The organism is Streptomyces sp. NPDC098781 (assembly GCF_044759995.1).
Lineage (GTDB): Bacteria > Actinomycetota > Actinomycetes > Streptomycetales > Streptomycetaceae > Streptomyces.
This window is the reverse complement of sequence record NZ_JBIWAK010000001.1, coordinates 541664-598448: the sequence shown is the minus strand read 5'-3', so window position 1 is coordinate 598448 and position 56785 is coordinate 541664. Positions and strand designations below refer to the sequence as shown.

49 protein-coding genes (2 of these 49 cut by a window edge) are annotated in these 56785 nt (G+C 71.6%); 20 read left to right on the top strand and 29 right to left on the bottom strand.

Annotated features, from left to right (window positions below; translation table 11 throughout):
- The 8 genes from ACIQWG_RS02655 to ACIQWG_RS02620 form a co-directional block, all read right to left on the bottom strand.
- Positions 1-1146, bottom strand: partial view of an oligopeptide/dipeptide ABC transporter ATP-binding protein gene (locus tag ACIQWG_RS02655; protein ID WP_404089434.1) — the 5' portion only. It extends 657 nt beyond the left edge of the window; 1146 of the gene's 1803 nt are visible here — the first part of the coding sequence; the start codon lies at positions 1144-1146; its stop codon lies beyond the left edge, outside the window.
- Positions 1139-3115, bottom strand: a complete 1977-nt coding sequence (locus ACIQWG_RS02650) for a dipeptide/oligopeptide/nickel ABC transporter permease/ATP-binding protein (RefSeq protein WP_404089432.1) — start codon at positions 3113-3115, stop codon at positions 1139-1141. The genes ACIQWG_RS02655 and ACIQWG_RS02650 overlap by 8 nt, the downstream gene beginning before the upstream one ends.
- Positions 3112-4110, bottom strand: coding sequence for an ABC transporter permease (locus tag ACIQWG_RS02645; RefSeq protein WP_404089431.1), 999 nt, complete (start codon positions 4108-4110; stop codon positions 3112-3114). Before ACIQWG_RS02645 ends, ACIQWG_RS02650 begins: the two co-directional genes overlap by 4 nt.
- Complete coding sequence (locus ACIQWG_RS02640) at positions 4107-5699, bottom strand: ABC transporter substrate-binding protein (RefSeq protein WP_404089430.1); 1593 nt, start codon at positions 5697-5699, stop codon at positions 4107-4109. Before ACIQWG_RS02640 ends, ACIQWG_RS02645 begins: the two co-directional genes overlap by 4 nt.
- A 61-nt stretch (positions 5700-5760) precedes the next feature.
- Positions 5761-6498: a class I SAM-dependent methyltransferase gene (locus tag ACIQWG_RS02635; protein ID WP_404089428.1), complete on the bottom strand. Its 738-nt coding sequence runs from the start codon at positions 6496-6498 to the stop codon at positions 5761-5763.
- The gene (locus ACIQWG_RS02630; RefSeq protein ID WP_404089427.1) at positions 6495-6674 is read right to left on the bottom strand and encodes a hypothetical protein; all 180 of its coding nucleotides are present in this window, start codon (positions 6672-6674) and stop codon (positions 6495-6497) included. The genes ACIQWG_RS02635 and ACIQWG_RS02630 overlap by 4 nt, the downstream gene beginning before the upstream one ends.
- Positions 6671-8485 (bottom strand): ABC transporter ATP-binding protein, encoded by a 1815-nt coding sequence (locus tag ACIQWG_RS02625; RefSeq protein ID WP_404089425.1) that lies wholly within the window; start codon positions 8483-8485, stop codon positions 6671-6673. The genes ACIQWG_RS02630 and ACIQWG_RS02625 overlap by 4 nt, the downstream gene beginning before the upstream one ends.
- On the bottom strand, positions 8482-10218 hold the full coding sequence (locus tag ACIQWG_RS02620) for an ABC transporter ATP-binding protein (RefSeq protein WP_404089423.1): 1737 nt from the start codon (positions 10216-10218) through the stop codon (positions 8482-8484). Before ACIQWG_RS02620 ends, ACIQWG_RS02625 begins: the two co-directional genes overlap by 4 nt.
- Positions 10219-10970: 752 nt before the next feature.
- Between ACIQWG_RS02620 and ACIQWG_RS02615 the strand changes: the two genes are divergently transcribed.
- Positions 10971-12371: an MFS transporter gene (locus ACIQWG_RS02615; RefSeq protein WP_404089421.1), complete on the top strand. Its 1401-nt coding sequence runs from the start codon at positions 10971-10973 to the stop codon at positions 12369-12371.
- A 64-nt stretch (positions 12372-12435) separates the two neighbouring features.
- On the opposite strand, the gene ACIQWG_RS02610 is transcribed toward ACIQWG_RS02615, so the two are convergent.
- The 4 genes from ACIQWG_RS02610 to lnt form a co-directional block, all read right to left on the bottom strand.
- On the bottom strand, positions 12436-14382 hold the full coding sequence (locus ACIQWG_RS02610) for a helix-turn-helix domain-containing protein (RefSeq protein ID WP_404089419.1): 1947 nt from the start codon (positions 14380-14382) through the stop codon (positions 12436-12438).
- 76 nt (positions 14383-14458) lie between these two features.
- Positions 14459-15268 (bottom strand): 3-hydroxybutyrate dehydrogenase, encoded by an 810-nt coding sequence (locus tag ACIQWG_RS02605; RefSeq protein ID WP_404089418.1) that lies wholly within the window; start codon positions 15266-15268, stop codon positions 14459-14461.
- A gap of 54 nt (positions 15269-15322) precedes the next feature.
- Complete coding sequence (locus ACIQWG_RS02600; RefSeq protein ID WP_404089416.1) at positions 15323-15802, bottom strand: NUDIX hydrolase; 480 nt, start codon at positions 15800-15802, stop codon at positions 15323-15325.
- Positions 15803-15870: 68 nt separating this feature from the next.
- A complete protein-coding gene (gene lnt / locus ACIQWG_RS02595) occupies positions 15871-17481 on the bottom strand; it encodes an apolipoprotein N-acyltransferase (RefSeq protein ID WP_404089414.1) in 1611 nt (536 codons plus the stop codon).
- Positions 17482-17850: 369 nt separating this feature from the next.
- Here lnt and ACIQWG_RS02590 point away from each other — a divergent pair, with 369 nt between their 5' ends.
- Entirely contained in the window at positions 17851-18918 is a 1068-nt protein-coding gene (locus ACIQWG_RS02590) for an O-antigen ligase family protein (protein WP_404089413.1), read from the top strand.
- A gap of 229 nt (positions 18919-19147) precedes the next feature.
- Here ACIQWG_RS02590 and ACIQWG_RS02585 read toward each other — a convergent pair whose 3' ends face one another.
- Entirely contained in the window at positions 19148-19690 is a 543-nt protein-coding gene (locus ACIQWG_RS02585; protein WP_404089411.1) for a hypothetical protein, read from the bottom strand.
- Between the two features lie 128 nt (positions 19691-19818).
- A complete protein-coding gene (locus ACIQWG_RS02580) occupies positions 19819-20604 on the bottom strand; it encodes a glutamate racemase (protein ID WP_404089409.1) in 786 nt (261 codons plus the stop codon).
- A 39-nt stretch (positions 20605-20643) separates the two neighbouring features.
- On the opposite strand from ACIQWG_RS02580, the gene ACIQWG_RS02575 reads away from it, so the two are divergent.
- The gene (locus ACIQWG_RS02575) at positions 20644-21954 is read left to right on the top strand and encodes a glycosyltransferase (protein WP_404089407.1); all 1311 of its coding nucleotides are present in this window, start codon (positions 20644-20646) and stop codon (positions 21952-21954) included.
- Here ACIQWG_RS02575 and ACIQWG_RS02570 read toward each other — a convergent pair whose 3' ends face one another.
- Entirely contained in the window at positions 21955-23235 is a 1281-nt protein-coding gene (locus ACIQWG_RS02570; RefSeq protein ID WP_404089405.1) for a TerD family protein, read from the bottom strand.
- Positions 23236-23534: 299 nt separating this feature from the next.
- Here ACIQWG_RS02570 and ACIQWG_RS02565 point away from each other — a divergent pair, with 299 nt between their 5' ends.
- From ACIQWG_RS02565 to ACIQWG_RS02550, 4 genes are all read left to right on the top strand, one after another.
- Positions 23535-23951: a DUF6643 family protein gene (locus tag ACIQWG_RS02565; RefSeq protein ID WP_404089403.1), complete on the top strand. Its 417-nt coding sequence runs from the start codon at positions 23535-23537 to the stop codon at positions 23949-23951.
- Positions 23952-23996: 45 nt separating this feature from the next.
- Positions 23997-24824, top strand: coding sequence for an MOSC domain-containing protein (locus tag ACIQWG_RS02560; protein WP_404089401.1), 828 nt, complete (start codon positions 23997-23999; stop codon positions 24822-24824).
- A gap of 191 nt (positions 24825-25015) precedes the next feature.
- Positions 25016-25621 (top strand): hypothetical protein, encoded by a 606-nt coding sequence (locus ACIQWG_RS02555; protein ID WP_404089399.1) that lies wholly within the window; start codon positions 25016-25018, stop codon positions 25619-25621.
- 109 nt (positions 25622-25730) lie between these two features.
- A complete protein-coding gene (locus ACIQWG_RS02550; RefSeq protein WP_404089398.1) occupies positions 25731-28172 on the top strand; it encodes a right-handed parallel beta-helix repeat-containing protein in 2442 nt (813 codons plus the stop codon).
- A gap of 45 nt (positions 28173-28217) precedes the next feature.
- On the opposite strand, the gene ACIQWG_RS02545 is transcribed toward ACIQWG_RS02550, so the two are convergent.
- Complete coding sequence (locus ACIQWG_RS02545; RefSeq protein WP_404089396.1) at positions 28218-30545, bottom strand: hypothetical protein; 2328 nt, start codon at positions 30543-30545, stop codon at positions 28218-28220.
- A 289-nt stretch (positions 30546-30834) separates the two neighbouring features.
- Between ACIQWG_RS02545 and ACIQWG_RS02540 the strand changes: the two genes are divergently transcribed.
- Together ACIQWG_RS02540 and ACIQWG_RS02535 are read left to right on the top strand one after the other, a co-directional pair.
- Positions 30835-31665, top strand: coding sequence for a DeoR/GlpR family DNA-binding transcription regulator (locus tag ACIQWG_RS02540; RefSeq protein WP_404089394.1), 831 nt, complete (start codon positions 30835-30837; stop codon positions 31663-31665).
- A gap of 58 nt (positions 31666-31723) precedes the next feature.
- The gene (locus ACIQWG_RS02535) at positions 31724-32203 is read left to right on the top strand and encodes an SRPBCC family protein (RefSeq protein WP_404089393.1); all 480 of its coding nucleotides are present in this window, start codon (positions 31724-31726) and stop codon (positions 32201-32203) included.
- Positions 32204-32213: 10 nt separating this feature from the next.
- Here the strand turns inward: ACIQWG_RS02535 and ACIQWG_RS02530 are convergent, their stop codons facing one another.
- Positions 32214-33338 (bottom strand): PLP-dependent cysteine synthase family protein, encoded by a 1125-nt coding sequence (locus tag ACIQWG_RS02530; protein WP_404089391.1) that lies wholly within the window; start codon positions 33336-33338, stop codon positions 32214-32216.
- Between the two features lie 338 nt (positions 33339-33676).
- Here ACIQWG_RS02530 and ACIQWG_RS02525 point away from each other — a divergent pair, with 338 nt between their 5' ends.
- Positions 33677-34000 (top strand): hypothetical protein, encoded by a 324-nt coding sequence (locus ACIQWG_RS02525; protein WP_404089389.1) that lies wholly within the window; start codon positions 33677-33679, stop codon positions 33998-34000.
- 184 nt (positions 34001-34184) lie between these two features.
- Positions 34185-34733, top strand: coding sequence for an ATP-binding protein (locus tag ACIQWG_RS02520; RefSeq protein WP_404089388.1), 549 nt, complete (start codon positions 34185-34187; stop codon positions 34731-34733).
- Positions 34734-34768: 35 nt separating this feature from the next.
- Here ACIQWG_RS02520 and ACIQWG_RS02515 read toward each other — a convergent pair whose 3' ends face one another.
- Genes ACIQWG_RS02515 through ACIQWG_RS02505 form a run of 3 tightly spaced genes read right to left on the bottom strand, consistent with a single transcriptional unit; the run spans position 34769 to position 38366 of the window.
- Complete coding sequence (locus ACIQWG_RS02515; RefSeq protein ID WP_404089386.1) at positions 34769-37330, bottom strand: ABC transporter permease; 2562 nt, start codon at positions 37328-37330, stop codon at positions 34769-34771.
- On the bottom strand, positions 37327-38085 hold the full coding sequence (locus ACIQWG_RS02510) for an ABC transporter ATP-binding protein (RefSeq protein WP_404089384.1): 759 nt from the start codon (positions 38083-38085) through the stop codon (positions 37327-37329). Before ACIQWG_RS02510 ends, ACIQWG_RS02515 begins: the two co-directional genes overlap by 4 nt.
- Positions 38082-38366: an SHOCT domain-containing protein gene (locus ACIQWG_RS02505; protein WP_404089382.1), complete on the bottom strand. Its 285-nt coding sequence runs from the start codon at positions 38364-38366 to the stop codon at positions 38082-38084. The genes ACIQWG_RS02510 and ACIQWG_RS02505 overlap by 4 nt, the downstream gene beginning before the upstream one ends.
- A gap of 185 nt (positions 38367-38551) precedes the next feature.
- Between ACIQWG_RS02505 and ACIQWG_RS02500 the strand changes: the two genes are divergently transcribed.
- From ACIQWG_RS02500 to ACIQWG_RS02490, 3 genes are all read left to right on the top strand, one after another.
- Positions 38552-39124: a TetR/AcrR family transcriptional regulator gene (locus tag ACIQWG_RS02500; RefSeq protein ID WP_404089380.1), complete on the top strand. Its 573-nt coding sequence runs from the start codon at positions 38552-38554 to the stop codon at positions 39122-39124.
- Between the two features lie 30 nt (positions 39125-39154).
- Positions 39155-39742 (top strand): DUF4865 family protein, encoded by a 588-nt coding sequence (locus ACIQWG_RS02495; RefSeq protein WP_404089378.1) that lies wholly within the window; start codon positions 39155-39157, stop codon positions 39740-39742.
- A gap of 164 nt (positions 39743-39906) precedes the next feature.
- Entirely contained in the window at positions 39907-42045 is a 2139-nt protein-coding gene (locus ACIQWG_RS02490) for a hypothetical protein (RefSeq protein WP_404089376.1), read from the top strand.
- Positions 42046-42212: 167 nt separating this feature from the next.
- Here the strand turns inward: ACIQWG_RS02490 and ACIQWG_RS02485 are convergent, their stop codons facing one another.
- Positions 42213-42662: an RpiB/LacA/LacB family sugar-phosphate isomerase gene (locus tag ACIQWG_RS02485; RefSeq protein ID WP_404089375.1), complete on the bottom strand. Its 450-nt coding sequence runs from the start codon at positions 42660-42662 to the stop codon at positions 42213-42215.
- Between the two features lie 87 nt (positions 42663-42749).
- Between ACIQWG_RS02485 and ACIQWG_RS02480 the strand changes: the two genes are divergently transcribed.
- Positions 42750-43154, top strand: a complete 405-nt coding sequence (locus ACIQWG_RS02480) for a nuclear transport factor 2 family protein (protein WP_404089373.1) — start codon at positions 42750-42752, stop codon at positions 43152-43154.
- On the opposite strand, the gene ACIQWG_RS02475 is transcribed toward ACIQWG_RS02480, so the two are convergent.
- Both ACIQWG_RS02475 and ACIQWG_RS02470 read right to left on the bottom strand, forming a co-directional pair.
- Entirely contained in the window at positions 43151-44389 is a 1239-nt protein-coding gene (locus ACIQWG_RS02475) for an ROK family protein (RefSeq protein ID WP_404089371.1), read from the bottom strand. The genes ACIQWG_RS02480 and ACIQWG_RS02475 overlap by 4 nt on opposite strands.
- A gap of 36 nt (positions 44390-44425) precedes the next feature.
- Entirely contained in the window at positions 44426-45220 is a 795-nt protein-coding gene (locus tag ACIQWG_RS02470) for an alpha-ketoglutarate-dependent dioxygenase AlkB family protein (protein WP_404089370.1), read from the bottom strand.
- A gap of 106 nt (positions 45221-45326) precedes the next feature.
- On the opposite strand from ACIQWG_RS02470, the gene ACIQWG_RS02465 reads away from it, so the two are divergent.
- Complete coding sequence (locus tag ACIQWG_RS02465; protein ID WP_404090768.1) at positions 45327-46460, top strand: methyltransferase; 1134 nt, start codon at positions 45327-45329, stop codon at positions 46458-46460.
- A 43-nt stretch (positions 46461-46503) separates the two neighbouring features.
- Here ACIQWG_RS02465 and ACIQWG_RS02460 read toward each other — a convergent pair whose 3' ends face one another.
- Positions 46504-47358, bottom strand: a complete 855-nt coding sequence (locus tag ACIQWG_RS02460; RefSeq protein WP_404089368.1) for a ketose-bisphosphate aldolase — start codon at positions 47356-47358, stop codon at positions 46504-46506.
- A gap of 32 nt (positions 47359-47390) precedes the next feature.
- Positions 47391-48272, bottom strand: coding sequence for an SIS domain-containing protein (locus ACIQWG_RS02455; protein WP_404089366.1), 882 nt, complete (start codon positions 48270-48272; stop codon positions 47391-47393).
- A 136-nt stretch (positions 48273-48408) separates the two neighbouring features.
- Between ACIQWG_RS02455 and ACIQWG_RS02450 the strand changes: the two genes are divergently transcribed.
- Entirely contained in the window at positions 48409-49188 is a 780-nt protein-coding gene (locus ACIQWG_RS02450) for a DeoR/GlpR family DNA-binding transcription regulator (RefSeq protein ID WP_404089364.1), read from the top strand.
- A gap of 229 nt (positions 49189-49417) precedes the next feature.
- Positions 49418-51253, top strand: a complete 1836-nt coding sequence (locus tag ACIQWG_RS02445) for a glycoside hydrolase family 15 protein (RefSeq protein WP_404089362.1) — start codon at positions 49418-49420, stop codon at positions 51251-51253.
- Positions 51254-51305: 52 nt separating this feature from the next.
- Here the strand turns inward: ACIQWG_RS02445 and ACIQWG_RS02440 are convergent, their stop codons facing one another.
- Positions 51306-52256, bottom strand: coding sequence for a hypothetical protein (locus ACIQWG_RS02440; RefSeq protein ID WP_404089360.1), 951 nt, complete (start codon positions 52254-52256; stop codon positions 51306-51308).
- Positions 52257-52423: 167 nt separating this feature from the next.
- Here ACIQWG_RS02440 and ACIQWG_RS02435 point away from each other — a divergent pair, with 167 nt between their 5' ends.
- Together ACIQWG_RS02435 and ACIQWG_RS02430 are read left to right on the top strand one after the other, a co-directional pair.
- Positions 52424-52648 (top strand): heavy-metal-associated domain-containing protein, encoded by a 225-nt coding sequence (locus tag ACIQWG_RS02435; protein WP_404089358.1) that lies wholly within the window; start codon positions 52424-52426, stop codon positions 52646-52648.
- A gap of 100 nt (positions 52649-52748) precedes the next feature.
- On the top strand, positions 52749-55028 hold the full coding sequence (locus tag ACIQWG_RS02430) for a heavy metal translocating P-type ATPase (protein WP_404089356.1): 2280 nt from the start codon (positions 52749-52751) through the stop codon (positions 55026-55028).
- Between the two features lie 82 nt (positions 55029-55110).
- Here the strand turns inward: ACIQWG_RS02430 and ACIQWG_RS02425 are convergent, their stop codons facing one another.
- The 3 genes from ACIQWG_RS02425 to ACIQWG_RS02415 form a co-directional block, all read right to left on the bottom strand.
- Positions 55111-55563: a phospholipase gene (locus ACIQWG_RS02425; RefSeq protein ID WP_404089354.1), complete on the bottom strand. Its 453-nt coding sequence runs from the start codon at positions 55561-55563 to the stop codon at positions 55111-55113.
- A gap of 129 nt (positions 55564-55692) precedes the next feature.
- Positions 55693-56289 carry a hypothetical protein gene (locus ACIQWG_RS02420; RefSeq protein ID WP_404089352.1) on the bottom strand — a complete coding sequence of 199 codons (597 nt, stop codon included), beginning with the start codon at positions 56287-56289 and terminating at the stop codon, positions 55693-55695.
- 5 nt (positions 56290-56294) lie between these two features.
- Positions 56295-56785, bottom strand: partial view of a carbohydrate ABC transporter permease gene (locus ACIQWG_RS02415; protein ID WP_404089350.1) — the 3' portion only. It continues 376 nt past the right edge of the window; the window shows 491 of its 867 coding nt (coding positions 377-867); its start codon lies beyond the right edge, outside the window — the gene reads right to left on this strand; it ends in the stop codon at positions 56295-56297.

Sequence of the window (56785 nt, the reverse complement as noted above, 5' to 3'; positions counted from 1 at the left end):
TCCTGGGGCGAGTTCGCCGAGGAAGTCGAACATGACGTCGAAGCGGCGCTCGCGTTGTTCGATGTAGAGGTCCTGCTGCCGGTCCCAGCGGGTGAGCAGATCGGTCCAGGTGTCGGTGGGTTCGGCGGTATCGGTCATGGACTTCTCCAGGTTGCCGTGATGATCGGACGAGGGGCGGCCTGGGCCAGGCAGGTGACAGGCCACGTCGTGGCCGGTGTGGGCTGCGGGGCGGGGCTGCGGGGCGGCCAGCGAGATCAGGGGCGGTCTGGACTCGCAAGCCGCGACACGGTCCGGGCACCGGACGCGGAAGCTGCACCCGTCCCGGGCGGCCGGCGAGGGCAGCGGTCGGATCGCCGGCTCCTCGACGGGTCGCGGGCGATGCTGGGAGTTCAGCGCTGGTGCCGCGGCGAGCAGTTTTTTGGTGTACGGGTGCAGCGGTGCCACGGCGAACGTCGCGCTGCCGGCCTGTTCCACGACCCGGCCGCCGTACATGACCGCGATACGGTCGGCCAGCCGCTGCACGACGGCCAGGTCGTGGGCGATGAACAGGCACGCCAGCCCGAGCCGGTCCCGCAGTTCGGACAGCAGGTTGAGCACCCCGGCCTGGATGGAGACGTCGAGCGCCGTGACCGGCTCGTCGCAGATCAGCACGTCTGGTTCCAGAGCGAGGGCGCGCGCGATGGCGACGCGCTGACGTTGTCCACCGGACAGTTCCCCCGGGCGTCGGTCAGCGAGTTCCGGCCCCAGCCCGACGGTGTGCAGGAGGTGCTCGACACGGGCCTTCTGCTCGGCGCGGCTGCCAGTCTTGTGGATCCGCAGCGGTTCGCGGATCGCCTCGTGGACGCTCAGACGCGGGCTCAGCGAGAGCCCGGCGTCCTGAAAGACCATCTGACACCGGCGCCGCACGTCGCGCGCCGCCCGCCCCCGCGCCCGGTGCACGTCCGCCCCGGCGACCCGCACGGCACCGCGATCCGGTTCGAGCAGGCCGACCGCGGTCCGGGCCAGCGTCGACTTGCCGCAGCCGGACTCCCCCACCAGCGCGAGGATCTCGCCCCGCTCGACCCGCAGCGACACGTCGGTCAGCACCGGCCCGCCCCGTCCGCCCCGTCCGGGGTAGCCGACCGTCAATGCGTCGATCTCAAGCACGGGCGCCTCCGCGGGGCCGGGGTCGGACGGCCGCCTCGGCCGAGGGGTGGCGCGCACAGCGAGACCAATGGGTCTCACCCACCGGGTCCAGTGCGGGCACCTCGGCGGCGCAGCGGGGTTGGACGAGAGGGCAACGCGGCCCGAAGGAGCACCCGGCGACGTCGTCCGGTCCGGCGCCGGGCGCGCCGGGCAAGGTCACGAACGGAGTTCCGGGCGCGACGGCGAGGTCGGGCACGGCGGCGAGCAGGCCCTGGGTGTAGGGGTGGTCCGGCCGGGTGAGCACCCGGTGGGCCCGCCCGTGCTCGATGATCCGACCGGCGTAGGCGACGGCGACGGAGTCGGCGACCTCGGCGACGACCCCGAGGTCATGAGTCACCAGCAGGATGGCGGCCCCGGTCCGGTCGCGGTAGCGCCGCAGCAGGGCGAGGATGTCCGCCTGCACCGTGACGTCCAGGGCGGAGGTGGGTTCGTCGGCGATGAGCAGGCGCGGCTCGCCGGCCACCGCGATGGCGAGTTGGACCCGCTGGCGCATACCTCCGGAGAGTTGGTGCGGATAGCGCGGTGCGGCGTCGGGCAGCCCGACGGCGTCCAACAGAGAGGCGCGCCGGAGCCGGACCGCGGCCCGGTCCGTCGCGAAGCCGGACAGCCGGATGGCCTGATCGAGCGATGCGCCGACGGTACGCAGCGGGTTCAGGGCGGCCAGGCTGTCCTGGAAGACGACGCCGATCTCCCGCCCGTAGAGCTGCCGCAGGGCCGACTCCGGAGCCTCGATCAGGTCGAGCGTGCCGTCTGAGGTCCGCAGCAGAGCCGAGCCGCTCACCCGCGCCGATGGACCGAGCAGGCCCAGCGGCCCCAGCGCCGAGCTCGACTTGCCGCTCCCGCTCTCCCCCACCAGCGCCAGGATCTCCCCGGCCGCCAGGCGAAGGCATACGTCGGCCACGACCTGCCGATCGCCGTAGGAGACGTTCAGGGCCTGGACTTCGAAGACAGCGCGCTCCTGTGCGGACTCCGCACTCTCCTCTGCGGACTCCGCACGGTCCGCGGCGGGCCCGGCCGGGACGGGGGCCTTCACGGACGGGTCGGCCGGCTTCGGGCGCCGGCGCGGAACCCGCCGCCCGACGAAGAACGCCGACGGCCGTGCCCGGTCGCCGGTCGTGAGGTTCTCGCCCAGCAGGTTCGCCGCCAGCACGACCGCGGTGATGGCGATCCCGGGCGGATAGGCCAGCCACCACGCGGAGTCCAGGAAGGGCCGTGCCTCGACGAGCATCGCCCCCCATTCCGCGTCGGGTGGTGGGACGCCGAGCCCGAGGAAGCTCAACGACGCCACGGCCAGCACGATGATCCCGATGTCGGTGCTGGCGTAGACGAGGCAGGGGCCGATGGTGGCCGGGAGCAGGTGCCGCCCGACGATCCGGCGGCGGGGTGCACCGAGCACCCGCAGCGCGTCCAGGTGCACCCCGCTGCGGGCGCTGCGGACCTGGGCGCGAGCGATCCGCGCGTAAGGTGCCCACCCGGTGAGGGCGAGGGCCAGCACGATGTTCTCCGTGCCCGGCCCTCGGACACCGATGACGGCCAACGCGACCAGCAGACCGGGGGCGGCCATCGCGACGTCGGCCAGCCCGACCAGCATCCGGTCGAAGGCGCGGCCCACGTATCCGGCGGTGACACCGAGGATCACGCCGAGGGCGATCGAGAGCAGCAGCACGGCAGCCGTGACCGTCAGGGAGATCCGGGCCGCCTGGAGAAGCCGCGACAGTTGGTCGCGACCGAGCTGGTCGGTGCCGAGCAGGTGTTGTCCCCCGGGGGCCTGCAGTGTGGCGGCCAGGTCGTTGGCGGTGGGGTCGTACGGCATCAGCCAGGGGGCGCTCAGGCCGAGCAGGATGAATCCGACCAGGGGCAGGGCCGCGACCGTCGTTCGCTGGCGGCGACGGGACTGGGCCGTGCCGGCCCCACGCTGACGTCTGATCACCGCACGCTCCGGACTCGTGGGTCGACAAGGCCGTGCAGCGCGTCGGCGGCCGCGTTGGCGGCCACGATGGCGAACCCGAAGTAGGCGACGCCGCCTTGCAGGGCCGGCAGGTCCCGCGCTGCGACGGCCTGGGCGAAGTAGTCTCCGACCCCCGGCCAGCCGAAGATCTGCTCGACGATGACGGTGCCGACGAGCAGCCCGGCAACGGTGAACCCGGCCACGGTCAGTACCGGCCCGGCCGCGTTCGGCAGCGCCTCACGCAGCAGGATGCGGCGCGGCGAGGCACCCCGGGCCACGGCGGCCTGGATGTGGGGTGCGGCCAGTGCGTCGGCCACAGTGACCGCGACGACCCGGCTGAGTACCCCTGCCAACGGAAGAGCGAGGACGACCATGGGCAGAAGCCACGTGCTCGGTCCGGCCATGCCGCCGGTGGGTACCAGGCCGAGCGTCAACGCGAGGTAGAGCACCAGCAGATAGCCGAGCCAGAAGGGTGGGACCGCGGAGGCGGTAAGACCGACCGTACGCAGCGCCCCCCGTACGAACCGCCCGCGGGCGCGCACCGACGCGAGGCCGATGGCCAGACCGAGTGCCACACCGAGACCACCGCCGAGCAAGGCCAGCCCGAGGGTGACCGGCACGCGGCCGGCCAGCTCGGCGGTCACCGGCTGCCCGGTCCGGTACGACTGACCGAGATCTCCGGTGAGCGCGTTGCCGAGGAACCGGAGGTACTGCTCGGCCACCGGGCCGTCCAGGCCGAGCTCGGCGCGTACCGCCTCGATGTCCGCGGCGGTGGCGGCAGGCCCGATCCGGTCCACGGCCACGGCCCGGGCCGGGTCGCCTGGGGCGAGTTGGGCCAGGGCGAACGTCATCACCGACAGGGCGAGCAGGACCACGACGAGACCTGCCGCGCGGCGCAGCAGGAACCCCGCCACCGTGGCGCCGGTCCGGGGCGCACGTACCGCACGCCACGGACCGGTCGATGCGGACGTGCTCACCTCAGGCCGACGCCGTTGAGCTCGAGGTCGTACTCGGTGGTCGGGATGGCGAACCCGGTCACGCTGTCACGCACGGCCCACAAGCGCGTGCGGTAGGCGATCGGCACATAGCCGGCGTCGGCGTACAGCGCGTCGTAGAGCGCCTGGTATCTGGCCTTGCGGTCCTTCGGGTCGCGGGCGAACAGCGCGGCGTCGACCAGCCGGTCGTAGGCGCCGGTCGCGAACACCGGGGACTCGGCGCCCTCGGCGAGGAAAGCGACCGCCGTGCTCGACGGGTCGTACGGGGCACCGTAGGTCTCGAAGAACGCGATGTCCCACTTGCCGGCCGCTTTGTCCTCGTAGTAGGCGGTGTCGTCGACGAAGACGATGTCGGTGGCGATCCCGACCTCTTTAAGTGCCCCGGCCACCGCTTCGGCGCTGCCGCGGGCGTCCTGCATGCCGTTGGCGTTGGCGGACACCAGGAACCGCAGACGCAGCGGCTTGCCGTCCTTGCTGCGGGTGTCGCCGGAGCGGGTGTAGCCGGCGGCGTCGAGCGCCTTCTCGGCGGCGGCCTTGTCGAAGGTGAAGGTCTGGTCGGCGCCGGAGTCGGGGACGGCGGGCGGGAAGAAGCGCGACGCCGGCTCGCCGTAGCCGAGGTAGAGCGCCTTGATGAGGGCCTTGCGGTCGAGCGCCTTGGCCACCGCCTCACGGACGGCCTTGTCCCCGGCCGGGCCCTTCGGGTTGAACCCGAGCATGACCGTGACATCGGGCTCGCCGGTGATAAGCCGTGCTCCACCACCGCCCTTGCTCAACGACTTCGCCTCGACCGGGGTGATCGGGGCCAGATAGGAGCCGCCGATGACATCCAGCTCACCGTTGCGCAACGCGGCCACGCGCGACTGGGAGTCCGGTATGACCTTGAACTCCAGGCGGTCCAACAGCGGTTTCCGCCCCCAGTACGCGTCGTTCCGTTCCAGGACGGCACCCGTTGCGGAGTTGGAGACGAACTTCCACGGCCCGGTGCCCACCGGTGCGGAGAACTTCCCGCCGGCGCCGGCCGAGGCAGGGCTGAGGAAACGCACCGGCCGGGCGATCGACAGTTCCTGCAACAGGGGGTCGTACGGCTCGGAGAGCTTCAGCTTGACCGTGTCCGGGTCGACCACCTCGACACCGGTGATCACCTTGGAGGCACGGAAGAAGGCGAAGTCCTTCTTGCCGACCCAGCGGTCGAAGTTCCACTTGACCGCCTTGGCGTCGAACGCGGTCCCGTCGTGGAAGGTCACGCCGTCGCGCAGGTCGAACTCGACCGACTTGCCGTCCGGAGCCACGGTCCAGGACTCGGCCAGCTCCGGTTGCAGCTTCCCGTTGGGGCCATAGCCGACGAGCGCGTCGAAAACGCCGTCGAGGACGAGGAAGTTGGCGCTGAACGTATGCGGGTCCAGTGCCCCGGACTCGGAGGCCAGGCCGATACGAAGGGTCCCTCCTGCCTTCGGCGTACCGGCGTTCGGCTCGCCGGACTGGCAGGCGGTGAGGGTGAGCATGGCGGCGGCGAGACCGGCCGTCAGCGACCGGAACCGACCGGTCCGGGGGTGGCGGCGGGGAGGGCTCACGCGGAAACTCCAATCGTGCGGGCGGCGGCGGGCGTGCTCCCGGCGAGGCGTCGCGCATTCCTCACGGCGCCCGCCGCGCGGTGATGAGGAACTGCATCCGGGGGTCCACCTGGTGGCCCACCGCAGGATCGCGGGAAAGCTCCAACTCCGCGGCCTGGATCTCCGGCAGGTCACGGATCCGCACGTCGACGAAGCCCGCGTCGCGGACCGCCGCGGCGAAGTCCTGCGGATCCGCGGACTCCGCGAGCGTCAGCGCCTGCACCACATGGGGCTGGTAGGCGGAGCGGAACACGGCCCTGTCCGGCGTGTCCCGGGAGGTGTCGATCCCGTTCGCGAACCACAGCCCGTCGACGACGGCGAGATGCCCACCGGGCCGCAGCAGCTCGCGCCAGTTCCGCAGCGCCTGCACCGGTTCGCGCAGCGTCCACAGCAGGTACCGCGCGGTGACGGCATCGAAGGAGGCGGCGGGCAACGGCGGGCGCACGGCGTCCCCGACCCGGAAGACCGGCGGGTCGTCCAACTCCGCGGCCTTGGCGCGGGCGAGGTCCAGCATCCCCTCGGCGAGATCGACCCCGGTGACCCGGTGCCCCAACTGCCACAGGTGGACCGCGACCTGGCCGGTGCCGGTGCCGACGTCGAGCACGTCGGCCGGTGCCTGGGGCAGCGCCGAGGCCCAGACCTGCTGCCAGCGCTGTGTGGCCTCACCCATGTGCAGCCGGCTCGTCGGGTGCGCGTCGTAGTCGGGGCCGTGGCCGCTCCAGTACGACGTGATGGGTTCCTGCACGTCGGAATCGGTCATTCCGGCTGCTCCAGTTCCTCTTCCTCGGCGAGCTGCTCCAGGCCACCGACGGCCGGCAGCGCGTGCCTGATGTGGGCGACGTCCAGCGGGAGGGTCCTGTCCCGCGCGCCGGGCCGGTACGCCGGCGACGTCCTGCACAACGGAGTTCGCGCGGGAGGGCCGGTGCCGGCAGTCACGCTGACTCCTCGTCGAGCTGAGCGGCGAGCAGGCTGACGTAGCGGCCGTCGGCGGCGACCAGCTCGGCGTGGGTGCCGGTCTCGGCGACCCGGCCCCGGTCCAGGACGACGATCCGGTCAGCGGTGCGGATGGTGGACAGCCGATGCGCGATGACCAGCGTGGTACGCCCCTTCATGGCACTGTTCATCGCCGCGGTGACGGCCTGTTCGCTGGCGGCGTCGAGGTTGGACACCGCCTCGTCCATGACGAGGATCGGCGCGTCCTTGAGCAGCGCGCGGGCGATCGCGATGCGCTGCCGCTGCCCGCCGGACATCCTGGCGCCGAGCTCTCCGGCCACCGTGTCGTAGTCGTGGGGCAGCTCGGCGATGAACTGGTGCGCCTGGGCGGCCCGGGCAGCCGCCTCGACCTCCGCGTCGGTGGCGTCCGCGCGGCCGAGCCGGATGTTCTCCCGCAGGGACGTGTTGAACAGAAACGTGTCCTGCGGCACCAGTGTCATCAGCCGGCGCAGGTCCTCGGCCGGGAAGTCGCGCACGTCGTGCCCGCCGACCGTGATGGATCCGGCGGCCGCGTCCCAGAACCGCAGCAGCAGGTTGGCGCAGGTGGACTTGCCGGCCCCGGAGTGCCCGACCAGTGCCACGGTCTCTCCGGGGCGGATCTCGAAGGAGACGTCCTCGACGGCGGGCCGCAGGTCGTCGCGGTAGGCGAAGCCGACTCCGTCGAAGCGCACGACCGGCGTGATCGGGCCGGCGGGCGCGGAGTCGACCAGGTCGGTCACCGGGGGAGGCTGCTCGATCAACGTGACGATGCGTTCCGCGGCGGCGGCCACCACCGACAGCTCCCGGGCGACCTCGGTCACCTTGAGCACGGGCATCATCGACATCGCGGCCAGCACGACGGCGACGGGGAAGGCGGTGGCGGCCAGTTCGCCCTCGGCCACCAGGCGGGCGCCGAGCACCAGTACCACGAGGATGCCGACGAGGGCGATGGTGTCCGTCGCGGAGTATTCGATTCCGGAGCGCCGACCGTGCCGCGCCTTCGCCGCCACGAGCCGCGAGCCCTCCCGGCGCAACAGCTCCAGCCGCTGCTCCCGGCCACCGAAGTTGACCAGCTCGCGCAGGCCCTGGAAGGTGTCGGCGCTGTCGGCGCCGATCCGGCCGAGTGACTCGCGCAGGTCCCGGCCGTGCGCCTCGGCCCGGCGGCGCAGCCAGGCCGGCACCGAGGCGAGCACCAGCAGCACCGGCAGCAACGCCACCGCCAGTGACCAGTGGAAGCTGCCCAGTGCCACCGTGGTCGCCACCGGGATCGTGGTGGCGACCGCGAGCGGGCTCAGCGTGTGCGCGAAGAAGAGCTCGATCTGCTCGACGTCGGCGATCGCCGCCGATCCCAGGTCACCTGACCGGCGTTCGAGCATGTACCCGGGGGAAAGCCGCTCGAAGGCCGCGTACACCTTGCCGCGGGTGTCGGCCAGGGCACGGAAGGCGGCGACGTGGGCGAACACGCTGTCGGCCACGTTGAAGAAGGCGAGCGGCACGATGAGCACCGCCAACAGCACGATCCACCCGGTGAGTTCCCCGGCCGGGGTACCGGTCGCCGCGAGCGCGACCACGTACGCGCCGATCCCGGCCGAAGCGAGCGCGAGCAACTGGTGCACAGCGCCCGCGAGATAGGCGACGGCGATCAGCCTCCGGTGCTCCCCGAGCAGCGGCATGAGCACCCGCAGCCGGGCACTCAACGACCGCGGCCTCGGCCGCGCGCGATCCTCACCGCCGGTGTCGTGCAGGTGGTCGTGGTCGTGGGTGACAGCGGTCATCGCGTCGCTCCCGTCTGCGTGGCGACGAGCTCGGCGTACGCACCGGCTGAGCCGAGCAGGTCGGCGTGGCTGCCCGCCTCGACCACGAGGCCGCTGTCCATCACCACGATCCGGTCGGCGTCGCGGACCGTGGACAGCCGGTGCGCGATGACGACGCTCGTCCGGCCACGCATCAGCTCGGTCAGTGCCTGGGTGATCTCAGCCTCGTTCGCGGCGTCCACGCTGGACGTCGGCTCGTCGAGAACCAGGACCGGCGCGTCCTTGAGCAGGGCACGTGCGATCGCCAGCCGTTGCCGTTCGCCGCCGGACAGCTTCAGCCCGCGTTCACCGATCACGGTGTCGTAGCCCTGCGGCAGCGCGTGGATGAATTTGTCGGCACGAGCTGCCGCCGTCACCCGGTCCAGCTCCTCCGACCGCGCGTCCGGCTTGGCCAGCAGCAGGTTGTCCCGGACGGTGCCGTGGAAGAGATACGTGTCCTGGGACACGACGCCGACGAGTGCGCGCAGCTGTGCCAGCGGCAGTTCGCGGATGTCCCGCCCGCCGAGCCGAATCACACCGTCGTCGGGGTCGAAGTAGCGCATCAGCAGCGCGATCAGCGTGCTCTTGCCCGCGCCGGAACGGCCGACGACCGCCAGTCGCTCACCCGGCGCCACCGTCAGGCTGAAGTCCCCCAGGGCCGGCGCATGTCGCGTCGGATAGGTGAAGGAGACGTCCGAGAACGTCAGACCCGGCGGGTCCTCGGTGAGCGCGGGGGCCGCCGTGGCCGGCTCGGTCACGTCCGGGTCGAGCCGCAGCAGCTCCGCGACGCCGACGCTCGCCGGGATCGCGGAGTACGCGGCGTGGTAGGCGGCCTCCAGGTCGTGCATCGGCCGGAACGTCTCCCGGGTGAGCATGAGAATGACGAAGAGCCCGGCAACGCTGATCGAACCCCGGGCCGCGTGCCAGGCGCCGAGCGCGACCGCCGCGGTGGTCCCGATCGGCACCAGCAGCTGCGCGACGCTGGAGGAGGCGGCCCAGGACCACATGAGCCGGATCGAGTCCACGCAGAAAGCCTCGGCCCGGTCGGCCAATTCCCGTCCACGGCGCCCGCTGGCGTTGAACGCCTTGAGCGTCGCCATGCCTTGAACGGCGTCGAGGTTCTCGGCGTACAGGCCACGGTAGGACCGCATCCAGCGATCACCGCGATCCTTGATCCACCGCGCGCCGAGCAGCTGGGACAGCGGCGCCAGGAGGGCGCACACCAGCACGATGACACCGACCAGCGGGTCGATCACCATGATGCATGCCGATGCCGCGCCGGCTCCGAGCATGGACGCGTACACCGACGGCACGAAACGACCGATCAGGGGATCGAGCAGTTCCACCGAGTCGACGACGGTGGACTGCAGTTCTCCGGTGCGCAGTTGCTGAGCCTGACCCGGTCCGATCTCGATCAGCTTCGCCGTGAGCCGCTGCCGCACCGTCTCCTTCACCCGGCCGGAGACGCGGGGCGCCCAGCTGTCGCGGAGCACGATCACGGCGATCCGGGCGAGCTGCAGCGCCACGATCCCGACCACCGGGCCCGACAGTTCGCCCACCGAGGCGCCGCCGAGCACGTCCGCCAACAGCCCCGCGATCAACACGCCTTGACCGATGTAGGTGGCGGTGACGAGCAGAAGCAGGACGACCAGCCCGGCGACCTCGATCCGGGCGCGCTGCGAGAAGGACAGGAAGAGGCCAACCGCCGATCGCACGAAACATCCTCTCCGCCCGGGCGGGCTGGCTTCGTGGGACGCTCGGCCCCGGACGGAGGCTTATTGCAACCTCTTGGCAAGAACTAACCCATCGCCATGGCGCCGTCAAGCCTTCGAAGACATCAAGTTAAATGGTTGTCATTTTTGATTCTGCTCTACCGCCGCGACGAGCAGATGATGACGATCCTGCTGCCCAACCCCTTCCTCACCGACCGCCAGGAGGCCCTCGGCGCCCCCGACTTCAGCCGGTTCGCCGCGCGAGACGCGTTGCGGGCCGCCTGCTCTCCCCGCCTGCCGGCCCGCTCGACCGCACGGGCAAGGGCTTCCAGCACTGCGGTTGACCGCCGCCCGCGACTCGGCTACCCGAGCGGACAACCGGCCTCAACTCCATGCCGGACCAGCGACGGTCTCTGTCCGATCAGTCTCCTGATGACCGCGTTCAACGCAGTGTGGTCAGCACCAAGTCAGCACGGGAGCGCCGAAGGCAGGTGATGACGTGGGCTTTTGGTCAGCACGAAACCAGCACGGGCGTCAGCACTCCCCCGTCAAATGAGCCCGAAATGCGCAACACAGACAGGGTCTGTTCCGCCACCAACCAAGCTCACGGGATGGCCTTCCTAGCACTGGCATAGGGGCAACACGCACACCCCACCCCCGAACTATGTAGTCCCACCACATGTGCCCCTGACCAGCAGATTCCTACCGTGTGCGAACACACACCCGTCCCCACCGCACACGAGGAAGTGGCGCACATGGCCTCCGCTACAACCGCTCCCCCACCACCCGGGAATCTCAAGCGCATCGTCGCCGCAAGCCTCATCGGCACCACCATCGAGTGGTACGACTTCTTCCTCTACGGATCGGCCGCCGCCCTCGTCTTCAACAAGCTCTTCTTTCCCGGCTCCGACCCGCTCGTCGGCACCCTGCTGTCGTTCCTGACTTACGCCGTCGGGTTCGCCGCACGGCCGTTGGGCGCGCTGGTCTTCGGGCACTACGGTGACCGGCTCGGCCGTAAGAAGCTGTTGGTGCTGAGTCTGCTGCTGATGGGTGGGGCGACCTTCGCGATCGGGCTGCTGCCGACGCACGCGACCATCGGCTCCGCCGCGCCGGTACTGCTGACCGTGCTGCGGCTGGTGCAGGGCTTCGCGCTCGGTGGTGAGTGGGGCGGAGCCGTGTTGCTGGTGTCGGAGCACGGGGACGAGCGGCGGCGTGGCTTCTGGGCCTCGTGGCCGCAGACCGGGGCGCCGGCGGGGCAGTTGCTGGCGACCGGTGTGCTGTCCCTGCTGACGGCCCTGCTGTCGGAGAGCGCCTTCGTCAGTTGGGGCTGGCGGATCCCGTTCCTGCTCTCCGGTGTGCTGGTGATCGTCGGTTTGTGGATTCGTCTGTCTGTCGATGAATCGCCTGTGTTCAAGCAGGCGTTGGCACAAGCCGAAGCGCGGAAGGTGGCGCGCGCCGGATCTGCCGACACCACCGCCGCCGAGAAGCTGCCGCTCGTGTCCGTGCTGCGGCACCACTGGCGTGATGTGCTGGTGGCGATGGGCGCTCGTATGGCGGAGAACATCAGCTATTACGTGATCACGGCGTTCATCCTCGTCTACGCCACGACCTCGGCCGGCGTCTCCAAGCAGACGGCGCTCAACGCGGTCCTCATCGCCTCCGCCGTTCACTTCGCGGTCATACCCGGCTGGGGCGCGCTGTCGGACCGGATCGGTCGCCGTCCCGTCTACCTGATCGGTGCGGTGGGCGTCGGGCTGTGGATGTTCCCGTTCTTCCGGCTCATCGACACCGGTGGCTTCGGGAACCTGATCCTCGCGGTGACCGTGGGCCTGGTACTCCACGGCGCCATGTACGCACCCCAAGCCGCCTTCTTCTCGGAGATGTTCGCGACCCGGATGCGTTACTCCGGTGCCTCGATCGGTGCCCAGTTCGCGTCCGTCGCGGCGGGTGCGCCCGCACCGCTGATCGCCACCGCGCTGCTGAACGACTACGGCAGCTCCACCCCGATCGCCCTCTACGTCATCGCCGCGGCCGTCCTCACGGTGATCGCGGTCGGCGCCGCCAAGGAGACCCGCCACCGGGACCTGGCCGACGTAGACCCCTCGGAGGGGGCAGAGCCTCCGGCGGCCCGGGCGGCCGACGCACACTCCGTCTGACCCACCCGCGGCCCGCGCGGCCGAATGGAGGGAACCGACCCCCGTACGCCGCGGCGTGCGGGGGTCAGCGTTGTGACGGCGCCGACAACCGGTGCAGCCGCAGGGCCAGTTGGATCTCCAGGACTCGCGCCGGGGTCTGCCAGTCGGCACCGAGGAGGCGGCCGACGCGCTCCAGGCGCTGCGCGACCGTGTTCACATGGACGTGCAGTTCGTCCTTGGTGCGGGCGGGGCTCATCCCGCAGGCGAAGTACGCGTCGAGGGTCTGCAACAGATCGGTTCCGCGCCGTTCGTCGTAGGCGACGACCCGGCCGATCGTGCGGTCGACGAAGCCCGCGATGTCGCGGTCTCCGCCCAGCAGCAGTCCCAGGAACCCGAAGTCCTCCGCGGCGGCGCCGTCCCCGGAACGGCCGAGCAGACCCATCGCGTCGAGGCAGCGCCGGCTCTCCTCGTAGGCGGCTGCCACGGCGTCCGGTCGGGCGGCCAGGTTCTTGACCGGCCCGGAGGCGCCGACGGTGACCGCCTCGTGGACGGCCGTGCCGAGGTGGCGGGCTGCGCGGCGGGCAACCGCGGTGGCCGTGTCCCCCGTCTCCAGGGGCAGAAGCAGCACCGTGCCGCCGTCGCGGGCGACGGCCAGGCCGTGCCGGGTCGCGGCCAGGTGGGACGCGGCGGACCACAGTCGCCTGCGGGCGGCGGCCTCCTGTTCGGCGTCGTCCGCCACGGTGTCGAGGCGGGCGGCGAGGACGACGTGGGTCGCGTCGAGGTCGGCATGGAGCCGCGCCGCTCGTTCACGCAGCAGCCGCGGGTCGCGGTCGCGTGCGTCGAGCAGGTCGTCCAACAGCTCGCCCCGGACGCGCTGTTCGGCCTCGGCCGCGGAACGGCGGGCGAGGAGCAGCAGCGAGGTGACCGTAGCGGCTCGTTCCAGTGTGCGCTGGTCGACGGGGTCGAGGCCGGGGTGGCCTCGCAGGACCAGGGCGCCGAGGAGTTCACCGCCCGCGACTACGGCGGCGATCCAGTCGTCGGCGTACCGAACGGCGTGACCCTCGGCACGGGATGCCTCCAGGGCTTCGGCCGGTGCGGTGGCGGCCTCGACGAACTCCACGACTCCGTCCAGGACTTGGGAGACGGCGGCGGCCACGTCGTGCACCCCACCGCCGTGCAGTACGAGTTGGGCGAGCCGGTCGTGCACGTCGGAGGCGCGTTCGATGACTCCGCTGCGGTCCTGGATGATCTCGTTGGCGCGCTCCAGCTCGGCGAGGGCCGAGCGGGTCTCGGTGAGCAGGTTGGCGGTGTCGATGGCGGCCGCGGCGAGGGCGGCGAAGGAGCCGAGCAGGGCGACCTCCTCGCGCTCGAAGACCCGGGCGCGCCGGTCGGCGGCGAAGAGGACTCCGATGACGTGGTGCCCCAGCATCAACGGCACGCCGAGGATGGCGACCAGCCCCTCGTCGCGCACACCGGCGTCGATGGACAGCGTGTGCTGGAAGCGGTCGTCCTTGAAGTAGTCGTCGGTGACGTAGGGGCGGGCGGTCTGGGCGACGAGTCCGCCGAGCCCCTCCCCCATGCCGAGCCGTAGTTGCTGGAAGCGGGCGGCGACCGAGCCCTCGGTGACCCTCATATAGGTGTCGCCCCTGGCCGGGTCGTTGAGGCTGAGATAGGCGACGTCGGTGCCGAGCAGCGATCGGGCGCGCTGCACGATCGCCTGGAGTACGGCGTCCAGGTCCCGCAGGCCCGCCAGGTCGTGGGCGGTCTCGAAGAGGGCCGACAGCTCGGCTTCGCGCCTGCGACGCCCCTCCAACTCGGAGCGCACGCGCAGCGCGAGCAGCTTGGCCTGTTCGAGGGCTACGATCCACTCGGTGGATCTGCCCTCGGCACGGGCGAGCAGCACCGGCTGCTCGTAGGCTTCGGCGGACGCACCCCTGGCCAGCAGCTCCAGGAACGGCGTCTCGGCGCTGCTCAGGGACGCTTCGGCAGCGGCCGGGAAGCGCTCTGCGGGTTGCACGTGATCGCGAGACATGCCGACAGGATTGCTCATCGCACCGCCAGCCCGTCAGCCCTGTGGATAACTGCGAAATTCCGCCAGCCCCGGCCGGTCAGTGCGCGGTCCAGCCACCGTCGAGCACCAGCGAGGTGCCGGTCACGAAGGACGCCTGTGGGCCGCACAGGTACGCCACGGCCTCGGCGACCTCCTCGGGTTCGATGAGCCGCTTGACCGCGCTGTCCTGCAACAGAACCTCGGACAGGACCCGCTCCTCGGGGATGCCGTGCGCTCGCGCCTGGTCGGTGAGCTGCTTCTCGACCAGTGTGGTGCGCACGTAGGCGGGGTTCACACAGTTCGAGGTGACGCCATGTGGTGCGCCCTCGAGAGCGGCGGTCTTGGAGAGTCCCTCCAGACCATGTTTGGCGGCCACATAGGCCGACTTGAAGGCTGAGGCGCGCAGCCCATGTACGGAGGACACATTGACGATCCGCCCCCACCCCTGCCCATACATATGGGGCAGGGCACCACGGATGAGCCGGAACGGCGCCTCCAGCATCACCGTGAGAACCGTGTGGAAGACGTCGGGCGGAAACTCCTCGATGGGGCGCACCAGTTGCAGCCCGGCGTTGTTGACGAGGACGTCGGTGCCGGCGGCGGCGAGTTCCGCGGCGTCCAGGTCGGTGAGGTCGAGGACATGTGGTTCGACGCCACCCGCCAGGCCCCGGGCCCGATCGCCGAGCCTCTCCAGGCCCTCCGCGTCCAGGTCGACCGCTCTTACCTTGGCCCCGGCGGCCGCGAGCCGCAGCGCGCAGGCAGCGCCGATGCCACCGGCGGCGCCGGTGACCAGGGCGGTGCGACCGCCCAGGTCGAGCGGGGAAGGCGAGGAGGAACCTGGAACAGGCTGGGCGGTGAGCGGGGTCATGGCTCGACCCTAGGCAGCGCCCCCGCCGGGCCACATATGGTCAAAACCCATACTTCAGTCCGAGGTCATGGGCTCGAACCACGTGGGTTCATCGGACAGGGCCTGCTTGATCCGGAAGATCTGGCGCTCGCTCATGGTGGGCAGCGCGTCCACCGCGAACCAGCCCACCTCCACGGACTCGTCGTCGTTCACACGCGCCTCGCCACCGACGGCCCGGCAGCGGAACGTGATGTCCATGAACTGGCAGTGGTCGCCGTTGGGGAACGTGATCTCATCGCCGGACTTGACGAGGACGACCCGCTCGGCGACGCACTCGACACCCGTCTCCTCGTACACCTCGCGAACAGCACAGACCGCGGGCTGCTCACCGGGGTCGGGGATGCCGCTGATCACCGTCCACTGGAGGTTGTCCGAGCGCTGCCCCAGCAGAACCCTTCCCTCGTCGTCGAAGACGACGGCGCTGACCCCGGGAAGCCACAGCAGCTGGTGACCGGCAGAGGCCCTGATCGTACGAATGAAGTCGGGAGTAGCCATGTCACCGACCCTAACGGCCGGGCGGCGGCGCCCCCGGCGAGTTCCAGGAGCGTGCTGCGGGCGTACGGCTACATGTCACCGGCGCGTCGCGCGCGCAGGCCCGCGCCGATCGCCCAGCCGAGACCGCCTGCGGCAACCAGCACCAGCGCGATCTCCGGCAGGATGCCAAGGCGCGTGGCGGGCGTCTCGGAGGAACGCAGTGGGACCTTCTGAACGAGCGAGTCGGCGACGAACATGCCCGTCCGCTGGGTGATCCTGCCGTCCGGCATGATGATCGCGCTGACGCCGCTGGTCACCGGCACGGTGACGGTCCGGCTGTGCTCGACGGCGCGGACGCGGGACATGGCGAGCTGCTGGTAGGTCATCTCGCTGCGGTCGAAGGTGGCGTTGTTGCTCGGTACGGAGATCATCTGCGCGCCGTCGGTGACCTCGGAGCGCACCGCCCAGTCGAAGGCCGCCTCGTAGCAGGTGACGAGGCCGACCTTGGCGTCGTCCATGGTGAACACGCCCGGCTCGCTGCCCCGGCTGAAGTCCTTGCGGACCATCGAGGTCCAGTTCTCGTTGATCGCCCCGACCAGCGAGCGCAGCGGCAGGTACTCGCCGAACGGCTGGATCTGCCGCTTGTCGTAGGTGTCGACGGGACCCTTGTCCGGGTCCCACAGGATCTGCTCGTTGAGCAGCTTGCCGTCACGCTCCACAACGCCACCCACCGATATGGGCGCACCGATCGCCTTGGCCGCCGTGTCGATCACGACGCGGGCGTCGGCGTTGGCGAAGGGATCGATGTCGGAGGAGTTCTCGGGCCACAGCACGAAGTCGGGCTGCTCGACCTTGCCCGCCTTGATCTCGGCGGCCAGACGCTCGGTCTCACGGGCGTGGTAGTCCAAGACGGCCCGCCGCTGGGCGTTGAAGTCCAGCCCCGCCCGCGGCACGTTGCCCTGGATGACCGCGACGGTCGCCGTGCCGTCCTCGGCCTTGTCGCTGACCAGCGGCCGGGCGGCCACCGCGCCGACCACGGGCACGGCCACGCTGAGCAGGGCGACGGCCGCGGCGGACCGCTGCACGGCCCGGGTGCGCCGACGCTCCAGGACGAGACGGACGACCTCATACAGCCCGAAGCCGCACAGGACCACCGCGAAGCCGAGTACGGGAGTGCCGCCCACCGCGGCGAGCGGCAGGAAGACGCCGTCCGCCTGTCCGAACGCGATCTTGCCCCAGGGGAAGCCGCTGAACGGCGCACGCGCGCGTGCCGCCTCACCGGCGATCCACAGCGCCGCCGCCCATACCGGCCAACCCGGCAGTCTCGACACCACTGCGACTCCCGCGCCGACCAGCGCGACGAAGACCGCCTCGATCGCGGCGAGCGCGAGCCAGGGGCCGGGACCCACCTCCACGCCGGTCCACACCAGCAGCGGCAGCAGAAAGCCCAAGCCGAAGAGATAGCCGAGGCCGAGGCCCGCCTTCCAGCTGCGTCCGCGCAGCACCCAGCCGAAGACGGCGAAGGCGGGCAGGGACAGCCACCACAGGGTGCGCGGCGGGAAGCTGACGTAGAGCAGCACTCCGGAGAGCGCCGCGGCTAGGGCCGGAACCAGCCGCACGAGCCGTGCCGCGCGCGATGTGGGCACGGTCTGCGGCTCCAGCTGGTCCGACTCGTCCACGGAGGTTGCGGTGACGGTCACTCCGGGAGTGTACGGCGGTTGACCTTGACACCGACAGCGCGGTCCGTGGGCAGAGAGGTTTAGTACAGAGGGACCCGCCACATGATGTGGCGGGTGGTCACACCCCCTGGGGGAATGACCGGGCGCCCATCCCGCCGGCCGCCTTCTGCCGATCATCTGTGCCCAGTCTTCGAAGGCCGTCGTCCCGTCCCCTCGGCCACCCCTCGCCTCTGAGGTGACGTATCGATCCTGCACGAGACGTCCACAATCCGACCATAAGCCGTTACGGTATGCCGGAGCCTCAGTCGTGGCAGCCGGTCAGGTCCGGACGGCCGGGGCCCGTCACAGGTCGGGGGACCGGGTTCGGGGGGCGGGGTGGGTGTCGCGGGGATGACGTCTGCGGCTGGTCCAGGCGAGGACAGCGACAGACGAAACGTTTCTGATGCGGCCGGCGTAGTGGTGCTGGGGGCATGCGCCGCCTGGTCGCTGATCTCTGCTGCCGTGCACGACGGCCGCCCTGAGGGTGTGCTGCTCGCGATCCTCGCCGTGGCCGCCGGCTATGCCGCCGGGCGGATCAGCGGAGCGCTGCTGCCGGTCGCCGCGCCCTGCGCCGGAGCCCTGGCCGGAGTGACCCTGACGATGGCCGTCCCCCACATGTCCCCCGGCCCCCAGATCGTCGCGCCGCTGGGCCACGCCGGGGCCACCGCCGCGGTACTGACCCTCTCAGCCGGCGCCGCCTGCTGCGCCGCCTGGGCTGCGTCGACACCTGTCGTCCGCCTCGGCCTGCGTCTGCTGGCCGCCGGGATCGTGGTGATCGCAGCGGTCCTGGGTTCTACCAGCGGCTTCGTCACCTGCTCCGCCGTCCTGCTGTGCTCCCTCGCCGCCGGCCACCTCCGCCATCGGGGGGTGGGCATCGCCGGACTCGCCGTGGCCGCGGCCTCGGTCACCGGCCTGACGTGGGCGGTCGCCGGCAACGTGGTGCCCGGCGGACTGCTCGCCTGGCTGGAGGGCCAGCTCACGCGACACCGGATCCAGTTGTGGCACGACGCGCTGCACCTGGCACGCACAGAACCGGCCCTCGGCGTGGGCCCGGGGCGCTTCGGCGAACTGAGTACGACGGCGACCGGAACGCTGTTGTCCGACGGCAAGCCCCATTCGGCACCCTTGCAGCAGGCGGCGGAACAGGGGGTCGTCGGCGTGCTGCTGCTGGCGGCGGCCTTCTGCTGGATGTTGTTCGCTCTGTGGCGCACCGCCCGTCCCACCCCTGTCGCGCTCACCGCGGGCGCGGCGCTCACGGCCCTGGCGGCGATCGCGGCGGTGGGCAACGCTCTCAGCTTCACTACGGTGTCGGTGGGCGCGGGCCTGTTGGCCGGGCTGGCGACAGCACGCCCGATGGCGGTCGAAGCGTCACATGCGGAGAAGAACGTACGCGCGCGTGGCGATCAGCCGACACCATGACCGGCAGAGACGAAGGCCCCCACGAGCACCATGGTTCGCAGCACCACGAGCGGACGCACCGCAGTGTCTCCGGGCCACATGGGCCCACACACCATGGGCCCACGCACCACAGGTGGGCTCGAACACCATCGGAAGCGATGAAGGCCGTTCCTCTACCTACACCCCTACCTACATCCCTGGATCTGCCCAGTTCCCCTGAGGCTTCCCAGACCCACCAGCCCCGCAGATCTCAGAGCGCCGTGTCGGCCGCCCGCGACCGCAGCCGATCCCTGATGACCCCTACTGCCGCCTCCGCGTCATCCACGGTCACCGTGAACGTATGGCCGTCCCACAGCCGCAGCACCAAGCCCTCACCCCGCCGTACGACGACGGCGGTGCCCTTCTCCGGACGCCACCGGTAGCCCCAGCCACCCCAGTGGCGCGGAGTGACGAGCGGGATGAAATCGGCACCCACGACCTCGGACAGTGGGATCCGGCGGCGCGGCACACCGATGTGGCCGCAGCGCACCTCAAGGCATTCCTGGTCGACCTTCAGGGCGACATGCACGAACGCCAGGGTGCCGAAGAGGACCAGCAGTCCGGCCGCGATGCAGCCCACGACGGCCATGACGAGAGGGGCGACGCCGCCCGTCCACGGCGAGTCGACTGCCAGCTCGATCCCCAGCGCCATACAGGCGGCACCGACGAGCGCGAGCAGCCACTGGACCCGGTTGGTCGCCCGCCCGGTCCAGACATCGGGATGCGGCTTGCCGCCGTGGGGGTGGTCCCTCATGGCTATGAGGTTACTCAGGATTCGCTGCGCTGGTACCGCGTCGCTGAGGGTAACTGCGCCGACCGGACCACTGCGGATCGCGGTAGTCCGCTCCCCTACCTCCTGTCACCGCAACCCATGACCTCCGGTCACCGCGCGGGAGCGATCACCTGAAGGAGGCGGCCTTCCTCGTAGGCGAGCGCGGGCTGGGGCAGGGTGCCCTCGCGGCCGCTCAGCAGCACGGTGAGGGTGCCGTTCGGCCCGGCGGCGGGGGCGGGCTGCTCGCCGAGGCGGCGCAGCGCCTGCGCGGCAACGGCACCCGCGGAGCCGTGCAGGACCAGCGGGGGGAAGCCGGGACGCTGAACGGCGGTGCGGATGCGCTCGGCGACGAGTTCGTAGTGAGTGCAGCCCAGGACGACGGTCGTCACGTCCCGTGGGGTCAACGCGGCGGCCGCGGCGACCGCGACCTCGATCGCCGCGTCGTCCGCGTGCTCGACCGCTTCGGCCAGGCCGAAGCAGGGCACCTCGGTGACTGTCACACCGTCGGCGAAGTCGTTGATCAGTCCGCGCTGGTAGGGGCTGCCGGTCGTGGCGGGGGTGGCCCAGATGGCGACAGGGCCACCGCCTGCTGCGGCCGGCTTGATCGCGGGAACGGTACCGATGACCGGGATGCCGGGCTCGAGACGGTCGCGCACGGTGGGCAGCGCGTGCACGGTCGCGGTGTTGCAGCCGATGATCAGGGCGTCGGGCCGGTGCGCGGCCGCGGCGTCGGCGACGGCCACGGCACGCTGCGTGAGGTCTTCCGGAGTCCTGGGACCCCAGGGCATGCCGTCAGGGTCGAGTGAGAGCACGAGGTCCGCGTCGGGTCGCAGCCGCCGTACCGCGGCCGTGGCCGCCAGCAAGCCGATTCCGGAGTCCATCAGCGCGATCTTCACCCGGCCACGATAGACGATGGCCCCTCGTCGGCCGGTCGGGTGGGGCAGACTGCGCACGTGAGCGCCATCGCGTGGACCGCCGCCGCGTCACTCGCCGCCTGGCTGTGGCTGCTGCTCTGTCAGGGCTTCTTCTGGCGTACGGATGTCAGACTCCCACCGCGGGCGCAGCCGAACGACACCGATGTCAGCCTCCGACCACGGGTGCAGCCCGGCGACGCCGATGTCAGCCCCTCACCCCGGGCGCAGCCCGACAACACCGATGCCCCACTCCCGCGACCCCCGCAGCCCCACAAGTGGCCGTCGGTCTGCGTCGTCGTACCGGCGCGCGACGAGGCCGAGGTTCTGCCGATGAGCCTGCCGTCGCTGCTCGCCCAGAGCTATCCGGGGCACGCGGAGATCTTCCTGATCGACGACGGAAGTTCGGACGGCACCGGAGAGCTGGCGTGCGAGCTCGCGCGTCGGCACGGCGGGCTGTCGCTGACGGTGGACTCCCCCGGCGAACCGCCCCCGGGCTGGACGGGCAAGCTGTGGGCGGTGCGGCACGGGATCGCGCTGGCACGCGCGCGTGGCCCCGAGTACCTGCTGCTCACGGACGCCGACATCGCGCACGCGCCCGACAGCCTTCGGGAGCTGGTCGCGGCCGCGCGCACCGGGGGCTTCGACCTCGTCTCGCAGATGGCGCGACTGCGCGTGGAGAGCCTGTGGGAACGCCTGGTCGTGCCGGCGTTCGTCTACTTCTTCGCGCAGTTGTATCCGTTCCGCCGGATCAGCGGGAAGGGGACGCGGACAGCGGCCGCGGCGGGCGGCTGCGTTCTGCTGCGGGCCGATGCCGCCGAGCGGGCGCGGATTCCGGACGCCATCCGGCACGCCGTCATCGACGACGTGGCGCTCGCGCGCGCAGTCAAGCGCGGCGGCGGGCACATCTGGCTGGGGCTGGCCGAGCGGGTGGACAGTGTGCGCCCGTACCCGCGGCTGGCCGATCTGTGGCGGATGGTCTCGCGCAGCGCCTACGCCCAGCTTCGGCACAATCCGCTGGTACTGGCCGGGACGGTCGCCGGGCTCGCCCTGGTGTATCTGGTGCCGCCTGCCGCCTTGGTGGTGGGTCTGGCGGGTGGGGATACGGCGACGGCGGTGGCAGGCGGTCTCGCGTGGCTGGTGATGACGGGGACGTACGTACCGATGCTCCGCTACTACCGCCAGCCGCTGTGGCTCGCTCTGCTGCTGCCGTTCACCGCGTTCCTCTATCTCCTGATGACGGTCGATTCCGCGGTGCAGCACTACAGGGGGCGTGGTGCGGCGTGGAAGGGCCGCACCTACGCGCGTCCGGACACGGTGGCCGACGAGGGCTGACTACTTGCGGCCGGGGGTCCAGTTCATGCCCCACCCGTAGGCGTAGTCGACCGTGCGCTGTGGGCTGACGCCGCGCTCGGGCACCAGGTAGCGGGCTTCGCGCTGGACGACCAGGTCGTCCCCGGTGTTCGTGATCAGGGCGAGGGCGCACACGGTGGAGGGAACCGTGCACTCGTCGAGGGAGAAGTCGACGGGGGCGCCGTGCTGCGGGGTGAGGGTGACCGTGGCGTGCAGGTCGGCGAAGGAGCGCGCGCCCTCGTAGATGGTCACGAAGATCAGGATGCGCCGGAAGGCACGCTGGTGGTCGAGGTTGATGGTGAGGTTCTCGCCGCTCGCCACGGCCCCGGTGCGGTCGTCGCCGTCGAGGTGGATGAACGGCGGCTGGTGCAGGGCGCCGTAAGCGTTGCCGAGGGACTGGATCACCCCCTTGCTGCCGTCGACGAGCTCGTACAGGGCACACAGGTCGAGGTCGAGGTCGTTGTGCATGGCGACCGGACGGCCCAGCTTGCTCGCCCAGCCGGAGAACTGCTTGCGCACCTCCCAGTTGAGGTTCACACGCATCGCGCCCGAGGTGCCGCCCTGCTTGGTCAGCGACACGGAGGGAGACGCCTTCGTGAGCGTCACCTTGCTCAGGCTCACCGGCGGCGCCTGCGGCGGAGGCGGGGCAGTGGGGGCCATGGCGGGCGGCGGAGGCATGGTCGCCGGGGGCGTCACCGGCGGCGGTGTGGTCATCGCGGGGGCCGGTGCGGGTGCCGCCTGCTGGGGTTCGTCGACCGTGATGCCGTAGTCGGTGGCGAGGCCCTCCAAGCCGCTGCTGTAGCCCTGGCCGACGGCGCGGAACTTCCAGGCGCCCTGGCGGCGGTAGAACTCGCCGAGCACGAAAGCGGTTTCGATGTCGGCGCCCGTGCTGTCGAAGCGGGCGACGGCCGTGCCCTGGGCGGCGTCCTTGACCTCGATGTAGAGGCCCGGCACCTGACCGAACGATCCGCCGTCGGAGGAGGCGGCGAGGATGACGGTCTCGATGGCGGGCTCCACGCGCGCGAGGTCGACGAGGAGGCTGTCGGTCACCTGGCCGCCGGCGTCCCGCTTTCCCTCGTGCCGGACGGCGCCGGAGGAGTGCGTCGGCTGGTTGTAGAAGACGAAGTCCCCGTCGGAGCGAACCTTTCCGCCGACGAGGAGCAGCGCCGAGGCGTCCGCGTCGGGCACGCCGGGTCCTGAACGCCAGCCCAATTCGACGCGAAGTGTCGCCGTCGGCACGGGAACATTTGATCCCTTCGACATTGTCATGTCCGCCCCCATCACCTGATCACCGCGCCAGGCATGTCCCGGCAGCCCACTGGGTTCTTCTACACGGTCAACCTATTCCCCGCGACATCACAGTCCTACGAGGGGCACCGAATCACCGGTGGTCAACCTGCGGTAACCCACCCGGAGCTCGGCATTTACAGGATCTCAACGCCGATTGGCGTCCCTTTTTGCCAAGTTCGCTCGCATTGGGGATCCAGCGTCACTGCGGACACATAAAACAACCCTCTTATCGGTCTCCCCAACCAGCACATCGTGGGCTTACCTTATGTGCCATGACCTCCCCCCGCTCCACCTATGGCGGCGGCTACTACTCCGCCTCCTTCCCGGACACCCCGATCTACGACAGGCTCGTCGCCGAGCGGGGCACCCCGCAGATCGCCCCGATCCGGGTCCCCGCCGCCTACGACATGCCGGGCAGCCATCTGCCCGCGCTGCCGTCGGCACTGCCCGCCCTCCCGGCCGCACCGTCCCAGCCCTCCTACGGCTACCCGCAGGCCCCGCAGCCCGCTCCGCTGCAACAGGCGCCCGCGGCCTACATCCCGCAGCAGGCGGGCGCGCCGCGCGGCTACCCGGGTCCGCAGGCGCAGCAGCCCCGCCCGGTGGCCCCCGGCGGCATGGGCTACGAGGCGATGCGCCCCGCGGCTCCTTATCAGGACCCGTACAACAACCAGCAGTACCGCGGCTACTGATCCGTTCTCCTGGGGGTTGTCCGCGCCACCTGGCACGATGACCCCATGGGGTACGCACAGCTGCACTCGATCCACGTTCATCCGGTCAAGGCGTTCCGGGGCACGGCGTGCCCCGACGTCGTCGTGGAGCCCTGGGGGCCGGCCGGAGATCGACGCTGGATGCTGGTGGACGACGGGGGCAAGGTCGTTACGCAACGCCAGCAACCACGTCTCGCGCTGGCCGCCGCCGAGTTGCTGCCCGGCGGCGGCGTCCGGCTGACCGCGCCCGGCATGGACCCGCTGACCGTGCCGCTGCCGCGCACGGACGGCACGCTGGCGGTGGAGATCTTCCGCGACAAGGTCGAGGGCATCCCCGCCGAGGACGACGCCGTGCACGCCTGGTGCAGCGCGTACCTCGGCGCCGACGTGCGCCTCGTGTACATGGCCGATCCCGCCACGAGCCGGCCCGTGGACCCGGAGTACGCCCTGCCGGGCGAGACCGTCAGCTTCGCCGACGGCTACCCCCTGCTGCTCACCTCCGCCGCCTCCCTCGACGCCCTCAATTCCCTGATCGCCCAGGGTGATCACGCGGACGAGGGCCCGCTGCCAATGAACCGATTCCGGCCGAACGTCGTCGTGTCGGGCACCGACGCCTGGGCCGAGGACGGCTGGTCGCGCATCAGCATCGGCGAGGTCGCCTTCCGCATTCCCAAGCCGTGCGGCCGTTGTGTCGTGACCACCACCGACCAGGCCAGCGCCGAGCGCGGCAGGGAGCCCCTGCTCACCCTGGGCCGACACCGCCGCATGGGCGGCAAGCTCGTGTTCGGCCAGAACCTCGTGCCCCTCTCCCGAGGCACGATCCGGGTCGGTGACCCGGTCACCGTTCTCGGCTGAGACCGGCTGAAAGTGAGCCCCACGGGCGACGGACGGGCGGGAACCGCAGCCGGGTGCCCGCACGTTGGGCCTTTCGTGAAGGGTTCGTGAGAGGCACCGGACGCAGGTGATTTCGCTCTCTCTTCGGCGGTGCTCGCGGGTGCACGGCTCCGCCACGGGTTATCACGGAGCGGGAAGGGGGTGGCCGGACGATGCGGGCGATCAGCGGACTCTGGCGCTGGCGGCACAACCCGCTGCGCCGTGCGACCGACCTGGCCGAAGCGTGGGTCGCCCTCGCGGCCCTGCTGCTGGTTCTGGCCGTGATGCCGGTGGTGGGCTCCCTGACCGGCACTCTCGCCCAGGACGCCCTTCAGCAGTCCGTACGTGAACAGCGCGCCTCCCGGCAGCTGGTGACGGCGACGGTGGTCCGCAAGGTGGACGGCTCACCGCTCGACGTGGACCCGGAGGCGGCCGCCGGCCGGGACATGCGCACCCGGGTCGTGGCCGACTGGACCGCCCCGGACGGCACCCCGCGCCACGGCCGGGTCATGGCGAGCCTCGACAGACCGCAGCCGGGCGACCGGTTCCGGATATGGACGGACCGGCAGGGTCGCCCCGCTGCCCGCCCGCTGGACCCGGCCACGGCGTCGACGCACGCCGTGCTGGCCGGCTTCGGTGCGGCGCTGCTGGCGGCAGCTGTGATCGAGGGCGGCAGACGGCTGATCGTCTGGCGCATGGTCCGCCGCAGGTACGAGCGTTGGGACCAGGCCTGGGACAAGGCGGGCCCGGACTGGGGCCGGACCGGCGCCGGCAGCTGACGGCCTTCCCGCTCTGGTCAACCCACCGCCCGCGCGCACGCTACGGTGGACCGGCCGAACTCATCGGCAGCAGAACCCGCGTACTCCGAGGTGGGGGCACAACAACGCCATGGCACAGGGCACGGTCCAGGTGACGCACACCGGCACATCGCGGTGGCGGCGCCGCACGGGTGAGTACGCGTCGCTCGCCGCCGCCCTGGAGGCCGCGGCCGACGGTGACGTCCTCACCGTCGCGCCCGGCACCTACCGGGAGAACCTCGTGGTCCAGCGGGCGGTGACCCTGCGCGGCCCCGAGGGCTCCCCCGGCTCGGTCCGGATCGCGCCCGTGGACGGTGTGCCGTTGACGGTGCGCGCCTCGGCCGTGGTGCAGGACCTGCATGTGGAGGGCCAGGACGCGGCGGCGCCCGCGCTGCTCGTCGAGGAGGGCGCCCCGGAGCTGACGGACGTCCGGATCGTCACCCGCTCCGCGGCCGGGATCGAGGTGCGCGGCGGCGCCCGCCCGACCGTGCGGCGCTGCACCGTCGACAACCCCGCGGGCATCGGCATCGCCGTACTGGACGGTGGTGGCGGCGTGTTCGAGGAGTGCGAGGTCGTCGCGGCCGGCCAGGCGGGCGTCGCCGTGCGCGGCGGCGCGCACCCGCGTCTGGAGCGCTGCCGGGTGCACCACGCCGCCGGCTCGGGGCTGACGGCGACCGGGGAGAACTCCGCGCTGGAAGCCGTGGGTTGCGAGGTCTACGAGGTCCGGGGCTCCGGTGTGCAGGTCACCGGCCGGGCCACCGCCCATCTCACGGACTGCGATGTGCACCGCACCACGGCCGACGGCGTCACGCTCGACACGGATGCGGTGCTGACGCTGGCGGACTGCCGTATCCACGACATCCCGGAGAACGCGGTCGACCTGCGTTCTCGCTCGGTCCTCACCCTGACCCGTACGACGGTGCGTCAGTTCGGGCGCAACGGCCTGTCGGTGTGGGATCCGGGCACCCGGGTGGACGCCAACCAGTGTGAGATCTTCGACAGCACCGGCGACTACCCCGCGGTGTGGGTCAGCGACGGTGCCACCGCGGTGCTGGACTCCTGCCGGGTGCACGATGTGCCGGACGCGCTGTTCGTCCTGGACCGCGGCTCCCGCGCGGACGTGGTCGACAGCGACCTCTCCCAGGTGCGCAACACGGCGGTGTCGGTGAGCGACGGCGCCACCGCCCAGCTCGACGACTGCCGGATCCGGGACGCGGCGACGGGTGCCTGGTTCCGGGACCACGGCAGCGGCGGCACCCTGAACAACTGCACGGTGGACGGCACCCAGACCGGCGTGATCGTCACCAAGGGCGCCGACCCCGTCATCGAGCGCTGCACCGTCGACTCACCGGCGGAGGCCGGGTTCTACGTCTCGGCGGGCGGCCGCGGCACCTTCCTGAACTGCCGGGTCCGGGGCAGCGCCGGTTACGGCTTCCATGTGATCGACGGCTGCCGTACGACGCTGCGGAAGTGCCGTACGGAGCGGTGCGCGCGCGGCGGCTACGAGTTCGCGGACGGCGGCCCGGACGCGGCCTCCGGCACCGGTCCCGACGTCGAGGACTGCACCAGCGACGAGAGCGCCGGCCTCCGGCAGCCGTCGCCCGCGCCGGAGCCCGCCGTGCAGACGGCGAGCCAGTCCCCCGGCCTGCTCGGCGCGATCCCCGGCCAGCGGACCACCGAGCAGGAGGCGCTCGTCGCCGCCTCGCAGGCCGACAAGCCGGTCCGGACCTCCAAGGACGTTCTCGGTGAACTGGACGCGCTGGTGGGCCTGGAGAGCGTCAAGCGCGAGGTGCGCGCCCTCACTGACATGATCGAGGTGGGCCGGCGCCGTCAGCAGGCGGGCCTGAAGGCCGCGTCGGTCAAGCGGCACTTGGTCTTCACCGGCTCCCCCGGCACCGGCAAGACGACGGTCGCCCGCCTCTACGGCGAGATCCTCGCCTCCCTCGGCGTCCTGGAGAAGGGCCACCTGGTCGAGGTGTCCCGAGTGGACCTGGTCGGCGAGCACATCGGTTCCACGGCGATCCGCACCCAGGAGGCCTTCGACAAGGCGCGTGGCGGTGTGCTGTTCATCGACGAGGCGTACGCGCTGTCGCCGGAGGACTCCGGCCGGGACTTCGGCAAGGAGGCCATCGACACGCTGGTGAAGCTGATGGAGGACCACCGTGACGCGGTCGTGGTGATCGTGGCGGGCTACACGGCCGAGATGGAGCGCTTCCTGTCGGTCAACCCCGGTGTGGCGTCCCGTTTCTCACGGACCATCACCTTCTCCGACTACGCCCCCGACGAACTGCTGCGGATCGTCCAGCAGCAGACCGAGGAGCACGAGTACAAGCTCGGCCCCGGGGCCGCGGAGGCCCTGCTGAAGTACTTCACGGCGATCCCCAAAGGCCCGGCGTTCGGCAACGGCCGTACGGCACGGCAGACCTTCGAGGCGATGGTGGAGCGGCACGCGAGCCGGGTCGCCCAGCTGGAGGAGCCGAGCACGGACGACCTGACGCTGCTGTACGTGGAGGACCTGCCCGACCTGATCTGACCCGGCCGACCCGGCCCCCGGGTCGGCCGCTCGCAGTGCGTCAGATCAGCCGCCGGCCTCGGGCCGCGGCGTCGGCAACCCCGGCCGCAACCGCCCCAGCAGACGCTGACGTTCCTCGGCGAACGCCGGGTCCGCCTGGTAGTCGCCGTGGCCCAGGACCGGGGCGGGGAGCGGGTGTTCGGGGGTGCGGCCGTACGCCAGCGGATCCTTGAGGGGCGCGCGGTCGACCTCCGGTTCGCAGCCGTCGGGCAGCCTGACCGGGCCGCCGATGGGGTCGGTGACGCGGTACAGGTTGCGCCAGCAGTCGACCTCGGAGTGCAGGGAGGCCAGCGCGGCCGGGCCGAAGTGGGCCGGGAACCAGCGGCCGTAGAGGCGTTCCAGCGGGGAGCCGTAGGTCAGCAGTGCCACCCGTCTGCGGTCGGCCGGGGTCAGCTGCCAGGCCGCGGCGGCCGCGAGCACGCTGCCCTGGGAGTGACCGGAGATGACGAGGCGCCGGCCCTCCCCGGCGCGGGTCCAGGTCGCCATCCGCCAGGTCAGGTCGGGTACCGCGCGTTCGGCGTAGCAGGGGGGCGCGAAGGGATGCGCCGCGCGCGGCCAGAACGTGCCGACGTCCCACAGGATGCCGATGGTGCGCCGGGCGGAGGCGTCCTTGTAGGCGCGCCTGCCCCAGGTGACGAACAGTATGAATCCGAGGCCGATCAGCCACGAGCCGAGCGCCTGCGCGGTCTCGGCCGCGCCGTGCACGAAGGCGTACGTCCCGTCGGCGGCCGCGCTGGGTGTCTCGTCGGTCGTCAGTGCGCCGACCAGGGCGCCGGCGCCCAGCAGCAGGGTGGCGGTGGAGGTGACGGCGACGATGAGCGGGGCGCGGTCGGTGAGCGTGGCCATCGCGCGCGTGGTCGCGATACGGCGGGTCCGTGCGGTGTCCTGGGGTTCCCCGGTGTAGTCGAGTTCCACCGCGCCCAGTTCGGTGCGGCGCAGCCGCCAGGCCCGCCATGCCAGCCAGCCGCAGAGCAGCAGCAGGAGGACCAGCAACGGCGGGATCACGGACGCCTGCCAAGTCAGTAGGACGGGCGGGCCGGCGATCGACGCGCGAGTGCCGTCCAGCCAGTCGGCCACCCGTTGGGCGACCCCGCCGGACATCACCCCGCCGAGGGCGCAGGCCAGCATCACCACGGCCGGTCCGCCGAGGCCGCGCATCGCCGCGCGCGGGTCGGGTCGGGTGCGGTGCAGGAGGTGGGCGACGACGGCGAGCACGATGACGAGCAAGCCCTGGAGGAAGGCGATGGCGCCGAAGGTGGGGTCGCCGGGGAGGCGGCCGGTGGACTGCCAGCCGGGCCGGTCCCACCCGGCGTACACCAGGGCGAGCGCCAGCAGGAGGAGCGCGGCGAGCGGCAGGCGTCGTACGAGTCCCTCGTCGAGTTCGCGGTCGACGCGGTTCTCGCTGCGGCCCCGGCTGCTGACGACCCACACCACGGCGGCCGCGCAGGCGAGGACGGCCGCGCCCAGGAGCCACCCCAGCGTGTCCAACAACGCGGGTCCGCCGGGCCGGCGGTCGAAGCGTGCCGCCGCCGAGCCGACCGCGGCGGCCACGGTCAGCAGGCCGGCGGCGGTGTGCGCGGCGCGCAGCCGGGCGACCAGGCGACGGCCGTACCAGAAGCCGGGGCGGCCCAGGGAGGTGCCGCCGGTCTCCTCGTCCGGTTCGGGCTCGCGGGACATCGGCTGCTGGGACTCGTACGCGCTCCAGGTGCGGCGGGAGAGGTACCACAGCAGGCCGGTCAGCGCGGCCGGGACCAGGGCGGCGAGGGCGAGCCTGCGGCCGGGGTCGCTCCACCAGCCGCCGTCGGAGACCGACGGGGACAGGAAGCCGAGCCAGCTGTGCCGCTCGGCGCACGCGTGGGTGCCCGCGCACTGCCAGGCCGCGAGGTCCAGCGCGACCTCGCACGCCGCCGCGACGAGCAGCACGGTGAGCGTGAGCCCCGCGAGCCGCACGAGCAGTCCGTACAGCCGTACGGTCCGCGCGCGGTCGTGGGTGGTGGGGCGCATCCAGTGGGCGAGGTTCACCACCATGAACGGCAGTAACAGCAGCCACAGGGCGCGGGCGCTGTTTCCCGAGGTGAGGTTGCACCAGACGTAGGCTTCGGGCACCGGCCCTTTCCGGTCGTCGTCCGGGCCGTCCTCCGCGTCGACGTCGTCGGCCCGCCGGAAGACGGCGGCCGTGTCGTCGCCGGTGATCCGCACGGTGCGCTGGTCGTCGAGCATCTCCTGCGGTGTGGTGCCGCCTACGCCGTGGACCAGGAGTTCCAGGGCGATTCTCGGATCCTCGGGCGCCGCGGCGGCCCCGTTCGTCGTGACGCGTTCCTGCGCACGTTCCATCTCGCACTTCCCCCGTGACGAGCCATCGGCTTGTGTCCGTGCGGGCACAAGGATCTCCGCCGAGACGCTCTCGTACACCTGTCGTCACGGAATCTCCCCGGTCCGTGTGAAGGGCAGGGGAACGGGAGATGCAGATGTGACATGCGCGCGTCGGGACGGTCAGTGGCGCCACCTGTGCGGTCCCGTGCGAGGATGGGACGTCCCGCGCACCGGAAGGGGCCAGAATGTCCTTGTGGGAGGGGGTGCGCAAGGCATGTCGGACGGCAGCGGCGAAAGGACCGGAGCGTACGTGAGCGAGAATCAGAACCTCCTCGCGGAGCAGCGGCGCGCCCTGATCCTGGACGAGGTACGGCGCCGTGGCGGAGTGCGGGTCAACGAGCTGACCCGCAAGCTCGGTGTGTCGGACATGACGGTGCGCCGCGATCTCGACGCGCTGGCCCGGCAGGGCGTGCTGGAGAAGGTGCACGGCGGCGCGGTCCCGGTGGTCGAGGCCAGCACGCACGAGCCGGGGTTCGAGGCCAAGTCGGGCCTGGAGCTGACGGCCAAGGAGGACATCGCGCGCGCGGCGGCCGAGTTGGTCGCGCCGGGCAGCGCCATCGCGCTGTCGGGCGGTACGACGACGTTCGCCCTTGCCCATCAACTGGTCGACGTGCCCGACCTCACCGTGGTGACGAACTCGGTGCGGGTCGCCGATGTCTTCCACGCCGCTCAGCGCACCACGGGCCCCCGGCAGGGCGCGGCCACGGTGGTGCTGACCGGCGGAGTGCGCACTCCGTCCGACTCGCTGGTGGGCCCGGTGGCCGACCAGGCGATCGCGGCCCTCCACTTCGATGTGCTGTTCCTCGGTGTGCACGGGATATCGGTCGAGGCCGGCCTGTCCACCCCGAACCTCGCGGAGGCCGAGACCAACCGGCGGCTGGTGCAGTCGGCGCGGCGGGTCGTGGTGGTCGCCGACCACACCAAGTGGGGTGTGGTGGGGCTGAGTTCGTTCGCCGCGCTGGCGCAGGTCGACACGCTGGTGACGGACGCCGGGCTGGAGAGCGACGCGCGCTCGGAGATCTCCGAGCAGCTGCGGCGGCTGGTCGTGGCCGGTGAGCCCGATGAGGGTGCAGACATCTGACGAGGCGCCAGCTATGGTGACGCTGCCCGGAGCAGTGTCGGCATAGGGGGTTTGGGCCATGGCTCACCTGCTGCGTGAGGTGGGGATCGACTTCGTCGGGATCGCGCCCGTACGGCATGTCTTCGCACGGGAGATCTCCGCGCCGCCGGAGACGGTGTACCGCGCGCTCGCCGAGGACGTGCCGGGCTGGACGCAGTGGTTCTCGGCGGTGACGCTGGCCCGCCCGCTCGACGATGGAGCCCGGCGGGAGATCCGGCTCAAGGGCGGCACCCGGTTCGAGGAGACCATCCTCGCGGCGAAGAGCCCCGAGCTGTACGCCTATCGCGTCGACCTCACCAACGTGCCCGGGGCGCGGACCATGGTCGAGGAGTGGCGGCTGGCCCCGGCGGGGACGGGTACCCGGGTCCAGTGGACCTTCGCCGTGGACGGCACGGCGCCCTTCCGGTTCGTGTTCGGTCTCGCCCGGCCCGGCCTCGGCAAGGCGTTCCGCGACGCCGTGACCTCACTCGACCGGCGGCTCGCCGCGGCGGCGCGCTGACGCCCGTAGGTCACTCGGGCCAGACGCCGGTCTCCAGCAGTTGCTCGATGGCCGTCGCGTACGGCGCGATGTCCAGGCCCTGTCGGGTCAGCCAGGTGTCCGAGTAGTACTTGTCGAGGTACCGGTCCCCCGGGTCGCAGAGCAGGGTGACGACGCTTCCCTGTCGCCCCTCGGCCACCATCTCCGCGACGATCTTCAGCGCGCTCCACAGCCCGGTGCCCGTCGAGCCGCCCGCCTTGCGGCCGATGGCCTGCTCCAGGGCGCGTACGGCGGCCACGCTCGCCGCGTCCGGCACCTTCATCATCCGGTCGACGGCGCCGGGCACGAAGCTCGGTTCCATGCGCGGCCGGCCGATGCCCTCGATACGGGAGCCGCTGCCGCAGGTGACGTCCGGATCGCCGGTGGTCCAGCCCTCGAAGAAGCAGGAGTTCTCCGGATCGGCGACGCAGATGCGGGTGTCGTACTGCATGTAGTGGACGTACCGCGCGAGGGTCGCGGAGGTGCCGCCGGTGCCGGCCGTGGCGACGATCCAGGCGGGCTCCGGGAACCGCTCCAGGTGCAGCTGACGGAAGATGGACTCGGCGATGTTGTTGTTCCCGCGCCAGTCCGTGGCCCGTTCGGCGTAGGTGAACTGGTCCATGTAGTGGCCGCCGGTCTCCACCGCCAGGCGGGCGGACTCCTCGTACATCTTCCGCGAGTCGTCCACGAAGTGGCACTGTCCGCCGTGGAACTCGATGAGGCGGCACTTCTCGGCGCTCGTCGTGCGCGGCATGACGGCGATGAAGGGCACGCCGATCAGCTTCGCGAAGTACGCCTCGGAGACGGCCGTCGAGCCGCTGGACGCCTCGATCACCGGGCGGCCCGGCCGGATCCAGCCATTGCACAGACCGTAGAGGAACAGCGAGCGGGCGAGCCGGTGCTTGAGGCTGCCGGTCGGGTGGGTCGACTCGTCCTTCAGGTACAGGTCGATGCCCCAGTGTTCCGGCAGCGGGAAGCGCAGCAGGTGCGTGTCGGCCGAGCGGTTGGCGTCGGCCTGGACTTTGCGCACGGCTTCTTTCAGCCAGTCGCGGTAGTCGGCGTCGGTGCGGTCGACGTCGAGGGTCACGCCGGACGGGGTGTGCTGGAGGGTACTCACGGCGTTGCTCCTCGTGCGGTGCGGCAGCGGCGAGTCGCGCGGCCGTCGCTTCGAGCATAAACATCTTCCGCACGCTTCTCACCTGCATAAACACACCTTTGAGAGCCTCAAAGACATCCCTGGGCAGGTGCTCTCACCGACCGCCGGGGGCGCATTCGGGCGAGTGCTCCGAGCGCCCCTGTCCAGGGGTGACGTGCGTACTGGTGCTTCACGCGGTACGCGGGCAGACTGCACGAACGGGACAGCGATCCCGAGCGGGGGCACACTGGATCACGACCAGCGCCGGTCACGACCACGCGGGAGGGGCCGGCACATCGAGGAGCGCTAAGGGGCGGGGCATGGCTGAGCCGGAGTTCAGGGCCACGGGCGTGCGGATCGGGAAGCGGCTGCGCTCGCTGACCCGGGCCGGGCAGATACGGATCAGCGACGGCAGGGTGCAGCTGCTCACCAGCTACGGCAGCGAGATCGACAGCGCGCCGGTGCAGGCGGTACGGGCGTCCAAGCCCTGGTTCGCCCCCGACGGCCGCGCACTCGCGGACCTCAACGGCAACCGCTATTCACTGACGTTGGGCGAGCACGACCCCGCTCCGGGCGAACCGGGTCCGCCCGCCGCGCGCCGGTTCATCGAGGCCGTACGCAGGGCTGCCGGGCGCAAGGGCTGAGTCACCGCGAGTTGCGGTACCGCACCCTCTGCGTCACGCTGGTCTCACGTCACTCTGGGTTTACCGGCGATAACGCTGCGAACCAGCCCGCCGGCCACGACAGCAGGCGGCCGTTTTACTCAAGCACCCTGCTGGATCCGTACTTCGTGTTCTTCCGGACCTCTTCAGTCGGGGAGTCGCAGCCGTGATCAGTTACCCAAGCAGGCACTGCACGGTGGAGCTCCAAGCCCTGCCGTCGCGGATCGGTCAGGTCCGCAGAATCGTATCGGCGCACTTGCGTTACTGGCATCTGGATCCCTTGATAGACCGCGCCGCGCTCGGTGTGACCGAGCTGCTGACCAATGTTCACCAGCACGCACAGCCGGACAAGATGTGCACCGTGGAGATCGAGCTGCTGCTCGACCGGCTGATGGTGTCGGTGCGCGACCACGACCCGCGGCTGCCGGTCGTGGCGGACCTCGGGCGCACCGACTCGCTCGCCACATGCGGGCGCGGGCTGGCGATGGTGGCCGCGGTCAGCGAGAGCTGGGGCGTCCGGCCGGACGGCGAGTCCGGCAAGGTCGTGTGGTTCACCCTGCCGACACCGGGGGCTGCCCGTGCGTCGTCCGCGCGTCCGCCGCGGCGGACGACCGTGTCGGTGGAGCAGGCCGCACGGCAGTTCGCCGAGGTCGGGCAGCGAGTGGATCTGCGCCGGCCGGAACGCGCTCCCGCCCGGTCGGCCGTTGTGGGCTGACCGGGCGGTGAGGGGGGTTCTCGGGCGCTGCCGGGTCACTCCGTGGCGATGGCCCGCAGTACGTCCAGGCGTGCCGCGCGACGAGCGGGGCGCAGGCCCGCCAGGGCTCCGGCCGTCAGACCGACCAGGGCCACCACGACGAGTTGCAGGGGCGGCATCGCGAAGGCGAACGCGCTGTCACTCGCGCCGTCGGAGGCCCTGACCAGGACCCAGCCCAGGAAGGCGCCGAGGGCGAGGCCGCCGGCGGTGCCGAACGCGGCCACCAGGACCGACTCCCAGCGGACCATGGCGCGCAGTTGGGAACGGGTCTGGCCCACGGCCCGCAGCAGACCCAGTTCGCGGGTGCGCTCGTGGATGGCCAGCGTCAGGGTGTTGGCGATGCCGAGGAGTGCGATGAGCACCGCGAGCGCGAGCAGGGCGTAGACGAGGGTGAGCATCATGTCGATGCCGCCGGCGGAGGACTCGGCGTACTCGTCGCGGGTCTGCACCTCGGGGTCACCATACTGCGCCGCGACCTTCTCGACGGCCGCCTTGCCCGCGTCCGCGCCGACGCCGTCGTCGAAGGAGACGGCGACCAGGGTGTCGGCGTCCTGGGTGCGGTGCGGCGCCCAGGCGTCGCGGGTGATGACGTAGTCCCCGGCGAGTTCGGACTGGCCGTAGACCGCGCGGACGGTGAAGGTGTCCGTCCGGCCGTCGGTGAAGGTGAGACGGGTCTTGTCGCCGGTCGTCAGGTCCTGCTCGTCGGCCTCCTTCTCGGTGATGGCGATGCCGTCGGTGCCGAGGTCGCGCAGGGAGCCCTGGACGGCGCCGAGGTCGAAGGTGCGCTCCAGGGCGACCGGGTTCGTCACCGTCAGGGCGCGTCCCTCGCCGTCGACTTCGGCGACTCCGCGGCCGAGTCCGACGGCCGTGTCCACCTCGGGCAGCCGCTGGAGGGCGTCGGCCAGGCGTGGGCTGAGACCGCTGCCGCCCGCTCCGAACGACGGGGTGCTGACGGCCACGTCGCCCGCGAAGGACCGGGACACCGTCTGGTCCATGGTCGCCTTCAGCGAGGCCCCGAACACCGTGAACAGGGACACCACGGCCACGCCGATCATCAGCGCGCTCGCGGTGGCCGCGGTGCGCTTCGGGCTGCGCAGGGCGTTGCGGCGGGCGAGGCCGCCGGTCACACCGCGCAGCCGGTCGAGGGGGCCGCCGAGGATCCGTACGGCGGTCGTGGAGGCGACCGGGCCGAGGACCACGAAGGCGACGAGGGCGAGGACCGCGCCCGTACCCGCCAGCCAGATGGACGGGGACACCAGGACTCCGGTGAGGGTCGCGCCGACCGCGAGGGCGATGAGCCCCAGTCCGGTGACGGCTCGCGAGCGGGAGGCGCCGGAGGTGTCCACGGCCGTCTCGCGCAGCGCGGCCAGCGGTGCGGTGCGGCCGGCACGCACGGCGGGCAGCAGGGCGGAGCCGAGGCAGACCACGATGCCGATCGCGAGCGGCAGGACCATCGACAGGGCGCTGATCACCAAGTCGCCCTCGGGGAAGGGGAATCCGATCGCCGGGAACAGTGCCTGGAGTCCGGCGGCGATACCGATGCCGCCCGCGAGCCCCGCCGCCGACGCGGTGACGGCCACCGCGGTCGCCTCGACGAGGGTGGACGCGGTGACCTGCCGGCGGGAGGCGCCGAGGGCACGCAACAGGGCGTTCTCGCGGGTGCGTTGGGCCACGACGATCGCGAAGGTGTTGTGGATGGAGAAGGTGGCCACCAGGAGGGCCACGCCGGAGAAGACCAGCAGGAAGGTGGTGAAGACGGTCAGGAACTGGCTGGAGATCATGTCGGTGTTCTCCTCGGCCGAGTCCTGGCCGGTGATGGCCTCGACTCCCTCGGGAAGCACGGGAGTCAGCCGGTCGACCAGCTCCTGCTGACCGACACCCGGTCCGGCCCGCACCTGGATGCTCGCCGCCTCCCCCGGCTGGGCCGTGAGGTACTTCTCCGCGTCGGCCCGGGTCATGCCGGTGAAGGTCACCTGGGCCATGCCGTCCTCGCCGCCGAAGGTCGCGAGGCCGACGATCGTCACCTTGACGGGATCCGGTGTGCGCAGGGTCGTCGTGTCGCCGATCCCGAGGTCGCCGCGCTCGGCGGTGCCGCGGTCGATGACCACCTCGCCGGACTTGCTCGGGGTGCGGCCGTCGGCGAGCTGGTAGGCGTTGAGCTCGGGGTCGTCGATCCAGTTGCCGGCGAGGGTGGGCGGGCCCTGGCCGCCGACCGGGTCGCCGTTCTTGCCGACGAGTTGGCCCGCGCCCTGGATGTCGGGCGCGGCGGCGGCGACGCCGGGGACCCGCTCGACGGTGCTCACGAGGTCCGCGTCGACGGGTTCGCGTACGCCTTGGCTCTCGCCGGGCGTGGTGATGGCGTCGGCGCTGCGCACGACGGCGTCCGTGCCGCTGGTCGCGTTGCCGAACATCGTGTCGAAGCTCGCGCGCAGCGTGTCGCCCATGACGAGCGTCCCGGCGAGGAAGGCCACGCCGAGGAAGACCGCGAGGAACGTACCGGCGAAGCGTCGCTTGTGGGCGCGCAGGGAGGACACGCTCAGGCGGGCGGATGCGTTCATGACGGCACCTCGAAGGCTTTCATGCGGTCCAGGACCTTGTCGGCGGTCGGGGCGTCCATCCGGTCGACCAGGCGCCCGTCGGCGAGGAAGACGACCTCGTCGGCGTGGGCGGCGGCCACCGGGTCGTGGGTGACCATGACGACCGTGCGGGACGTCTGGCGCACCGCGCGGCCGAGCAGTCCGAGGACCTCCCCGCCGGAGCGGGAGTCGAGGTTGCCGGTCGGCTCGTCGGCGAAGACGACGTCGGGCCGGCCGGCGAAGGCGCGAGCCACGGCGACGCGCTGCTGCTGGCCGCCGGAGAGTTCGGAGGGGCGGTGGTGGAGCCGGTCGCGCAGGCCGACGACGTCGATGAGCGCGTCGATCCACTCCTGATCGCCCTTGCCGCCCGCGAGGTCCAGGGGCAGCGTGATGTTCTCCGCGACCGTGAGCGTCGGCACCAGGTTGAAGGCCTGGAAGACGAAGCCGACGCGGTCCCGGCGCAGCAGGGTGAGACGGCGGTCGTCGAGGCTGCTGAGGTCGGTGTCGCCGATGTGGGCGGTGCCCGAGGTGAGCGTGTCCAGTCCGGCCGCGCAGTGCATCAGGGTCGACTTGCCGGAGCCCGAGGGCCCCATGATCGCGGTGAACCGGCCGACCGGGAAGTCGACGCTCACCCCGTCCAGGGCCCTCACGCCGGTGTCGCCACTGCCGTACACCTTCACGGCGTCGACCACGCGGGCGGCCGTAGGTGTGGTGGTCGTGACGGTCGTGGTCGTCATGCCGCACCGCCCTTGCCGGTACGGCCGAACTGCTCGTCCAGGACCGACAGCCGGCGCCAGTACTCGTCCTCGTCGATCTCGCCGGAGGCGAAGCGGTGGCCGAGCACGGTGATGGGCGAGTTCTCGTCGCGGGCCGAACGCTGCCAGGGGCCGCGGCGTCCGCGCCACACCGTGCGGCGCAGCAGCGTGATGCCGCCGACCACGACGGCCGCCCAGATCAGCGGGAAGAACAGGATCCACGGGCCGGGGCCGCCGTCCGCGAAGTGTGCGAGGGTCTGCATCTCGAGTCATCTCCCGAGTCGGTTCGGTCGGTGTTTCGGTGATGTCTCGAGACTCGCGCCGGGAGGGGGTCCTGGTCGTCGTACGGTCAGCGGCAGTGCGCGTACCTCGCCGGGAGTACGCCGGGCCGGTTGCCGTGCTCCAAAAGGCGTCGACTTCTGTAACTACTAGTATGTACAGTCTCCGTATGAGCACCTCGGACCGACTGATCGAATCCACCCGGGAGCTGCTGTGGGAGCGCGGCTATGTGGGCACCAGCCCCAAGGCGATCCTGGAGCGCTCGGGCGCCGGACAGGGCAGCATGTACCACCACTTCAAGGGGAAGCCCGATCTCGCGCTCGCCGCGATCCGCCGTACCGCAGCCGAGATGCGGGCTACCGCCGCGGGAGTACTGGACGGGCCGGGGACGCCGTACGAGCGCATCGAGGCGTATCTGCGGCGCGAGCGCGATGTGCTGCGTGGCTGTCCGATCGGGCGGCTGACGATGGATCCGGACGTGATCGCGAGCGGCGAGTTGCGCGCACCTGTCGGCGAAACGCTCGACTGGCTGCGGGAGCGGCTCACGGGGATCGTCGAAGAAGGCAAAGAGCAGGGCCAGTTCGCGGCCGGGCTCGACGGCGAATCGATCGCGGCGACGATCGTCGCGACCCTCCAGGGCGGCTACGTCCTCGCCCGCGCGTCCGGTTCGCCCGCCGCGTTCGACGCGGCCGTCCGGGGGCTGCTCTCGCTGCTCGCCCCGCGCAGCGACGGCCCTGCCTGAGAGACGGCCCTGCCTGAGAAGGGACTTGGCATGCACGCCATGCAGTACGAGTTCACGCTGCCCGCCGACTACGACATGGGCGTCATCCGCTCCCGTGTCGCCCGCGTCGGGCATCTGCTGGACGACTGGGACGGGCTCGGCGTCAAGACGTACCTGCTCCGGGAGCGAGGCGGCGTACACGGCTCGCCGGTCAACCAGTACGGGCCCCTCTACCTCTGGAACACCGTGGAGGGCATGAACGCGTTCCTCTGGGGAGGCGCCTTTCAGGGGACCGTGAACGACTTCGGTCGGCCATGTGTGCGGCAGTGGACGGGGCTCGCCTACGCGGAGGGCGACACCGCCGGCTCCCCCGCCACCCACGCCGTGCGTCGACGCCAACCGGTGCCGGACGGTGTGGATCTGGCCGCGTTCATGGGGGACTCCGCGGACGAGACCGAGCGGCTGGCGGCGCACGACGGCGCCGTGCTGGTGGCGGCCGCTGTCGACACGCAAGCTTGGGAACTGGTCCACTTCTCGCTCTGGGACCGGAGCGCGCCCAAGGCCGAGGGCGATGTGTACCAGGTGTTGCACGTGTCGGCGCCGGGGCGCGGCGCTCTGCCGCACGGAAGGCAGTGGTGAGTGCGGCTCCGCGAAGAGACCTGAGGCAGTTCTGATCTTCCCGCCAGGAGCACACAACCTGCGCCCCGTGCGGTGAGTCGAACCTGTCGGACAGCCGATCGACGGTACTCAAGTGCTCAGGGGGCGTAGTGCGAACCGGGTGGGGCAGGGGAAGAAACGGCAGGGTGGGACTGGCCATCGGTACGGCTGTCCTGTCTGTGGGGGCCGGGCTGCTGACCTGGACGCCGGCCTCGGCGGCCGTGACGGGCGACGAGGAGATGCCGTCCGTCACGCTGCGGGCGCGACACATGACGACGCGGCCGGCGAACCTGTACGCCGCGGACAGCTCCGGCTATCTGTCGTCGCCGGCGCCGACCGATCCGTCGAGCGTGTCGACGTGGGTCGGCAACGACGGTTCGACCATAGAGAACCTTCCCACTCCGGTGGCTGTCCTCGGCGGCCTCGGGCTGGAACGGGAGAAGGAGACGAACACCTACCGGATCCGCCACTACGCGACCGGCGAGGTCGCACGGGTGGACCTGCCCGCGACCGACACCGCCACGCATATGTTCGCCGAGAACCGTCTGGTGACCCAACGCGTGGTCGACGGCGCGAAAAGCCTGCACCTTCTCGAAATCCCCAAGGGCGGCGGGCCTCCGACCGATCGCCAAGTGGCCGGAACCTTGGAAGACCTCGCCACCGCTGTGGCGGACAGCGACGGCGAATTCGTCCAGGACACGACATCGGACGGCCGCGGCGGCGTGTTCCATTACAAGCCCGCGGGCGGCGACGCCGGGCGCACCGCGCTGCTGGATTTCGCGACCGCCCGGGTGACCTATGTACCGCGAGCGGGCTTCGACGGGATGAGCGCCGCGCACCTCGGCCGCGACAAGGTCGTCTTCAAAGTTGCCGACAGGAGTTCCACAAGCTCGAAGCTGTACGTCATCGACCGTACCCGGCCGGCCGAGCCCGGAACTCTCGTCGACCGGCTGCCCGACGAGGAGGTCTCCCTGGAGGGCGATTGGGGCGCGGTACGGGCGATCGGCGACTGGCTGGTGTACGCCAACAGGATCGACGGCACGGTCCACGCCGTGCCCGTCGCGGGCGGCACGGCCCGTACGCTGCTGCCCCGTTCCGCCCTGGGTACCGCCTTCGTCAACGCCCAGGACGGGAGCGTCTACATCGACGGTGGCAGCGACGAGGAGCATTGGGCGCTGCACCACATCACGCTCTCCGCAGACGGCACTCCGGTCGCCGAGCCGGTCGTGCCCCTGCCCGCGGTCACGGTGTGGGAGGTCGGCGGCATGGCCCTTGACCACGGACAGCTGCTGCTCGCCACCGAGCGGGCTGCCATACCAGGCAAGGGCAGCACCTCCTTGACCGCATCCAAGCTGTCGCTCGCGGCTGACGGAACACTGACCGCCGGGCCGCTCAAGGAGCTGGGCGACCTGGGGTACCAGGTGCCGGACAGAGAGCCCTACATCGACGCCATGGACGCGGGCTGGCACCAGCCGTGCTACGAGGACTGCCTGCGTCTCACCGCCACCGGCAAGTCCTCCGTCGCCCACAGCGTGTGCGGGGTCGGGCATGTCGTGGCGGCCGCCGATCCCTACCGGGTGGTCCGCCCATCGGACCAGAAGGTCTGTCCGGCTGACAACGCCGAACAGGAGGTGCGGGACGGGGACAAGGTACTGAGCAGCGGTCCCCGGCAGCCCGCAGCGCTGTGGAACAACACCCTGTGGACTCCGGGCAGCAGACCCGGCACGGTCTCAGCGGTCTCCCTGCCATCTCTGAAGACAGTGGGCACGCACTCCGTCGGCGCCACCTGCGTTCCCGAGGAATTGCAGGTGGTGGGCCGCTGGATCTACTGGTCCTGTGGGCCCAGCGGTGATGCGGGTGTGTACGACCGAGCCAAGGGGCGGCTGATCGACGTACCGTCCGGACACGCGCAGCTGGCCAACGGCTACCTGGTCAGCCAGGCGACCGCAGCCCGCAAGCTGCTGATCACCTACTTCCCGGAGGCGGTGCCCGCCGACCGCGTCGGCACGCGCGAGCTGGGTCCGCTGCCTTCACCGGTCCACGCCCCGCAGGACCGGCGCGGCCTGTTCTGGGCGGTGGACCGCTTCGACGGCGCGGTGGCCTACCTCGACGCCTCGGGCGACGTGACCGTGAAGTGGCCCCGGGTCCGCGCCCTCCCGTTCACCGAACCCGGCCCGGACACCCTCTTCGCGTGGACGCTGTCCGGCGTCCTGTTCGTTCTGACGCTGGCCTGCGCGATCGCCCTCCATGCCGTCGGCCGGAAACGGAGGTCGTCAGAGCACTAGGAAGACCAGACATCGCAACGCGACCCGGAGTCACGACGCAGGACGCAGAGTTCATTGCCGTCAGGATCGGCGAGGACGGCCAGACCGCCACGTTCTGCACCACCGAAACCATGCTGCTCAGCCTGACTGAGCAGCACTCATGTCCGCCATCAGAACCGCAACAGGCGCTAGGCCCGCCCCAGATCCAGCCGGCCGATCCGCGCCACGTTCTCCCGGTCCTCGGCGTCCCCGCTCGCCTCAGCGGTGAACCAGGCGTCGAGGATCTCCTTGAGCAGCGGCGCGGAGGTCAGGCGGAGGCTGAGGGCGAGGACGTTGGCGTCGTTCCAGCGGCGGGCGCCGTCCGCCGTGTAGGCGTCGGTGCACAGGGCGGCTCGTACGCCCGGCACCTTGTTCGCGGCGATGGAGGCGCCCGTGCCGGTCCAGCAGCACACGACCGCCTGGTCCGCGCTGCCGTCGGCGACCTCGCGCGCGGCGGCCTCCGAGCACGCGGCCCACTGGGGGTCGGCGCCGGGGCTCAGCGCGCCGTACGTCACGACCTCGTGGCCGCGATCACGCAGCTCGGTGACGAGCGAGCGCGCCACCGGTTCGTCCATGTCCGAGGAGACGGAGATCCGCATGTCATGAGCCTACTCGGCGGGCGGGTCGGGGCGGTCGTCCGTAGGGTCGGTGCAGGAGGCGAGCGCAAGCCGGGGAGGAGCGACCTCATGGACGGCCGGAGGGACGAACTGACAGGTGCCGTCGACGTCGTCCGTCGCTTCAATGCCGCCATCAACGAGCGGAACCTCCACGTTCTGGCCTCGCTCATGTCGGACGACCACATATTCGTGGATTCCGCGGGCGGTGGCGTCCGGGGAAAGCCGGCCTGCGTCGAGGCATGGCGTGGCTTCTTCGCGGCCTTCCCGGACTACCGCAACGTGTTCGCCGAGACGGCGGTGCGGGGCGACGTCGTCGCCGTGGCCGGGTACTCCGTGTGCTCGACACCGGAACTCGCCGGACCGGCGCTGTGGACCGCCCGCGTCACCGGCGGGCTGGTCGAGGAGTGGTGGGTGCGGGAGGACACGCCCGACCTGCGACACGAACTCGGTCTGCCGCCGGCCGGTCGGCCCTAGGTCAGCGCCCCCAGCGGGTCGTCCAGCACCGGCTGCCAGGCCAACTCGGCGGCGCCGACCAGGCTGTTGTGGTCGAGGGTGCACGCGAGGATCGGGACGCCGCCGCTCTGGCCCCACAGGCTGCGGTCGGCGACGACGGCCCGCAGGCGTTCGGGGTCGGCGCCGAGGAGGGTGCGGTGGAGACCGCCGAGGATGATGCGGTCCGGGTTGAGGATGTTGACCAGGCCGGCCAGGCCCAGGCCGAGGCGGTCGATGAGGGCCTCGGTGGCCGTGCGGATCGCCGGGTCGTCGTAGTGGTTGCCGATGAGGTCGATGGCCTGCTGGAGCAGCGACACCTCGGGGCCGGGGTCCCGGCCCGCCGCCATGAGGAAGGCGAGCGGATCGGCCTCGACGTCGAGACAGCCCCGGCTGCCACAGTGGCAGGGTCGGCCCTCGGGGTTGACGGTGAGGTGGCCCACCTCCAGGGCCAGACCCGAACTGCCGGTGTGCAGACGGCCGTCCAGCACCAGCGCCCCGCCGACGCCTCGGTGCCCGGTCGCCACGCACAGCAGGTCACGGGACCCGCGCCCGGCGCCGTGCCGGTGCTCGGCGAGCGCGGCGAGGTTGACGTCGTTGCCGGTGAACGCCGGTCCGGTGATCCCAGCCGCGCGCACGCACTCCGTGAAGATCCGGCGCACGGGCGCGCCCACGGGCCAGGCCAGGTGCAGGGGGTTGAGCGCCAGGCCGTCGGGCTCCGCCACCGCGGAGGGCACGGCCAGACCCGCGCCGACGCAGCGCCGGCCCGTCGTGCGCAGCAGTTCGGCGCCCGCTTCGACGACCGAGCCGAGGACCTTGGCCGGATCGGCGTCCACGGTCTCGCAGCCGGGCGCGGTGGCGACGATACGGCCGCCGAGGCCGACCAGCGCCGCCCGGAACCCGTCGGCGTGCACCTGTGCGGCGAGGACGACCGGCCCGTCCTCGGCCACCGCCAGCCGGTGCGAGGGCCGCCCCTGGGAGCCGGCCGCGGCGCCGGGCCGGGCGTCGACCCGGATCAGCCCGAGCGCCTCCAGCTCGGCGGCGACCGCGCCGGCCGTCGCCCGGGTCACCCCCAGTTCGGCGGTGAGGACGGCTCGCGTGGGCGCGCGCCCGGTGTGCACGAGCTCCAACGCGGGCCCGAGCGCACCGCGCCCGCGGTCCAACCGCGTCCTCGACGTGGTCCCTTCCCCCGCCGGCCGGGGGTCCGCCTTCCCGCTCATGAGGGCGAGTCTCCCATGATCCGCAGGTGTGGCGGTCTACAGCCCGCTCACCCGGAGCGTGACGTTCAACCGCCCGGTCAGTCCCAACTCCGGCGGCGCCGTGCCCGGGTGCACCTTCGGCACGCCGTGGTGGGCGAGCCGCGAGGGCCCGCCGAACACAAACAGGTCGCCGCTGCGCAGTTCGACGTCCGTGTAGGGGCGGGTCCGGGTCTCGGTGTTGCCGAAGCGGAAGACGCAGGTGTCGCCGAGGCTCAGGGACACGACCGGGGCGAGCGACTTCTCGTCGCTGTCGCGGTGCATGCCCATGCGGGCGTCGGCGTCATAGAAGTTGATCAGCGCGATGTCGTACGCCGCGTCCGAGTGCGCCGCCTCCATATGCGCCGGCCCTATGTGCGCCACCTCCATGTGCGCCGCCCCCATGTGCGGCACTTCCGTGTTTGCCACCTCCATGTGCGCCGCCCCCATGTGCGGCACCTCCGTGTTTGCCACCTCCATGTGCGCCCTCCCCGGCCCCGCGCCCAGCGCGTCTCGCACCGCGCGGCGGCCCAGCTGGCCCAGCCAGTCGGGGAACGGCTTCACTGGGGTGTCGTCCCCGTCGACGACCGTGCGGGCGTAGGCGTACGGATACCAGTGCCAGCCCAGGCAGACCTGCCGGGCGGTCATGGTGCCGCCGCCGGGTGTGCGGACGGTGCGCAGCCCGGCCGGGGGACGCGCCCACTCGCGGCATGCCGCCAGCAGCTCGCGCTGGGCCCGCGCGTCCAGCCAGTCGGGCACATGCACCGCGCCCGGCGCGACCTCCGTACGCTCCCGGGGGAACAGCTCGGCGTCCATGTCTCCCATCCTCCCCCACCGACGCCGGCCACCGACGCCGCCCACCGGCCGTGAGCTGCGGCTCGGCTAGCCTGGACGCACGATGAGCGACCCGATGAACGACCGTATGACGACGCCCTGGGGCGAGCTGGCGCTGACGCGTTTCCCCGAGGACCCGCGCGAGAGGCTGCGCGCCTGGGACGCTTCCGACGAGTACCTCCTCAGGCATCTGGCGGAGCGGGAGATCCCGCTGTCCGGTTCGGTCGTGGTCGTGGGCGACCGCTGGGGCGCCCTGGTCACCGCGCTCGCGGCGCACCGGCCGACACAGATCACCGACTCCTACCTCACCCAGGAGGCGACCCGGGCCAACCTCGCCCGGCTCGGCGTCGAGCCCGGCACCGTCCGGCTGCTCACCACCCGGGACGCGCCGCCGGAGCGTGTCGACGTGCTGCTGGTGCGGGTGCCGAAGAGCCTGGCCCTGCTGGAGGACCAGCTGCTCAGGCTGGCGCCCGCGGTGCACGAGGGCACGGTGGTCGTCGGCACGGGCATGGTGAAGGAGATCCACACCTCGACGCTCCAGCTGTTCGAGCGGATCCTCGGCCCGACCCGCACCTCGCTCGCCGAGAAGAAGGCCCGGCTGATCTTCTGCACACCCGAGCCGTCGCTGGAGCGGCCCGCGAACCCGTGGCCGTACACCTACACGCTCCCCGACGGCGTGGGTGCCGTCTCGGAGCGCGCGGTCGTCAATCACGCCGGTGTGTTCTGCGCGGACCGGCTCGACATCGGTACGCGGTTCTTCCTCGGGCATCTGCCGGACGTCAAGGGCGCCGGACGGGTGGTGGATCTAGGGTGCGGCAACGGTGTCGTGGGGACGGCGGTGGCGCTGGCGAACCCGGCGGCCGAGGTGCTGTTCGTGGACGAGTCGTTCCAGGCCGTGGCCTCGGCGGAGGCTACGTTCCGGGCGAACGGGGTCCCGGGGCACGCCGAGTTCCGGGTCGGGGACGGCATGGCGGGTGTGCCGGCCGGGAGTGTGGACCTGGTGCTCAACAACCCGCCGTTCCACTCCCACCAGGCGACGAGCGACGCGACGGCCTGGCGGATGTTCACCGGCGCGCGGCAGGCGCTCAAGCCGGGCGGTGAGCTGTGGGTGATCGGCAACCGGCATCTCGGGTACCACGTGAAGCTGCGACGACTGTTCGGCAACAGCCAACTGGTCGCCGGTGACCCGAAGTTCGTGGTGCTGCGGGCCGTCAAGAAGTGACCGTGCGACTCAGGCACACCTGAGCTTGCACACCGGGGCCCGGTCAGGGGGCCCGCAGCACGCCGATGATGCCGGCGACCGCCCGCACCATCGCCTCTCGCCCCACGCTCAGGTACTTGCGGGAGTCGACCGCCTCGGGGTGCGCGGCGAGGAAGTCGCGGATCGCGCTCGTCATCGCGATGTTGAGGGCCGTGCCGACGTTGACCTTGGCGATACCGCCCGCGACCGCCGTCCGCAGCTCGCCGTCCGGCACCCCGGACGAGCCGTGCAGGACCAGCGGGACGTTCAGGGTCGCGGTCAGGCGCTTGAGCAGGTCGTGGTCGAGGGCTGCGGTGCGGGTGGTCATGGCGTGCGAGCTGCCGATGGCCACGGCGAGGGCGTCGACGCCGGAGTCGGTGACGAACGCGTGGGCCTCGGCGGGTTCGGTGCGGGCGCCCGGGGCGTGGGCGTCCAGCGGCGGCTCGCCGTTCTTGCCGCCGACTCGCCCCAACTCGGCCTCGATCCACAGGCCCTGGGCATGGGCCCAGTCGGCGGCGGCCTTCGTCGCGGCGAGATTGTCCGCGTACGGCAGCCGGGCCGCGTCGTACATCACGGAGCTGAACCCGGCGGCCGGCGCCTGCCGCAGCAGGTCGTCGCTCTGGATGTGGTCGAGGTGCAACGCGACGGGGACGGCGGCGCGTTCGGCGGCGGCGACGGCCGCGCGCGCGAGCGGCAACAGCCGTCCGTAGCGGAACTTGACGGCGTTCTCGCTGACTTGGAGGACGACGGACGAACCCATCGACTCCGCACCGGCGATGACGGCCTCGACATGCTCCAGGGTGATGACGTTGAACGCGGCGACGGCCGAACGGGCCGCGGCGGCACGGGTGATGAGCTCGCCGGTGGTCACGAGGGGCACGGTCTGTCCTTTCTCGGCGCTTACGGGACGCGTCAGGGAGCGAGGATCACCGAGCGGGTGAGGTGCCGCGGCCGGTCGGGGTCGAGGCCACGCGCGGCGGCGACGGCGACCGCGAGGCGCTGGGCGCGGACCAGTTCGGCGAGGGGGTCGAGGCGGCCCTCGACCCACAACCCGCCGGTGGCCCGCACCTGTTCGGCCAGCCCCTCGGGCGCCTCGCCGAACATCCAGGTCGCGGTGCCGCTCGTGGTGACGCTGATCGGCCCGTGCCGGTACTCCATCGCCGGGTAGGCCTCGGTCCAGGACAGCGACGCCTCGCGCATCTTCAGCCCGGCCTCGTTGGCCAGCCCTACGGTCCAGCCGCGGCCGAGGAAGGTGAACTGCCCGCACTCCACCAGCCCTTCGGGCAGATCGTCGGCGAGCGCGGCACGGGCGTCGGCGACGGCCGCGTCGGTGGGCAGGCCGAGGTGGGCGCGGAGCAGCGTGAGGGCGGTGGTGGCGAACCGGGTCTGCACCACGGACCGTTCGTCCGCGTAGTCGAGGACGACGAGGTCGTCGGCGGCCGTCATCACGGGCGTGTCCGGGTCGGCGGTGATCGCCGTGCTGCGGGTACGCCCCTTCAGCAGCCCCAGCAGGTCGAGCACCTCGGTGGTGGTGCCGGAGCGGGTCAGGGCGAGGACACGGTCGTACGAGCGCCCGTGCGGGAACTCCGACGCGGCGAAGGCGTCCGTCTCGCCCTGGCCCGCCGTCTCGCGCAGTGCGGCGAACGCCTGCGCCATGAAGTACGAGGTCCCGCAGCCGACGACCGCCACCCGCTCCCCCGGCGCCGGCAGCGCCCCGGCGAGGCCGGCCGCCTCGGCCGCGGCACGGGTCCAGCACTCGGGCTGACTGTTGAGCTCGTCCTCGACATACGTCATGACGCCACCCTCTCGACTTCCATGCCACCTTCATGCTTGTTCTTGCAAGATATAGCGAGCTTTCGAACAGAATCAAGCAATCCGCTCAGGGAGGTGTGCGCTAAGGTCGCCGAGAAGATCGAGGAATGGAGGGCCGATGTCGCGCGACGCCCGCTGGAAGGCGCTGCTGGAACTGCTCGTCGAGCGGGGCCGGCTGGACGTCGAGCAGGCGGCCGCCGAGCTGGAGGTGTCGGCCGCCACGATCCGCCGTGACTTCGATCAGCTCGCCGAGCAGCAGATGCTGGTCCGCACCCGGGGCGGCGCGGTAGTGCACGGGGTGTCGTACGAGCTGCCGCTGCGCTACAAGACGGCACGCCATGCCTCCGAGAAGCAGCGCGTCGCCAAGGCCGTGGCCGACCTGATCGCACCCGGCGAGGCGGTCGGGCTGACCGGCGGTACGACGACGACCGAGGTGGCGCGGGCGCTGGCCGTGCGCACCGACCTGGCGTCCGGCACACCGGCGCTGACCGTGGTCACCAACGCGCTCAACATCGCCAATGAGCTGGCCGTGCGCCCGCAGTTCAAGATCGTGGTCACCGGTGGTGTGGCGCGCCCGCAGTCGTACGAGCTCATCGGGCCGCTCGCGGACGGCGTGCTGGCGCAGATCACGATCGACGTGGCGGTGCTCGGCGTCGTCGGCTTCGACGTCACGCACGGCGCCGCCGCGCACGACGAGGCGGAGGCGGCGATCAACCGGCTGCTGTGCGAGCGGGCCGAGCGGGTGATCGTGGCGGCGGACTCCAGCAAGCTCGGCCGGCGCGCGTTCGCCCGCATCTGCGCGGCCGAGGCGGTCGACACGCTGGTCACCGACGCGGCGGCTGATCCGGAGACGGTACGGCGCTTCGAGGAGGCGGGACTGCGGGTCATCGCGGTCTGAGCCCCCGTACGCCGCGGCACTGACCCTCTCGGCGCCCCTCGTCCGCCTCGGCACTGACCGCCGCGCTCCCCTCGTCGGCCTCGGCATTGACCACCGCGGGTCCCCGTCCGCCGCGACCCTGACCACCACGCGCCCCTCATCCGCCTCAGCCCCGGCCATCGACCCGCCCCCGTCCGCCCGATTCCACCTACCCTGGGATCGAGGCGCATGGCGGGCCAGGGAGGCTGCGATGAGCACTACCCCGATCGAGACGGACACATCCGGGGCGTCACGGTACGTACCGATCGCCGACCACGGCCTGATCGGCGATCTGCGCAGCGTGGCCCTGGTGGGGACGGACGGCACGATCGACTGGTACTGCTGTCCGTCCTTCGACGCGCCGAGCGTGTTCGCGGCCATCCTGGACGCCGAGCGCGGCGGCTGCTTCGAGCTGGCGGCGTCGGTGCCGGCCCGGACCAAGCAGTTCTACTTCCCCGACACCAATGTGCTGATCACCCGGTTCTTCACCGAGGACGGCGTCGGCGAGGTGCAGGACTTCATGCCGGTCGACGGCGAGCCGGCCGAGGTCGAGCGGCACCGGCTGATCCGGCGTGTGGTGTGCGTGCGCGGTTCGATCCCGTTCCACACCCGGGTCGCGCCCCGCTTCGACTACGGCTCCCAGGCGCACACCGTCCGCATGGAGGGCGAGGTCGCCGTCTTCCAGTCGGACGACCTGTCGATCGGGCTGACGTCGACCGTGCCCCTGGAGGTCGACGGGCCGGACGTGCACGCCGAATTCAAACTCGCCGAGGGCGAGTCGGCCGTGCTGGCGCTGGACCAGGTCGGCGACACGCTGGCCATGAAGCGGTGCGCGCGCACCGAGGCCGAGAAGCAGTTCAACAGCACGGTGGCGTACTGGCGGGGGTGGCTGTCCGCGTCCCAGTACCGGGGACGCTGGCGGGAGATGGTGCACCGCTCCGCCCTCACACTGAAGCTGCTCACCTATGCGCCCACCGGCGCGATCGTGGCCGCGCCGACGACCAGCCTGCCCGAGCAGATGGGCGGCGAGCGCAACTGGGACTACCGGTACATGTGGGTGCGCGACGCGGCCTTCTGCGTGTACGCGATGCTGCGGCTGGGCTTCACGAGCGAGGCCGAGGCGTTCATGAAGTTCCTGACCGACCACGTCAGCCGGGGCGACGGCTCGGCCAACGGCCCACTCCAGATCATGTACGGCATCGACGGCCGCGCCGATCTGCCCGAGCGGGTCCTCGACCATCTGGAGGGCCACCTCGGCTCGGCGCCGGTACGCGTCGGCAACGCCGCTTCCGACCAGCTCCAGCTGGACATCTACGGGGCGTTGATCGACTCGATCTACCTGTACGACAAGTGGGCGAAGCCGATCTCCAGCGACCAGTGGGACGACGTGTGCGCGCTGGTGGAGTGGGTGTGCGAGAACTGGGACCAGCCCGATGAGGGCATCTGGGAGACCCGCGGCGGCCGCAAGAACTTCCTGTACTCGCGGCTGATGTGCTGGGTGGCGATCGAGCGGGGCATCCGCATGGCCAACCGTCGCGGACTGCCCGCCGACGTGCCGCGCTGGCAGGAGAGCCGGGACAGGATCTACCGACGGATCATGAGCCGGGGGTGGTCCGAGACCCGCAAGGCCTTCGTCCAGTGCGAGGACAGCGACGTACTGGACGCGGCCGTGCTGATGATGCCGATGGCGAAGTTCATCGCGCCGACCGACCCGAAGTGGCTGTCCACCCTCGACGCCCTCACCGAGGAACTGGTGTCCGACTCGCTGGTCTACCGGTACGACCCGGCGGCGAGCCCCGACGGACTGCGCGGCGACGAGGGCACGTTCTCGATCTGCTCGTTCTGGTACGTCGAGGCGATGGTCCGGGCCGGCCGGGTCGACGAGGCACAGCTGGCCTTCGAGAAGATGCTGACGTACGCCAACCATCTGGGCCTGTACGCCGAGGAGATCAGCCACACCGGCGAGCAACAGGGCAACTTCCCCCAGGCGTTCACCCATCTCGCCCTGATCAGCGCCGCGTTCAACCTGGACCGCGCCCTGGGATGAGGCGAGTTCGCCTCCCCACGCATCGCCGGTCGGCCCCGTCGCCGCTCGGGGATCAGTGTCCGTGGCCGGGCGCCTCCTCGTGCGAGGGCGCTTCGCCGCCGGCGCCCGCCCGGACCGTGAACTGTGCCGTGCGCACCTCGCCCTCGTGCTTGAAGTCGAGGAACAGACGGTACGTGCCGCTGCTCGGCGCGGTCGCCGTGAACGAGACCGCCGGGCCGGGCTTCGTGGTGCCGTCGCCGGGTTCGCCGTTCGGGTGCACGTGCAGGTATGCGAGGTCGCCCGAGCGCAGGGCCACCAGGTGGCCGTAGGCGCCGAGGTAGGGCTGGAGGTCGGTCACCGGGCGCCCGTTCCGGGAGACCTCCAGCTCCAGCTCGCTCTCCTTGCCCGGGGTGAGGGCTCCATTGAGCCGGACCTCGTAGCCGTCGACCTTCGCGATGGAGTTCGGGGCGGGCAACTGCCGCGGCTCGAAGGGGCCCGACGCCGCCAGGTCCGAGCCCAGGGTGAGGTTCTCGGCGCCCTTCTTCGCCGGGGTGAAGTCGGCGAAGACGCGGTACCCGCCGGCGCGGGGCAGCTCGACGGGGATGCTCCAGGTGCCGTCCGCGGCGCGGGTGGGGTGCAGATGGCGGTAGGTGGCCAGGTCGCGTGAGGCGACTATCAGGTGGAGCTCCTTGTCGTGCTCGCGCCGGAAGGCGGTGACGGCACGGCCGGTGCTGTCGCGGACGGCGAAGGCCAGGTCGGCGCGCTGGCCGGCGGTGACGTTCGGGGTCTTCAGGTCGAGGGTGTAGCCGCCCTCGGAGATCTGGAGCCCGCCGGCCGGCGTCGTCTCGTGGCCGCCCTGCCCGCCGCCCTCCTGTGGATTCGACAACGTCTTGCCGTGGCTGTCGTGGCGGATGGGCGCGGGGGACTCGATCACGGGGTCGACGCCCTGGCCGACGCCGTAGGCGGTCCCGAAGGTCGCGGCCAGTGCGGCGGCGAACGCGGTGATCCTCAGTGCGGCGTTCATGGCGTCTCCCTGCGAGGTCGGGTGGTTCGGTGCGGGACCTTCGATGCACTTCACCATACCCCCTAGGGGTATTGCGTCAACCTCATCCGAGCCTTGCTTCGGCTACCCCCTAGGGGTATACATGGACAACGGCAAGGATACCCCCACCCCGTACCGGGAGGAACCCGATGACCACCACCACGTACGCCGTCGCCGGCATGAGCTGCGCCCACTGCGAGGCAACGCTGACCAAGGTCATAGGCGAGCTGCACGGCGTCACCGACGTGGACGTCGATCTGGCGACGGGGCAGGTCACCGTCACCAGCGCCAACGCCCCCGACGCCCCCGACGACGCCGTGATCGCCGAGGTCGTCGACGAGGCCGGCTACGAGCTCACCGGGCGCGCGGCCTGACCAGCGCGGCCTGACCAGCGCGCCCGAACCGCCCAGACCCGACCCCAATCGCACCCCGCACCCCGCACCCCGCACCCCGCACCCCGCACCAGGAGCAGCGATGACCACCCCCGCGTCCGACACCACCACCGAGGTAGAGCTCGCCATCGGCGGCATGACCTGTGCCTCGTGCGCGGCGCGCATCGAGAAGAAGCTGAGCCGCTTGGAGGGCGTGACCGCCACCGTCAACTACGCCACCGAGAAGGCGAAGGTCAGCCACGGCGGCGGTGTGTCGGTGCAGGACCTGATCGCCACGGTGGAGGCGACCGGATACACCGCGCGAGAGCCCGTGCCGCCGGCGCCGGAGGAGGCCGAGAGCGGTGCGGGGCATGACGAACTGCGGCCGCTCCGGGAGCGGTTGATCACCGCTGTGGCGCTCGCCGTACCGGTTGTCGCCATGGCCATGATCCCGGCCTTGCAGTTCGAGTACTGGCAGTGGCTGTCGCTCACGCTGGCGGCGCCCGTCGTGACGTATGCCGCGTGGCCCTTCCACAAGGCGGCGCTGACCAATCTGCGGCACGGCGCCGCCACCATGGACACGCTGATCTCGGTCGGCACCTCGGCCGCGTTCCTGTGGTCCCTGTGGGCGCTGTTCCTCGGCACCGCGGGCGAGCCGGGGATGACGCACCCCTTCGAGCTGACCATCTCCCGCGGTGACGGCTCGGGGAACATCTACCTGGAGGCGGCCGCCGGTGTCACCGCCTTCATCCTGGCCGGGCGCTACTTCGAGGCCCGCAGCAAGCGCAAGGCCGGCGCGGCGCTGAAGGCGCTGCTGGAGCTCGGTGCCAAGGACGTCACCGTACTGGGCGCCGGCGGCAGCGGCAGCGGCAGCGGCAGCGGCAGCGAACGGACCGTACCCCTATCGGAGTTGAAGGTCGGCGACCGCTTCCTCGTCCGGCCCGGCGAGAAGATCGCCACCGACGGGACCGTGGTCGAGGGGTCCTCGGCGGTGGACGCCTCGATGCTCACCGGCGAGTCCGTGCCGGTCGAGGTCGGGCGGGGCGACCCCGTCACCGGCGCGACGCTCAACGCGGGCGGCCGGCTCGTCGTGGAGGCGACTCGGGTGGGCGCCGACACCCAACTCGCCCGGATGGCGCGGCTGGTGGAGGACGCCCAGAACGGCAAGGCCGCCGCGCAGCGGCTCGCGGACCGGATCTCCGCCGTGTTCGTGCCGATCGTGATCGCCCTGGCGCTCGGCACCCTGGGCTTCTGGCTCGGCAACGGCGCCGGAGCGGCCGCCGCGTTCACCGCCGGTGTCGCCGTGCTGATCATCGCCTGCCCGTGCGCGCTGGGCCTGGCCACGCCGACCGCGCTGATGGTGGGCACCGGACGCGGCGCGCAGCTCGGAATCCTGATCAAGGGCCCGGAGGTGCTGGAGTCCACGCGCAAGGTCGACACCATCGTGCTGGACAAGACGGGCACCGTGACCACGGGACGGATGACTCTCCTGGCCGTGCACACCTCCGACGGCACCGACGAGGCCGACGTCCTGTGCCTCGCGGGCGCGTTGGAGCACGCCTCCGAGCACCCGATCGCCCGAGCCGTGGCCGACGGGGCGCTGGAGAGGCTGGGTGCGCTGCCCACGCCGGAGGACTTCGCGAACGTGCCCGGCCTCGGGGTGCAGGGCGTCGTCGAAGGGCACGCGGTGCTGGTCGGTCGGGAGCGGCTGCTCGGCGAGTGGGCGATGGAACTGCCCGAGGATCTGCGGCAGGCCAGGTCCGCCGCCGAGGCGGCCGGTCGTACCGCCGTCGCGGTCGCCTGGGACGGCGAGGCGCGGGCCGTCCTGGAGGTCGCCGACGCGGTGAAGGCGACCAGTGCGGAGGCGATCCTGCGGCTGCGCGCCCTGGGCCTCACGCCGATCCTGCTGACCGGTGACAACCGGGCCGTCGCCCATGCCGTCGCCAGCGAGGTCGGCATCGCGCCCGAGCACGTGATCGCGGAGGTGCTGCCGCAGGACAAGGCCGATGTCGTCAAGCGCCTTCAGGGCGAGGGCCGTTCGGTCGCGATGGTGGGCGACGGTGTGAACGACGCGGCGGCGCTGGCCCAGTCCGATCTGGGTCTGGCGATGGGCACCGGCACGGACGCGGCGATCGAGGCCGGCGATCTCACCCTGGTACGCGGCGATCTGCGCGCCGCGGCCGACGCGATCAGGCTCGCCCGCAGGACGCTCGGCACCATCCGCTCGAACCTGTTCTGGGCGTTCGCCTACAACGTCGCCGCGCTGCCGCTCGCGGCGGCCGGACTGCTCAACCCGATGATCGCCGGAGCGGCCATGGCCTTCTCGTCGGTGTTCGTGGTCGGCAACTCCCTGCGGCTGCGCTCGTTCCGGGCCGCGCCCTGAGCGAGTGGACGAAGGGGCCCCTGAGCGAGTGGACGAAGGGGGCGCCGCACCCGCGGCGCCCCTCCCGTTGTGTGCCGGGCTGTCAGCCGAAGGCCTTCACAGCCTGGTAGTACGTCCAGGCCGTGCTGTTGCAGGCGGTCTTGGTCGCACCGCTGTAGTTGGCGCACACACGCTTGAGGTCCTCGTAGAAGGCGCTGTCCAGACGCGACTTGTTGGCGTCGAATGCGCCGATCGCCTTGTAGTTGCGGTAACCGAAGTCGTGCCGGGCGCAGGACGTGGAGAACGGGAAGCCGAAGGGGTTGTCGGGCGAGGAGGAGCAGTAGTCCGTGGACCAGTCGAAGCCGTACGCGGACCAGGCGGACTGGTTGGCGCGGGCGGCGACCCAGGCGTTGTAGCTGGACGCGCTGGTCTGCGTCCAGCTGGAGAGGACCTGGGGCTTGTCGGCGGGAGCGGCGTCGGCGGCCGTGGCGGTGGCGAAGACGGCCGCGAGGGACAGAGCTGAGGCGGATAGACCGGTGGCGAGTCTGCGGTGCATTCCACACCTCCATGAGGCTGCGACCCGCCCATCGGGTCGCAGGTTCATGACAAGATGATTGACACCTGAACGGCACTTTCACACCGCGCGCCGCCTAATGGCCCGTTAACTCATGGACGTGCAAGGAGATCAGGGGATGAACTCGCCGTCATCCCCCTTGCGCAGGTCCACCGCGGTGACCGCGAGGGCCAGCGGCCCCGGAGCGAGGAACGCGAGCGGCAGCAGCATCCAGGCGCACAGCACGGCGGTGGCCACCGCGAGCAGCACCAGGGCGCTGCCTCCCACGTCCCGCACGGAGTCCCGGGCGGCCTCGCGCACGGCGGCCCGCCAGTCGGTGAGCGACTCTGGGCGGGCGCAGGCCCTGAGGCCGCCCACCATGGCGTACGCCCCGATCGCGGCCGCAGTGACCGCGAACAGCTCGGCCCCGGGCAACCCGGCGCCCGCCAGGGCCAGATCGGCGGCGAGCAGCAGCATGCCCGCCACGGCGAGCGCGCCCGCCGCCAGGTCGCCGGTCCGCAGCCGTCGCCGTAGCAGCGCGAAGTACCGCCCTGCGGTGGCCGGTCGGCCCTCCCGTGCGCCCCGAAGCACCGCGCACGCCGTCGACAGCGCGGCCGGCGCGGTCAGCACGGGCAGACACGCCACGGCCGTGGCCAGGCCGACGCTGAGCACATCGGCGAACAGCGTCATCCGGGGGCCGAACACCTCGCCCGCCTCGTGTCCCGGCATCCCGCTCACCCCTTGAGTCCGGAGCTGGCCATGCCCTCCACCAGGAAGCGCTGGAAGGCGAGGAAGAACAGCACGATCGGCAGCAGCGCGATCACGGACAGCGCGAACATCGGGCCGAACGCCGAGGTGCTGGAGGCGTCCACGAACGAGCGCAGGGCGAGCGTGAGCGTGAACTTGTCCGGGTCGAAGAGGTAGATGAGCTGGGTGAAGAAGTCGTTCCACGTCCAGATGAAGGTGAAGATCGCCGTGGTGATCAGCGCCGGCCGGGTGAGCGGCAGCACGATCTGGAAGAAGCTGCGGAACGGTCCGCAGCCGTCGATCCGGGCCGCCTCCTCCAGCTCGCGCGGCAGACCGCGCATGAACTGCACGATGAGGAAGACGAAGAACGCCTCCGTCGCGAGGAACTTCGGCAGGATCAGCGGCCAGTAGGTGTTCACCAGGCCGAGCTGGTTGAAGATGATGTACTGCGGGATCAGCACCGCGTGGTGCGGCAGCA

Coding starts and splice junctions, on each gene's coding strand:
- ACIQWG_RS02480 (WP_404089373.1), top strand. CDS start 42,750: ATGGACGGCCGGAGGGACGAACTGACAGGTGCCGTCGACGTCGTCCGT.
- ACIQWG_RS02625 (WP_404089425.1), bottom strand. CDS start 8,485: ATGACCGCTGTCACCCACGACCACGACCACCTGCACGACACCGGCGGT.
- ACIQWG_RS02590 (WP_404089413.1), top strand. CDS start 17,851: ATGACGTCTGCGGCTGGTCCAGGCGAGGACAGCGACAGACGAAACGTT.
- ACIQWG_RS02435 (WP_404089358.1), top strand. CDS start 52,424: ATGACCACCACCACGTACGCCGTCGCCGGCATGAGCTGCGCCCACTGC.
- ACIQWG_RS02420 (WP_404089352.1), bottom strand. CDS start 56,289: ATGCCGGGACACGAGGCGGGCGAGGTGTTCGGCCCCCGGATGACGCTG.
- ACIQWG_RS02510 (WP_404089384.1), bottom strand. CDS start 38,085: ATGACGACCACGACCGTCACGACCACCACACCTACGGCCGCCCGCGTG.
- ACIQWG_RS02555 (WP_404089399.1), top strand. CDS start 25,016: ATGCGGGCGATCAGCGGACTCTGGCGCTGGCGGCACAACCCGCTGCGC.
- ACIQWG_RS02585 (WP_404089411.1), bottom strand. CDS start 19,690: ATGAGGGACCACCCCCACGGCGGCAAGCCGCATCCCGATGTCTGGACC.
- ACIQWG_RS02560 (WP_404089401.1), top strand. CDS start 23,997: ATGGGGTACGCACAGCTGCACTCGATCCACGTTCATCCGGTCAAGGCG.
- ACIQWG_RS02475 (WP_404089371.1), bottom strand. CDS start 44,389: ATGAGCGGGAAGGCGGACCCCCGGCCGGCGGGGGAAGGGACCACGTCG.
- ACIQWG_RS02445 (WP_404089362.1), top strand. CDS start 49,418: ATGAGCACTACCCCGATCGAGACGGACACATCCGGGGCGTCACGGTAC.
- ACIQWG_RS02615 (WP_404089421.1), top strand. CDS start 10,971: ATGGCCTCCGCTACAACCGCTCCCCCACCACCCGGGAATCTCAAGCGC.
- ACIQWG_RS02515 (WP_404089386.1), bottom strand. CDS start 37,330: ATGAACGCATCCGCCCGCCTGAGCGTGTCCTCCCTGCGCGCCCACAAG.
- ACIQWG_RS02635 (WP_404089428.1), bottom strand. CDS start 6,498: ATGACCGATTCCGACGTGCAGGAACCCATCACGTCGTACTGGAGCGGC.
- ACIQWG_RS02500 (WP_404089380.1), top strand. CDS start 38,552: ATGAGCACCTCGGACCGACTGATCGAATCCACCCGGGAGCTGCTGTGG.
- ACIQWG_RS02425 (WP_404089354.1), bottom strand. CDS start 55,563: ATGCACCGCAGACTCGCCACCGGTCTATCCGCCTCAGCTCTGTCCCTC.
- ACIQWG_RS02545 (WP_404089396.1), bottom strand. CDS start 30,545: ATGGAACGTGCGCAGGAACGCGTCACGACGAACGGGGCCGCCGCGGCG.
- ACIQWG_RS02525 (WP_404089389.1), top strand. CDS start 33,677: ATGGCTGAGCCGGAGTTCAGGGCCACGGGCGTGCGGATCGGGAAGCGG.
- ACIQWG_RS02535 (WP_404089393.1), top strand. CDS start 31,724: ATGGCTCACCTGCTGCGTGAGGTGGGGATCGACTTCGTCGGGATCGCG.
- ACIQWG_RS02465 (WP_404090768.1), top strand. CDS start 45,327: ATGACGACGCCCTGGGGCGAGCTGGCGCTGACGCGTTTCCCCGAGGAC.
- ACIQWG_RS02455 (WP_404089366.1), bottom strand. CDS start 48,272: ATGACGTATGTCGAGGACGAGCTCAACAGTCAGCCCGAGTGCTGGACC.
- ACIQWG_RS02485 (WP_404089375.1), bottom strand. CDS start 42,662: ATGCGGATCTCCGTCTCCTCGGACATGGACGAACCGGTGGCGCGCTCG.
- ACIQWG_RS02570 (WP_404089405.1), bottom strand. CDS start 23,235: ATGTCGAAGGGATCAAATGTTCCCGTGCCGACGGCGACACTTCGCGTC.
- ACIQWG_RS02605 (WP_404089418.1), bottom strand. CDS start 15,268: ATGACCCCGCTCACCGCCCAGCCTGTTCCAGGTTCCTCCTCGCCTTCC.
- ACIQWG_RS02470 (WP_404089370.1), bottom strand. CDS start 45,220: ATGGACGCCGAGCTGTTCCCCCGGGAGCGTACGGAGGTCGCGCCGGGC.
- ACIQWG_RS02440 (WP_404089360.1), bottom strand. CDS start 52,256: ATGAACGCCGCACTGAGGATCACCGCGTTCGCCGCCGCACTGGCCGCG.
- ACIQWG_RS02600 (WP_404089416.1), bottom strand. CDS start 15,802: ATGGCTACTCCCGACTTCATTCGTACGATCAGGGCCTCTGCCGGTCAC.
- ACIQWG_RS02505 (WP_404089382.1), bottom strand. CDS start 38,366: ATGCAGACCCTCGCACACTTCGCGGACGGCGGCCCCGGCCCGTGGATC.
- ACIQWG_RS02430 (WP_404089356.1), top strand. CDS start 52,749: ATGACCACCCCCGCGTCCGACACCACCACCGAGGTAGAGCTCGCCATC.
- ACIQWG_RS02610 (WP_404089419.1), bottom strand. CDS start 14,382: ATGTCTCGCGATCACGTGCAACCCGCAGAGCGCTTCCCGGCCGCTGCC.
- ACIQWG_RS02550 (WP_404089398.1), top strand. CDS start 25,731: ATGGCACAGGGCACGGTCCAGGTGACGCACACCGGCACATCGCGGTGG.
- ACIQWG_RS02565 (WP_404089403.1), top strand. CDS start 23,535: ATGACCTCCCCCCGCTCCACCTATGGCGGCGGCTACTACTCCGCCTCC.
- ACIQWG_RS02495 (WP_404089378.1), top strand. CDS start 39,155: ATGCACGCCATGCAGTACGAGTTCACGCTGCCCGCCGACTACGACATG.
- ACIQWG_RS02450 (WP_404089364.1), top strand. CDS start 48,409: ATGTCGCGCGACGCCCGCTGGAAGGCGCTGCTGGAACTGCTCGTCGAG.